This window comes from Leifsonia sp. 21MFCrub1.1, assembly GCF_900107895.1.
Taxonomy (GTDB): Bacteria; Actinomycetota; Actinomycetes; order Actinomycetales; family Microbacteriaceae; genus Leifsonia; species Leifsonia soli.
This window is the reverse complement of sequence record NZ_LT629867.1, coordinates 3,167,239-3,224,909: the sequence shown is the minus strand read 5'-3', so window position 1 is coordinate 3,224,909 and position 57,671 is coordinate 3,167,239. Positions and strand designations below refer to the sequence as shown.

Annotated in this window: 47 protein-coding genes (2 of these 47 only partly in view); 23 read left to right on the top strand and 24 right to left on the bottom strand. The window is 69.3% G+C overall.

The window, feature by feature from the left end:
• The 5 genes in view from BLW09_RS15195 to BLW09_RS15175 are tightly spaced (at most 46 nt apart) and all read left to right on the top strand, a layout consistent with a single transcriptional unit that may run on beyond the window.
• Positions 1–476, top strand: partial view of an ABC transporter ATP-binding protein gene (locus BLW09_RS15195; RefSeq protein ID WP_089914538.1) — the end only. The gene continues 661 nt to the left of window position 1, outside the view; the window shows 476 of its 1,137 coding nt (coding positions 662–1,137); its start codon lies off the left edge, out of view; it ends in the stop codon at positions 474–476.
• 32 nt (positions 477–508) lie between these two features.
• Complete coding sequence (locus BLW09_RS15190) at positions 509–1,303, top strand: carbon-nitrogen hydrolase family protein (protein WP_089914535.1); 795 nt, start codon at positions 509–511, stop codon at positions 1,301–1,303.
• Positions 1,304–1,347: 44 nt separating this feature from the next.
• Entirely contained in the window at positions 1,348–2,016 is a 669-nt protein-coding gene (locus tag BLW09_RS15185) for an RraA family protein (protein ID WP_089914531.1), read from the top strand.
• Between the two features lie 34 nt (positions 2,017–2,050).
• Entirely contained in the window at positions 2,051–2,782 is a 732-nt protein-coding gene (locus tag BLW09_RS15180; protein WP_089914528.1) for a 3-keto-5-aminohexanoate cleavage protein, read from the top strand.
• A 46-nt stretch (positions 2,783–2,828) separates the two neighbouring features.
• The gene (locus tag BLW09_RS15175) at positions 2,829–3,308 is read left to right on the top strand and encodes an Lrp/AsnC family transcriptional regulator (RefSeq protein WP_089914525.1); all 480 of its coding nucleotides are present in this window, start codon (positions 2,829–2,831) and stop codon (positions 3,306–3,308) included.
• Here the strand turns inward: BLW09_RS15175 and BLW09_RS15170 are convergent.
• The gene (locus tag BLW09_RS15170; RefSeq protein ID WP_089914522.1) at positions 3,290–3,808 is read right to left on the bottom strand and encodes an Lrp/AsnC family transcriptional regulator; all 519 of its coding nucleotides are present in this window, start codon (positions 3,806–3,808) and stop codon (positions 3,290–3,292) included. The two genes, BLW09_RS15175 and BLW09_RS15170, sit on opposite strands and share 19 nt — an antisense overlap.
• A 79-nt stretch (positions 3,809–3,887) precedes the next feature.
• Between BLW09_RS15170 and BLW09_RS15165 the strand changes: the two genes are divergently transcribed.
• The gene (locus BLW09_RS15165) at positions 3,888–4,475 is read left to right on the top strand and encodes an NAD(P)H-dependent oxidoreductase (RefSeq protein WP_089914519.1); all 588 of its coding nucleotides are present in this window, start codon (positions 3,888–3,890) and stop codon (positions 4,473–4,475) included.
• A gap of 24 nt (positions 4,476–4,499) precedes the next feature.
• On the opposite strand, the gene BLW09_RS15160 is transcribed toward BLW09_RS15165, so the two are convergent.
• Positions 4,500–5,336, bottom strand: a complete 837-nt coding sequence (locus BLW09_RS15160; RefSeq protein ID WP_089914516.1) for an SDR family oxidoreductase — start codon at positions 5,334–5,336, stop codon at positions 4,500–4,502.
• 85 nt (positions 5,337–5,421) lie between these two features.
• Here BLW09_RS15160 and BLW09_RS15155 point away from each other — a divergent pair, with 85 nt between their 5' ends.
• On the top strand, positions 5,422–6,108 hold the full coding sequence (locus BLW09_RS15155) for a TetR/AcrR family transcriptional regulator (RefSeq protein WP_089914513.1): 687 nt from the start codon (positions 5,422–5,424) through the stop codon (positions 6,106–6,108).
• 3 nt (positions 6,109–6,111) lie between these two features.
• Here the strand turns inward: BLW09_RS15155 and BLW09_RS15150 are convergent, their stop codons facing one another.
• Both BLW09_RS15150 and BLW09_RS15145 read right to left on the bottom strand, forming a co-directional pair.
• Entirely contained in the window at positions 6,112–7,023 is a 912-nt protein-coding gene (locus tag BLW09_RS15150) for an oxidoreductase (protein ID WP_089914511.1), read from the bottom strand.
• A 46-nt stretch (positions 7,024–7,069) separates the two neighbouring features.
• Positions 7,070–8,227: an epoxide hydrolase family protein gene (locus tag BLW09_RS15145; protein WP_089914509.1), complete on the bottom strand. Its 1,158-nt coding sequence runs from the start codon at positions 8,225–8,227 to the stop codon at positions 7,070–7,072.
• 127 nt (positions 8,228–8,354) lie between these two features.
• Here BLW09_RS15145 and BLW09_RS15140 point away from each other — a divergent pair, with 127 nt between their 5' ends.
• Positions 8,355–8,912, top strand: a complete 558-nt coding sequence (locus BLW09_RS15140; protein WP_172824222.1) for a TetR/AcrR family transcriptional regulator — start codon at positions 8,355–8,357, stop codon at positions 8,910–8,912.
• 58 nt (positions 8,913–8,970) lie between these two features.
• Here BLW09_RS15140 and BLW09_RS15135 read toward each other — a convergent pair whose 3' ends face one another.
• From BLW09_RS15135 to BLW09_RS15095, 9 genes are read right to left on the bottom strand one after another with little or no spacing between them, the layout of a single operon-like run.
• Positions 8,971–10,176 carry a glycine C-acetyltransferase gene (locus BLW09_RS15135; protein WP_269457898.1) on the bottom strand — a complete coding sequence of 402 codons (1,206 nt, stop codon included), beginning with the start codon at positions 10,174–10,176 and terminating at the stop codon, positions 8,971–8,973.
• Positions 10,173–11,219, bottom strand: coding sequence for an L-threonine 3-dehydrogenase (gene tdh / locus BLW09_RS15130; protein ID WP_089914505.1), 1,047 nt, complete (start codon positions 11,217–11,219; stop codon positions 10,173–10,175). Before tdh ends, BLW09_RS15135 begins: the two co-directional genes overlap by 4 nt.
• Positions 11,216–12,277: a Gfo/Idh/MocA family protein gene (locus tag BLW09_RS15125; protein WP_089914502.1), complete on the bottom strand. Its 1,062-nt coding sequence runs from the start codon at positions 12,275–12,277 to the stop codon at positions 11,216–11,218. The genes tdh and BLW09_RS15125 overlap by 4 nt, the downstream gene beginning before the upstream one ends.
• On the bottom strand, positions 12,274–13,314 hold the full coding sequence (locus BLW09_RS15120; protein ID WP_089914498.1) for a Gfo/Idh/MocA family protein: 1,041 nt from the start codon (positions 13,312–13,314) through the stop codon (positions 12,274–12,276). Before BLW09_RS15120 ends, BLW09_RS15125 begins: the two co-directional genes overlap by 4 nt.
• A gap of 23 nt (positions 13,315–13,337) precedes the next feature.
• Positions 13,338–14,231, bottom strand: coding sequence for a carbohydrate ABC transporter permease (locus tag BLW09_RS15115; protein ID WP_089914495.1), 894 nt, complete (start codon positions 14,229–14,231; stop codon positions 13,338–13,340).
• Positions 14,221–15,186, bottom strand: coding sequence for a carbohydrate ABC transporter permease (locus BLW09_RS15110; protein ID WP_089914492.1), 966 nt, complete (start codon positions 15,184–15,186; stop codon positions 14,221–14,223). The genes BLW09_RS15115 and BLW09_RS15110 overlap by 11 nt, the downstream gene beginning before the upstream one ends.
• A 13-nt stretch (positions 15,187–15,199) precedes the next feature.
• On the bottom strand, positions 15,200–16,498 hold the full coding sequence (locus BLW09_RS15105) for an ABC transporter substrate-binding protein (protein WP_089914489.1): 1,299 nt from the start codon (positions 16,496–16,498) through the stop codon (positions 15,200–15,202).
• 46 nt (positions 16,499–16,544) lie between these two features.
• The gene (locus tag BLW09_RS15100; RefSeq protein WP_089914486.1) at positions 16,545–17,720 is read right to left on the bottom strand and encodes a Gfo/Idh/MocA family protein; all 1,176 of its coding nucleotides are present in this window, start codon (positions 17,718–17,720) and stop codon (positions 16,545–16,547) included.
• Complete coding sequence (locus BLW09_RS15095) at positions 17,717–18,874, bottom strand: ROK family transcriptional regulator (protein WP_089914483.1); 1,158 nt, start codon at positions 18,872–18,874, stop codon at positions 17,717–17,719. The genes BLW09_RS15100 and BLW09_RS15095 overlap by 4 nt, the downstream gene beginning before the upstream one ends.
• A 367-nt stretch (positions 18,875–19,241) precedes the next feature.
• Here BLW09_RS15095 and BLW09_RS19145 point away from each other — a divergent pair, with 367 nt between their 5' ends.
• The 3 genes from BLW09_RS19145 (at position 19,242) to BLW09_RS15085 (ending at position 27,649) form a co-directional block, all read left to right on the top strand.
• Positions 19,242–19,532, top strand: coding sequence for a beta-galactosidase (locus BLW09_RS19145; RefSeq protein ID WP_197682060.1), 291 nt, complete (start codon positions 19,242–19,244; stop codon positions 19,530–19,532).
• A 257-nt stretch (positions 19,533–19,789) separates the two neighbouring features.
• Positions 19,790–21,439, top strand: coding sequence for a helix-turn-helix transcriptional regulator (locus BLW09_RS15090; RefSeq protein ID WP_089914480.1), 1,650 nt, complete (start codon positions 19,790–19,792; stop codon positions 21,437–21,439).
• Between the two features lie 237 nt (positions 21,440–21,676).
• Positions 21,677–27,649, top strand: a complete 5,973-nt coding sequence (locus BLW09_RS15085) for a DUF7927 domain-containing protein (RefSeq protein ID WP_089914477.1) — start codon at positions 21,677–21,679, stop codon at positions 27,647–27,649.
• 431 nt (positions 27,650–28,080) lie between these two features.
• On the opposite strand, the gene BLW09_RS15075 is transcribed toward BLW09_RS15085, so the two are convergent.
• On the bottom strand, positions 28,081–28,548 hold the full coding sequence (locus BLW09_RS15075) for an anthrone oxygenase family protein (RefSeq protein WP_089916958.1): 468 nt from the start codon (positions 28,546–28,548) through the stop codon (positions 28,081–28,083).
• Between the two features lie 50 nt (positions 28,549–28,598).
• Here BLW09_RS15075 and BLW09_RS15070 point away from each other — a divergent pair, with 50 nt between their 5' ends.
• On the top strand, positions 28,599–29,225 hold the full coding sequence (locus BLW09_RS15070; protein WP_089914474.1) for a TetR/AcrR family transcriptional regulator: 627 nt from the start codon (positions 28,599–28,601) through the stop codon (positions 29,223–29,225).
• Positions 29,226–29,280: 55 nt separating this feature from the next.
• Here the strand turns inward: BLW09_RS15070 and BLW09_RS15065 are convergent, their stop codons facing one another.
• Both BLW09_RS15065 and BLW09_RS15060 read right to left on the bottom strand, forming a co-directional pair.
• The gene (locus BLW09_RS15065; protein ID WP_231946891.1) at positions 29,281–29,550 is read right to left on the bottom strand and encodes a metal-sensitive transcriptional regulator; all 270 of its coding nucleotides are present in this window, start codon (positions 29,548–29,550) and stop codon (positions 29,281–29,283) included.
• A 71-nt stretch (positions 29,551–29,621) separates the two neighbouring features.
• Positions 29,622–29,804: a hypothetical protein gene (locus tag BLW09_RS15060; RefSeq protein ID WP_089914468.1), complete on the bottom strand. Its 183-nt coding sequence runs from the start codon at positions 29,802–29,804 to the stop codon at positions 29,622–29,624.
• Positions 29,805–29,911: 107 nt separating this feature from the next.
• Here BLW09_RS15060 and BLW09_RS15055 point away from each other — a divergent pair, with 107 nt between their 5' ends.
• Positions 29,912–31,585: an FAD-dependent oxidoreductase gene (locus BLW09_RS15055; RefSeq protein ID WP_089914465.1), complete on the top strand. Its 1,674-nt coding sequence runs from the start codon at positions 29,912–29,914 to the stop codon at positions 31,583–31,585.
• Positions 31,586–31,626: 41 nt separating this feature from the next.
• On the opposite strand, the gene BLW09_RS15050 is transcribed toward BLW09_RS15055, so the two are convergent.
• Both BLW09_RS15050 and BLW09_RS15045 read right to left on the bottom strand, forming a co-directional pair.
• A complete protein-coding gene (locus tag BLW09_RS15050) occupies positions 31,627–32,742 on the bottom strand; it encodes a sensor histidine kinase (RefSeq protein ID WP_089914462.1) in 1,116 nt (371 codons plus the stop codon).
• Positions 32,739–33,401, bottom strand: coding sequence for a response regulator (locus BLW09_RS15045; protein WP_089914459.1), 663 nt, complete (start codon positions 33,399–33,401; stop codon positions 32,739–32,741). The genes BLW09_RS15050 and BLW09_RS15045 overlap by 4 nt, the downstream gene beginning before the upstream one ends.
• 166 nt (positions 33,402–33,567) lie before the next feature.
• On the opposite strand from BLW09_RS15045, the gene BLW09_RS15040 reads away from it, so the two are divergent.
• The 3 genes from BLW09_RS15040 to BLW09_RS19090 all read left to right on the top strand — a co-directional run bounded on the left by BLW09_RS15040 (position 33,568) and on the right by BLW09_RS19090 (position 36,404).
• Complete coding sequence (locus BLW09_RS15040) at positions 33,568–35,544, top strand: bifunctional lysylphosphatidylglycerol flippase/synthetase MprF (RefSeq protein WP_231946889.1); 1,977 nt, start codon at positions 33,568–33,570, stop codon at positions 35,542–35,544.
• A gap of 269 nt (positions 35,545–35,813) precedes the next feature.
• The gene (locus tag BLW09_RS18950) at positions 35,814–36,116 is read left to right on the top strand and encodes a hypothetical protein (RefSeq protein ID WP_157696950.1); all 303 of its coding nucleotides are present in this window, start codon (positions 35,814–35,816) and stop codon (positions 36,114–36,116) included.
• Positions 36,117–36,227: 111 nt separating this feature from the next.
• Entirely contained in the window at positions 36,228–36,404 is a 177-nt protein-coding gene (locus tag BLW09_RS19090; RefSeq protein ID WP_172824220.1) for a hypothetical protein, read from the top strand.
• A gap of 136 nt (positions 36,405–36,540) precedes the next feature.
• On the opposite strand, the gene BLW09_RS15030 is transcribed toward BLW09_RS19090, so the two are convergent.
• The 6 genes from BLW09_RS15030 to BLW09_RS15005 all read right to left on the bottom strand — a co-directional run bounded on the left by BLW09_RS15030 (position 36,541) and on the right by BLW09_RS15005 (position 47,104).
• On the bottom strand, positions 36,541–39,462 hold the full coding sequence (locus BLW09_RS15030; protein WP_172824219.1) for a carbohydrate-binding protein: 2,922 nt from the start codon (positions 39,460–39,462) through the stop codon (positions 36,541–36,543).
• Positions 39,463–39,618: 156 nt separating this feature from the next.
• The gene (locus tag BLW09_RS15025) at positions 39,619–41,517 is read right to left on the bottom strand and encodes a beta-galactosidase (RefSeq protein WP_089914450.1); all 1,899 of its coding nucleotides are present in this window, start codon (positions 41,515–41,517) and stop codon (positions 39,619–39,621) included.
• Complete coding sequence (locus BLW09_RS15020; RefSeq protein ID WP_089914447.1) at positions 41,514–42,407, bottom strand: carbohydrate ABC transporter permease; 894 nt, start codon at positions 42,405–42,407, stop codon at positions 41,514–41,516. The genes BLW09_RS15025 and BLW09_RS15020 overlap by 4 nt, the downstream gene beginning before the upstream one ends.
• Positions 42,404–43,336 (bottom strand): carbohydrate ABC transporter permease, encoded by a 933-nt coding sequence (locus tag BLW09_RS15015; protein WP_157696949.1) that lies wholly within the window; start codon positions 43,334–43,336, stop codon positions 42,404–42,406. The genes BLW09_RS15020 and BLW09_RS15015 overlap by 4 nt, the downstream gene beginning before the upstream one ends.
• Entirely contained in the window at positions 43,333–44,565 is a 1,233-nt protein-coding gene (locus tag BLW09_RS15010) for an ABC transporter substrate-binding protein (RefSeq protein WP_157696948.1), read from the bottom strand. The genes BLW09_RS15015 and BLW09_RS15010 overlap by 4 nt, the downstream gene beginning before the upstream one ends.
• A gap of 46 nt (positions 44,566–44,611) precedes the next feature.
• Positions 44,612–47,104, bottom strand: coding sequence for a beta-glucosidase (locus BLW09_RS15005; RefSeq protein ID WP_231946887.1), 2,493 nt, complete (start codon positions 47,102–47,104; stop codon positions 44,612–44,614).
• A gap of 176 nt (positions 47,105–47,280) precedes the next feature.
• Here BLW09_RS15005 and BLW09_RS15000 point away from each other — a divergent pair, with 176 nt between their 5' ends.
• The 7 genes from BLW09_RS15000 to BLW09_RS14970 form a co-directional block, all read left to right on the top strand.
• Entirely contained in the window at positions 47,281–47,919 is a 639-nt protein-coding gene (locus tag BLW09_RS15000) for a TetR/AcrR family transcriptional regulator (protein ID WP_089914435.1), read from the top strand.
• 105 nt (positions 47,920–48,024) lie between these two features.
• Positions 48,025–49,050 (top strand): LacI family DNA-binding transcriptional regulator, encoded by a 1,026-nt coding sequence (locus BLW09_RS14995; protein WP_089914432.1) that lies wholly within the window; start codon positions 48,025–48,027, stop codon positions 49,048–49,050.
• 160 nt (positions 49,051–49,210) lie between these two features.
• On the top strand, positions 49,211–50,539 hold the full coding sequence (locus BLW09_RS14990; RefSeq protein WP_089914429.1) for an ABC transporter substrate-binding protein: 1,329 nt from the start codon (positions 49,211–49,213) through the stop codon (positions 50,537–50,539).
• A gap of 57 nt (positions 50,540–50,596) precedes the next feature.
• Positions 50,597–51,508, top strand: coding sequence for a carbohydrate ABC transporter permease (locus tag BLW09_RS14985; protein WP_089914426.1), 912 nt, complete (start codon positions 50,597–50,599; stop codon positions 51,506–51,508).
• Positions 51,505–52,404 (top strand): carbohydrate ABC transporter permease, encoded by a 900-nt coding sequence (locus BLW09_RS14980; RefSeq protein ID WP_089914423.1) that lies wholly within the window; start codon positions 51,505–51,507, stop codon positions 52,402–52,404. Before BLW09_RS14985 ends, BLW09_RS14980 begins: the two co-directional genes overlap by 4 nt.
• A 36-nt stretch (positions 52,405–52,440) precedes the next feature.
• Complete coding sequence (locus BLW09_RS14975) at positions 52,441–53,535, top strand: glycoside hydrolase family 130 protein (protein ID WP_089914420.1); 1,095 nt, start codon at positions 52,441–52,443, stop codon at positions 53,533–53,535.
• Positions 53,536–53,566: 31 nt separating this feature from the next.
• Positions 53,567–57,671: the 5' portion of a polysaccharide lyase family 8 super-sandwich domain-containing protein gene (locus tag BLW09_RS14970; protein WP_089914417.1), read on the top strand. It continues 482 nt past the right edge of the window; 4,105 of the gene's 4,587 nt are visible here — the first part of the coding sequence; its start codon is at positions 53,567–53,569; its stop codon lies off the right edge, out of view.

Genomic DNA, 57,671 nt, shown 5'->3' with positions numbered 1-57,671 from the left:
CGATGTCCGACCGGATCGCCGTGATGTCGGAGGGCCGGGTGCAGCAGGTGGACGGGCCGCGCGCCATCTACGATCACCCCGCCAACCGGTTCGTCGCCGGCTTCATCGGCACGTGCAACCTGTTCGACGCCGTCTATCACGGCACCCCGGCGGGGGCGACCGTCGATGTCGCGGGAGTCGGGAGGCTCGCTGCGGTCCCCGGCGCCGCCGGGCCGGGGGAGGCGGTCACGGTGGCCGTCCGTCCGGAGCGCGTGACGCTGTCCGCCGGCGACGCCGCGGACGGATTCGCCGCCACCCTCCTCGACGCCGTCTTCCTCGGCGACGAGTGGCGGTACATCGTGCGCGCCGAGCAGGGCGCCGAGCTGGTCATCACGCGGCCGAGCGGGCGTGCCGACGACGAGCTCACGCGGCTGCTGCCCGGCGACCCGGTCACCGTGTCCTGGCGTCCGGACGACGCGCACATCCTGGTCGCCTGAACCACTCATCCCGGAACATCGAGGAGAACACCATGAAGGTCGCAGCCGGTCAGCTCGCGCCCACCACCGACCTCGCCGCGAATCGGCGGACGATCGAGACCCTGGTCGAGGAGGCCGCGGCCGAGAACGTCGAGCTGCTCGTGCTCCCGGAGGAGGCGATGCTCCTCGCCGACGGCGTCGACGTGCCGCTCGGTGAGCTCGCGCGGGCCGAGTGGCCCGGCTTCGTGGAGTTCGTCTCCGGCCTCGCCAAGCGGAACGGCATGGCGATCATCGCCGCCGGCTACGAGGGGACCGATGGCGATCGGCCGTACAACACCATCGTCGCGATCGACGAGCGCGGCGTCGAGCGCGCCCGCTACCGGAAACTGCACCTGTACGACGCCTTCGCCTACCGGGAGTCGGACTACGTCACGCCGGGTGACGGGAACCCGGTCGTCGTGGAGCTGGCCGGCGCGAACGTCGGCCTGATCAACTGCTACGACCTGCGCTTCCCCGAGCTCACCCGCAACCTCATCGACCAGGGCGCCGACCTGCTCTCGGTTTCGGCCGCCTGGGTGACCGGTCCGATGAAGGAGGACCACTGGCGCACGCTGCTGCGCGCTCGCGCCATCGAGTCGACCGCGTGGCTGGTCGCCGCCGGCTCCGCGTCGCCCGACTGCATCGGGATGAGCATGGTCGTCGACCCGTTCGGCGTGGTGCGCGTCGCGCTGGGCGGCGAGACCTACGGCCTCGCGGCCGGCACCGTCTCTCAGCGCCGCACCGACGAGGTGCGCATCGTGCTCCCGGTGCTCGAGAACCGCCGGCTGAACACCTCCATCAGCCTCTGATCCCCACGCCCACCGACCGCACGATCACGAACCGAGGTACCGCCATGCCCATCCGACTCGGACCGACCCCGCCCGCCCTCGACGCCGCCCTCGTCGAGAAGCTCTCCCGCGTCTCCTTCCCGACTCTCGGCCACTACTTGGAGGAGGGGTTCGCCGACCCGGGGATCCGCCGCCTGGCGGGCACCGCCCGGGTCATCGGACCCGCCGTGACCGTTCGCACGACGGCCACCGATTCCACGATGCTGCACCACGCCGCCGGGCTGGTCGAGGCGGGCGACGTGATCGTCGTCGACACCGGAGGGGATGTGCGGCACGCGCCGCTGGGGGAGGTCGTCGCGAGCGCCCTCGCGTTCCGCGGTGCTGCCGGCGCCGTCGTGGACGGCACCGCCACCGACATCGAGGAGATCGCAGCGCTCGGCCTTCCGGTCTACGCGCGCGGTCTGAGCATGCTGACCACGAAGCTGCACGAGATCGACGCCGGCGGGCTCAACATCCCCGTCGTCTGCGGCGGCGTCGTCGTCCATCCGGGCGACATCGTGCTGGCCGACGCCAACGGCGTGCTGTTCGCGTCGCCTGCCGCGCTCGACGCCCTCATCGATGTCGCCCTGGAGGACGACGCGGAGGAGCCCGAGCTCGTGGAGGCGCTCCGCGACGGCGGCCGTCTCGGCGACCTCACGGGCGCGAGCGCGACCGTCGCCTCCTTCGTCTCCTGACCCACCTCACACCCGCTCCATCCGGAAGGACCCCATGCTCCTCAAAGCCGCCATCAACGGTGGGCGTACTCGCGACGAGTTCCCCGCAGTCCCGCTGACCGCGGATCAGATCGCCCGGGAGTCGGCCGCCGCCCTCGCGGCGGGCGCCGACGTGGTGCATGCTCACGCGCGCACCCCCGACGGCGGCCAGACCATCGACCCGGTGCACGTCGGCGCGATGGTGCGGGCGTTCCGTGCGGCAGCGCCCGGGGGTGCGATCGGCACGACCACGGGGTTGTGGACGTGCTCCGGGCACGAGGAGCGGATGCGCCTGCTCGCGGCCTGGCCGGAGGACGCCCTGCCGGACTTCGCCTCCGTCGCGTTCAGCGAAGAGGGAGCAGCGGAGGCCGCTGAGCTGGTCCTGGCCCGCGGGATGGTGCTGGAGAGCGCCGTCTGGTCGATGGCCGACGTACCCGCGCTGCTCGCCTCGCCCACGCTGCACCACAACGTGCGCATCCTCATCGAGCCGGAGGAGGAGGACGCCGTCGCGGCGGTCGCGCTCTGCCGTGCGATCGCCGCCGCTCTGCGGGACGCCGGCGTGACGGCGCCCATCCTGTACCACGGCTTCGACGGGACGGTCTGGCCGGTCATCCGGGCCGCGATCGAGGACGGCTGCGAGACGCGGGTCGGCCTCGAGGACGGCCTGACCCGCGAGGACGGTGAACGCGCCACCGGCAACGCCGAGCTGATCGCGGCGGTCCGCGCGCTGGAGCCGGTCATCGCGTGACCGTGCCCGCGGGCGTTCTCAGGATCGCGTCCTAAGGTCGGATGGGATGATCGACGACACCGACCGCAGGCTCATCGAGCTGCTCATGCGCGACGGCCGCCGTCCGTTCACGGAGCTCGCGGGCGAGCTGGAGGTGAGCGAGGCGACCGTCCGCGGCCGCGTCTCGCGGCTGCAGGAGTCCGGCATCCTGAAGATCGTCGCCCTGTGCAACCCGCTGACGCTCGGTCATCAGTCGATCCGTCTGATGATCGGTGTCCGCGACCACTCCCCGCGAGCTGTTGCGAAGAGCCTCGCCGAGATGGCGATGGTGAATCACGTGGCCCTCGCGACCGGTGCCCGTGACATCTGGGTGGAGGCGACCTGCCGCGACCTCGATCAGCTCGTGACCCTGCTGGACGACGTGCGGCGTCTTCCCGGCGTCACCGACATCGACGAGTTCGTGCTGCTGGAGTTGTACAAGGACTACTCCTGGGTGGGCCTGCGCGAGAAGTCGGGGCAGGCCGCCGGTCAGAGCTTCGGCAGCTGAGGCGGCTTGGTCCGGCGTTTGATGATCGCGTCGCCCGCCGGCACCGGGTCCTCGCGGAAGCCGGCCCACAGATAGCTGTCCTTCGTCACCTCGAGCACGGTCATCGTCTCGACGTGGTGGACCCCGTTCACGCGCCGGATGCGGTCGTTGAGCATCGCGGACAGGTGAACGACGTCGTCGCAGCGCATGTCGACGACGAGGTCGTACGCGCCGACGGAGCTCGCGATGAACTTGATCTCGGGAATCGCCGTCAGCTGCTTGGCGACCGCGGCCACCGCGACGCCGCGCACCCGGATCGCGACGTGCACCTCGATCTCGCCGAGCTTCGGGGCGTCCGACATCCCGACCACCTGGACGATGCCGGCCTTCGACAACCGCCGGTACCGGGCGCGGACGCTGGGCTCGGACAGGCCGACGTTGCGCCCGATCACCGCGAAGGAGCGGCGTCCGTCGATGCGCAGCTGATCGATGATCTTGCGGTCGATCGCGTCGATGTCCATCGGGTCTCCGTCATTCGTCGAGGCCAGCCTAGCCGCACGCGCAGGGGGCGGCCGAGTGCGGTCCGGGGGATGATGGAGTGTGAAGACTCTCGTCGTGACGGCCCACCCCGACCCTGACGCCCTGACGAGCGTCGTCGCTCACCGGCTGGCGGACGCGTTGCAGCCGTCCCCGGTGGAGGTCGTCGACCTGGCCGCCGAGGGATTCGATCCCCGCTTCACCCGCGCCGATCGCCACACGTACCTGACCGGCGTCGACTTCCCGTCCGACGTCGCCGCCGAGCACAGGCGGCTGGACGATGCGACCCACCTCGTGCTGGTGTTCCCCGTCTACTGGTGGTCCATGCCCGCTCTGCTGAAGGGCTGGATCGACCGCGTGTTCGTCAACGGATGGGCGTTCTCCATCGACCCGGAGCACGGCATCCGTCGCAACCTCGACCGGCTGACCATCCACCTGATTCCGATCGCGGGCGACGATGCCGGAGTATACGAGCGTCACGGATACGAGCAGGCGCTGCGGACGCAGATCGAGCACGGGTTCATCGACTACTGCGGCGGCCGGCGGGGGACGACCGCCTTCGTGTACGACTCCGAGCAGGACGATGCGCAGTCGCGTGAGCGGGCCGTTCGCCAGGCCGTCGGCGCCGTCCGGCAGAGCATCCGTCCGTAAGGCGCGACGCCGTCGCTCCGGACCTCAGCGGAACAGGTCGGCGTTGTCGGTGACCCAGGTGCGGAACGTGCGGGACGGTCGCCCGGTGATCCGGGTGTACTCGTCCGACACCTCCGGGGTGGTGTCGACGGCTTCCCGCCAGTCCGTGATGATCTGACCAACCCAGAGCTCCGGCACGAACTGCGACAGCATCGCGGCCGATTCCGCTTCGGTCTGTTCGATGACGGACACCGGACGACCGATCACGGAGCCGATCGTCGACACCTGCTCGCGGAGGGTGAGCCGCTCCGGGCCGGTGAGGACGGGCTTCGCGTTCAGCAGCGCGTCCCCGGTCAGCGCGACCACCGCCACGTCGGCGATGTCGGCCTCGTGGATGGGCACCTGCACGGCATCCGGATACGGCAGCGGCACGGCGCTCCGCCCCTTCACGCTCCAGCTCCAGCGGGCGGCATTGCTGGCGAAGCCGCCGGGGCGCAGGAAGGTGTGGTCGAGTCCCGACGCTTCGACGGCTCGCTCGATGCGCAGGAACCGGGATCCGTTGAAGTCCGACTCGGCGCCGGGGTACGTCACGGAGGCGGAGGAGAGCAGCACGACGTGCTTCACTCCGGAGCGGACCAGCCGGGCGATCAGCGGGTCCGGGTCGTCGAGGTCCGCGTACAGGAACACCCGGTCCACACCCTCCGCGGCGGGCGCGAAGGAGGCCGGATCGTTCAGGTCGGCGCGCAGCACGTCGACCTCGTCCGGAAGGCTGAGCTTCCGCGGGTCGCGACTCGTCGCGCGCACGCGCTCTCCGCGTTCCAGCAAGCCGGCGACGACCAGACCGCCCACGGCGCCACTGGCGCCCACCACCAACACCGACATGAGTCCTCATTCCTTCGTGACGAACACTGTTCGCGAACAATGTTCGTCAAGAACGCGGGCCGTGTCAACTCCCTATAGTGGGACCATGTCGCTGCCCGCTGAGCCCGTCTCCCGCCGGGACCGCCCCGCCAAGCCGCCGCTGTCGCGGCGTTCGATCCTCGACGCGGCGCTGGCGCTGATCCGGGAGCGCGGGGTGGATTCCGTGACGCTCCGCGATGTCGCCGCGGCGGTGAACACCGGTCCGGCCTCGCTCTACGCCTACTTCGGCGGCCGCGACCTGCTGCTGGAGCACGCGCTCGACGACGTCTACGGCACCATCGAGCTCGTCGGGTCCGTCGACGGGGACTGGCGGGCGGCCTTGGCGGCCACGATCGTGAACACGATCGACGCGCTGGAGTCCTACCCCGGGATCGGCGCCGTCGCGCTCGGCACCATCCCGACCCTCCCGGGTGCGATGCGGCTGGCCGAGCACGAGCTCGCGCTCATGAGGGCCGGCGGCATCGCCGATGCGGATGCGGCGCTCGCCGTCGACCTGATCGCCCAGTTCGCCGCGGCCACGGCCGTCGAGCGAACCGTGCGCCACCAGGGCACAGAGGGTTCGGGCGTCCGGGAGCAGGACGTCCTCTCCGCCTACGCGACCGCCGACCCCGAACGGTTCCCCACCGTCCGCCGGCTCGCCCCCGCGCTCACCGGCGCCGACGAGCGCCGCCGCCGCGACTTCGCGATCGACGTGATCCTCTCCGGCCTCAGCGCGCAGCGCCGCACTGTCTGACGGTCAGTCGGAGCCGTCGCCGGCTGCGGCGAGCAGCGGCACGATCACGTCGCTGATCGGGGTCGGAATGCCGTGACGCCGGCCGAGACGCTGCACGACCCCGTTGCGCGTGTCCCACTCCAAGGGGCGGCCGGCCTCACGGTCGGCGAGGATGGATGTCCCCATATCGACGGGGAACGCCTGCAGGCGCGTGAGGATCTCGAGCGGGACGCGGTCGTCCAGCTCCGCGCCGTCGGCCCGGGCGACCGAAAGGCACTCCCGCAGATAGCTGAGCGCGAGCGAGGCGATGTCTTCTCGCCGGTACATCCCGGCACGCCGCCCGGTCAGGACCATGAGCCCCGCGACCGCATTCTGGAGCAGCTTGCGCCACGCGACGGACGTGAAGTCACGGGAGGTCTCGACTCCGCACCATGTCTCGCGCAGGGCCTGGACGACGGTCGTCGCCGCCGGAGAGCCAGGCAGAGTGAGGCGCGCCTCGCCGCGCAGCAGCACCGTGCCGTCGGGCTGCGTCTCGGCGGGGAACCACACCACGGCGGGGACGACACGGCTCTCGTGGATGCGACCCGCGAGAGACGCCTGCTGCTCGATGCCGTTCTGCAGGACGCAGACGACCGTGCGCGGGCCGGCCACGACATCCAGCCACGACGCTGCCGCCGCGAGCTGGGTGGTCTTGGTGGCCAGGAAGACGAGGTCGGCGGGTTGTCCGACCTGCGATGCGTCGGTGATGACCGGTCCTGGCACCACGATGTCCTGACCCTCGCGGTGCAGAGTCAGCTGCTCGCGAGCGGTGCGTCCGTAGAGTCGCGGCGTCCTACCCGCCTCGTGCAGCGCCGCCGCGATCGTCGTCCCGATCGCGCCGGGGCCGATGACGGCGACCGACCCGGTGAATGACGATGGCCCGTCGACTGCCTGCATGCAGCCCACTCTACGATCCGGTCATCCGGACCGTTCCCGGCCCCGGTCAGCGGAGCCGCGCGAACGTCGCACGGATGTCGGCGACGAGGGTTCCGGGCTGCTCGAGCGCGAAGGAGTGGCCGCCGGCGGTCGGCTCGTTGAAGAAGACGATGTTCGAGTATCGGCGCTCCAGCTGGCGGAGCGACTTCCGGACCGCCTCCTTCGGGGGCATCGTGAAGCCGACGGGGATGCCGATCGGGTCGTCGATCCGGGCCGGCGACGACCAGCCCGACTGTTCCATCTCCCAGTACATCCGGGCGGCCGATGCGCCCGAGTTCGGCAGCCAGTACAGCATGATGTCGTCGAGCATCTCGTCGAGGGTGAACGAGCCTTCGGCGTCGCCGGGTGTCCCGCAGGTGTCCTGGAACATCGCGTAGATCCATGCGGCTTGCCCCACCGGCGAGTCGGCGAGCGAGTACCCGATGGTCTGAGGTCGGGTGGACTGCTCTTTGGCGTAGCCGGAGAGAGTGTCCCAGAAGTACTTCGCGTCACGCAGGGCCGCTCGTTCCTCCGGCGTCGCATCCTCGATCTCGTCCGGGGTGGGCGGGAACATCGCGAAGTTCAGGTGCGTGCCGATGAGTCCGGTCGGCTTCCGCTTTCCGATCTCGTCGCTGACCGCGCAGCCGAGGTCTCCGCCGTGCGCCCCCCAGCGTTCGTAGCCGAGCCGGTCCATCAGGGTGATCCAGGCCTTCGCGATCCGGGGCGGGGCCCAGCCGGTGCCGGCGGGCTTCTGCGAGAACCCGAACCCGGGCAGGACGGGGATCACGAGGTGGAACGCCTGTGCCGGGTCCAGCCCGTGCGCGGCCGGATCGGTGAGCGGGCCGATGACCTTCCGGAACTCGAGAACGGACCCCGGCCAGCCGTGGGTCATGATCAGCGGCGTCGCGTGCGGCTCGCTCGAGCGGATGTGGAAGAAGTCGATGTCGAGGCCGTCGATCGTGGTGCGGTGCATGCCCCAGCCGTTGAGCTCCGCCTCGACGCGTCGCCAGTCGTATCCGCCGCGCCAGTGGTCGACGAGCGCGGAGAGCTTCTCGGGCGTGGGTCCCTGTGACGTGTCGGTCACGGTGCGGCCGTCCGGCCAGCGCACCAGTGTCAACCGCGTGCGCAGGTCGTCCAGCTGCTCTTGGGGAACCGCGATCGTGATGCGCTCGATGGTCTCAGACATGGGAGGGCCTCCATTGCGTCGGTTGTGTACGATACGGTATCGTACACATATGGAGTCGATCGCCCCCGGTGAAGATGTTCGTACTGCCGAGGCGGGGGCCTCGGTGCCTCGTGGGGAAGCGCGCACGGTGGCGATCCTCGACGCCGCCCTCGAACTCGTCGGCGAGCTCGGCTACGAGCGGGTCACGATGGACGGCATCGCTGCTCGCGCACACGCATCGAAGACGACCATGTACCGGCGCTGGCCCACCAAAGCGGAACTCGTCGCCGACGCACTTCGCCGGCACGCGCAGGGCGACGCTCCGGCGGTTCCCGACAGCGGAACCCTGCGCGGGGACCTCCTGGCCACCGTCGCCGAGATCGCTGAGACGCTGACCGGTGACCGCGGACCCTCTCTGATCGGGCTGATCGAGGCCATCAGGGACGACGCGACCCTGCGCGAGCACGTCGCATCGCAGGTGCGCGAACGAAGCCATCAGGTCGGCCGAGAGATCTGCGCCCGGGCGGCGACGCGAGGCGAACCCGTTCACACGGACAGAGCGGAAGCCGTGCTCGACCTCGCTTTCGCCCGCCTCTTCACCGCGACGCTGTTCGACGGCGGGCGGCCGAGCCTCGAGGAGCAGCGCACACTCGTCGACACGATCCTTCTCCCGCTGCTCACCACGACACCGGGGCGCGCGGCCTGACGGAGAGCGGCGGGGTGGGCGCATCCCATCCGCTGCCCGACCCTGTAAGGCGGAGCGGTCAGGCCAGGTCCGCCCGGCTGGCGACGAAGGCCTCGACGCACCGGTCGATGTCCTCCTCGCTGTGTGCGGCCGACAATTGCACGCGGATCCGTGCCTGACCGAGCGGAACCACCGGATAGCTGAACGCTGTGACGTACACGCCTCGCGCGAGCATCCGGTCGGCCATCGCGACCGCGAGGTTCGCGTCGCCGAACATCACCGGCACGATCGGGTGCGCTCCGGGCAGCAGGTCGAACCCGGCCTCCGTCATCGCGGAGCGGAACCTCGCCGCGTTCTCCCGCAGCCGGTCGCGGCGGTCGCCCGCGGCGCCCGCGATGGCGAGCGCCTCGCGCGCCGCGGCCGCGACCGCCGGCGGGATCGTGTTCGAGAAGAGATACGGCCGGGCACGCTGGCGCAGCATCGCGACGATGGCCGCACGCCCGCTCACGTAGCCTCCGGAGGCGCCGCCGAGAGCCTTTCCGAAGGTGCCCGTGAAGATGTCGACGCGGTCATCCACCTCTGCCAGGGCGGGAGTGCCGCGACCGCCGGGTCCGACGGCGCCGACGGCGTGCGAGTCGTCGACCATCACGAGGGCACCGAACTCGTCGGCCAGGTCGCAGATCTCGCGCAGCGGCGCGACCGCGCCGTCCATGGAGAACACGCCGTCGGTCACGATGACCCGCCGGCGGGCCGTGCGCGTCTGCTCCAGCTGCGTCCGCAGGTCGGCCATGTCTCCGTTGCGGTACCGGAAGCGCGCCGCCTTCGACAGCCGGATTCCATCGATGATGGAGGCGTGGTTGAGCGCGTCGGAGACGATGGCGTCCTCCGGACCGAACAGCGCCTCGAAGACGCCGCCGTTCGCGTCGAAGCACGAGGAGAAGAGGATGGTGTCCTCTGTCTCGAGGAACGCCGACACCGCCCGCTCGAGATCGACGTGGAGATCCTGCGTGCCGCAGATGAACCGGACGCTGGCCAGCCCGAATCCGCGGTGCTCCATCGCCCGGGTGGCGGCGTCGATGAGACGACTGTCGTCGGCGAGACCGAGGTAGTCGTTCGAGCAGAAGTTCAGAGTCGGGACGACCGCTCCGCCGGCCGTGCCGGCGAGGATGTGCGCGGACTGCGGGGAGTGGATGACGCGCTCGCGACGGAACGTGCCCTGGGCGCGCATGGCCTCCAGCTCTGCTTCGAGTGCTTCGCGAACCGTCGCGTATGCCGCCCCGCTCACAGCGTCGTCCAGTCCAGGATGACCTTGCCGCTGCGTCCTGCCGCAGCGATGTCGAAGCCGCGTCGCCACTCCGACGCCGGCAGCTCATCGGTGATGACCCCCTCGATCGCATCGTGGAGGGTCGGGCTGGTCTGGAGCATCGCACTCATCGTGTTCCAGGTCTCGAACATCTGACGGCCGTAGATGCCGGAGATGGTCAGCATCCGCCCCACGACCGTCGCCCAGTCGACCTCGATCGGGTGGGCGGGGAGGCCGAGCATCGCGATGCTCGCCCCGTGGTTCATGTTCGCGATCATCTCCGGCAGGGCGGACGGGCTGCCGGAGATCTCCAGCCCGATGTCGAAGCCTTCGCGCATCCCCAGCTCACGCTGGATGTCCGCGATGCGCTCCGACGACACGTCGACGACGCGGTCCGCGCCCACCCGCTCGGCCATGTCGAGACGGGGACGGCTCACATCGGTGACCACGATGTGGCGCGCGCCCGCGTGCCGGGCCACAGCCGTCGCCATGATGCCGATGGGGCCGGCGCCGGTGATCAGCACGTCCTCGCCGATCACCGGGAAGCGGAGGGCCGTGTGCACGGCGTTTCCGAACGGGTCGAAGATGGCGCCGAGCGCGGGGGAGACGGGCGCGTGATGCACCCACACGTTCTCATCCGGGATCACGACGTACTCGGCGAAGGCGCCGTCCCGCTGGACGCCGACGCTCTGCGTGCGGATGCACAAGTGCCTGCGGCCGGCCCGGCAATTGCGGCAGGTGCCGCAGACGACGTGGCCTTCGGCAGACACCTGGTCGCCGACCGAGACATCGCGCACGGCGCTCCCGACCGCGACGACCACCCCCGAGAACTCGTGGCCCGGCACGAGCGGAGCTCTCACCGTGCTCTGTGCCCACGCATCCCAGCGCAGGATGTGCAGGTCGGTTCCGCAGATGCCGGTGCGCTGCACGCGGATCTTCACGTCACGGTCGCCCATCAGCTCCGGCTCGGCGTGGTCGACGAGCGCGAGCCCGCTTCCATCGCCCGTGGTCACGAGCGCCTTCATCGCGCAGCCTCGGCGACCGGTGTGACGGCGACGGGACGGCCCTCGCGCGCGGAGCGGCGGGCGGCGTCGACGATCTGAAGGGTGCGGATGCCGACGCGGCCGTCGGGCTGGGGGACTGCGGAGCCCTCGCCCCCGAGGACGTCGCGCACGGCGCCGAGGAAACGATCCAGCATGAGCGCATCTGTGTCGGTGGCGTACCCCATCCAGAGGGCGCCGTCCTGCCGGTAGCCGGCGACGCGTTCGGCGAACGGGTCGATGCGCATCGAGCCAAGCGTCCCGGAGACCTCGAGCGACACCCCGCCCCAGTTCGGGGCGCCGCTGGGCTGGCTCCACGAGCAGTCGATCGTGGCGATGAGGCCGTTCTCGTATGTGATCGTCGCGAGGCCGCCGGTCTCCGCGGCGACCCCGCGCTCGGCGTGGAGCAGACGGTTGGAGACCGCATAGACGGTCCGCGCGGGCAGCCCGTCGGTGAGGGCGTCGATCAGGTCGGCGCAGTGCACGACATGATCGACCAGCGCTCCGCCTCCTGCGAGCTCGGGGTCGGTGAACCAGGCGCGCGAGTCGGGGATCTTGCCGTTGTTGGTGCCGACGATCGCGAACGGCTCGCCGAGGACTCCGGCGTCGAGGCGAGCACGGAGCGCGTCGAACTGCGGGGCGAATCGCACGGGATACGCCACCATCAGGAGGACGCCGGCCGCCTCGCACGCGGCGACCATCGCCTCCGCGTCGTCCAGCGTGGTCGCGAGCGGCTTCTCGCACAGAACGTGCACGCCTGCCGCTGCCGCCCGCTCGACCACGGAGCGGTGTCGGGCGTTCTCGGTGGTGACGACGATCGCGTCGGGTCCCCAGGCGAAGAGTTCGTCGTAGGTGTCGACGTAGTCGACGCCCAGCCGCGCGGCCAATTCGATGCCGCGCGGCGCGTCGTCCGGCGCCGACGCGCCGTCGGGGTCGCTCGCCAGCACCTCGACGTCCGGCCGGCGCAGCAGCTCGGCCGCGTAGCCGGCGGCGTGGACATGCGCGAACGATGCGATCGCGATCTTCAGCGGTGCGGGGGTCATGCCGCGACCTCCTCGGTGTGCTCGGGGGCGAAGTCGGCCATGCGCACGACCTCGCCGGTCTCCAGTGACTGCAATGCGGCCTCGGCGAGGGAGACGGCGATGGCGCCGTCTTCGGCCGTCACTCGCGGCTCGGGGCCTCCGGCGAACGCAGCGGCGAACTCGCGGATCTCTGCGAGGTACGGGCTCTCGCGCAGGGCGACGTCCGGGATGGTGAGGCCGGTTGCCGTAGCCCCCGGGAGTTCAGCGGTCAGCCCGGTGTTCTCCAGCGAGGAGTAGGAGATGGTCCCCTCGGTCCCTGCGATCGAGAAGCCGGTCTTGAAGCGGGTCCCCACCGCCGCCCAGGTTGCGTGCAGGTGGGAGATCGCCCCACCGCTGTGGGTGAGGGTGACATGCGCCGACACGAACGACGGGATGACCCCGTCGACCGTCGGCGGGTTCTGCACGGCATAGACGGTCTCGACCTCACCGGCGTTCCAGCGCGCCTGGTCGAGGTCGTGCAGCATGAGGTCCATGATCGGGCCGCCGGAGGCCGCCTGGTCTTGGAACCACGTGCCGATCGCGGGGCTCGACGCCTCCCGGAAGTACCGGGCGACTGCCACCCGGCCGAGCGAGCCGGACTCGATCGCGCGGTGAGCGGTCTCGTAGGGCGCGGTGAAGCGCACGACATGGGCCGGGTAGATCTGCACGCCTGCGGCCCGCGCGGTCGCGGCGAGTTCGCGCGACGAAGCGGCGGTGAGCGTCAGAGGCTTCTCGCAGATGATGTCGAGACCCCTCTCGATGGCGGCGAGCGCGATCTCGGCGTGGGCGGAGGTCGGCGTCACGATGTCGACGATGCTGGCCCGCGCGAGGGCGTCCTCCAGCGACGGGGCGACCTCGAGCCCGAAGCGCTCGGCGAGCTGCTCGGCGCCGGCGTGAGCGAACACGAGGACGTGCGCCCCGAGCGCCTTCCACGCCGGTGCGTGCACCTGCGAGATGCCGCCCGCGCCGATCAGCGCCACGGTCAGGGGTGGGGTGGATACGAGATCCTGTCGGTGCATTGACGGTGCTTTCTGTGCGGGGCCTATTTGAGACCGGCGAACGCGATTCCTTCGACCACGCGGCGCTGAAGGATGATGAACGAGACGAGCACGGGGGCCATCGCGAGCAGGGCGGCGGCCATCAGCACGCCGGTGTGGATGCTCGACCGGTAGCCCTGCAGCGTGGCGAGGCCGACCGAGAGCGGCATGTTCTCCGGCGAGCTCGCGATCACGAGCGGCCACAGCAGGTCGTTCCAGCTCGACAGGATGGTGATGATCGCCAGCGAAACGATGCCGGGCTTGGCGAGCGGCAGCATCACGCGCCAGAAGATCTGCCAGCTGTTGCAGCCGTCCAGGCGGGCCGCCTGTTCGAGTTCCAGCGGCATCGACCGGAAGAACTGCATCATGAGGAACGTGCCGAAGGCGCTGAACAGGCCGGGCAGCGCGATGCCGACGATCGTGTCCAGCAGCCCGAAGCCCTGGATGATCTGGTACTGCGGGATCAGGTAGACCTGGCCCGGCACCATCAGGATCGACAGGATCAGACCGAGCAGGACTCCCTTGAGCGGAAAGCGCATCCGGGCGAAGGCGTAGCCCGCCATCGAGCAGAGGACGATCTGGGCGACTGTGCGCAGCAGGGTGACCGCGACGGACACCCAGAACTGGTTGAGCAGCGGGAGCCGCTGGAACACCTCCACGAAGTTCTGCCACTCGAAGCTGGTGGGCCAGAAGGTCGGGGGCACGGCCATGATGTCGGCCTCGCTCGAGACCGAGAGCTTGATCTGCCACAGGAACGGGAACAGCATCGCCAGGGACGCGATGATCAGGACGATGTGCGCGCCCCAGTTGCGCTCACCGGTCGAGGCGGCGCGCCCCGCGGAGCGGCGGCCGGAGCGGGGCCGGACCGAGCCGGGCGCGACGAGCGATTCAGTCGACATAGTGGACCCATCTGCGCTGGAGGCGGAACTGCAGGAACGTGCAGACCGCGATGATGACGAGGACGAACATGGCGATCGCCGAGGCATAGCCCTTGTCGTTGGTCAGGAACGCCGCGTTGTAGAACATGAACACGAGCGACTGCGTCTTCGGGATGACGGGGTTCGTCGGCCCGAGGAGGGCGTAGATCAGGTCGAACAGCTGGAATCCGCTGATCAGGGTCATCACCGAGAGGAAGAAGATCGACGGCGTCAACAGCGGGGTGGTGATCGACACGAACTGGCGCCAGCGTCCGGCGCCGTCGAGCGATGTCGCCTCGTACAGCTCCGTGGGGATGGCCTTGAGGCCCGCCGACAGGATGATCATGTTGAAGCCGATCGACATCCACAGCCCCATGATCGACACGGCGATGAGGGCGAACCATTCGGTCGAGACCCACGCGGGCCCTTCGATGCCGACCACCCGCAGGGCCGAGTTGAGGACCCCGTAGTCCTGGTTGTAGATGATGCGCCACACCATCGAGATGGCGGTCGGCATCGCGACGTAGGGCAGGAAGAAGCACGTGCGGTAGACCATCGCGAACTTCAGGCCCGGGCGGTTGAGCAGCGCGGCGAAGATCACCGCGAGCGGGATGCCGAGCAGCAGGATGGCGGTGTAGATGACGGTGTTCAGGATCGAGCGGAGCACGCCCGGGTCGCTGAACAGGCGGAAGTAGTTGTCCAGCCCGATCCAGGTGGTGCCGCCGAACGCGCCCCACTGCGTGAAGCTGTAGTAGGCGGACTGCGCCAGCGGCCACAGGTAGAACAGGGCGACGCCGGCGAACAGCGGGAGGATGAACAGGACGGGCCAGTATCCGTCCGCCGACGGGGACCGGCGCCGGGGGCGCACGGACGGCCCGGCCTGGGCGACGGGGGCGGGCGCCGTGGCGACGCCCGCCCCTTCCCTCGAGAGGGTCATGGCGATCCGGTCCTCAACCCTTGGCCAGTGCAGCGTTCATCTGCGTAGCGAGGTCGGCCGCGACATCCTTCACCGGCTTCTCGCCCGAGAAGGCCTGCGGGAGGAGGTTGGCCTCCAGCGTGTTCCAGGCACTCGTGTTCTTCGAGACCGGGTAGGCGACCGAGTACTTCGCCGCAGCATCCTCGAAGATCTGCAGGTCGTAGTCGGGGGCCGACTCGACGAAGGCCTGCTGTGTGCCGGTGTACGCCGGGTTCGCCGTGCCCATCGTGGCCTGGATCTCCGCCGCCTTCTTGCCGCCGAGGTAGGCGAAGAACGCCTGGGCCGCCGGCTTGCCGGCCGAGGTGGCCGCGAGGACGTTGCCGATGCCGTGGATGACGGTCTTGCGCTCGCCCGAGGGCGCGAGCGGCAGTTCGACGGTGCGAACGGACTTCGCGACCACCGAGCTGAGCAGGCCCGAGACCTGCCAGTTGCCGGACCAGACCATGCCGGCCTTGCCGTCGAGGAACTTCTGGAGTCCCGACGTGTCGGCGTTCTGCTCGGGGGTGAGCATCGAGCCGTCGGCGACGAGGCTGCGCCAGAACTCGAGCGCCTGCACCGTCTTGGGGTCGTCGTAGCCGCTCTTGCCGTCGGCGTCGATCACAGTCCCGCCGTTGCTGAAGATCGACGGATACACCATGGCCTGCGTGTCGTAGTTGTCGCCGGAGCCGATGATGCCCTCGGCGCCGAGCTTGTCGGTGATCTCCTTGGCGATCCGCCGGTAGTCGTCCCAGGTCCAGCTCGACGTGGGCGCTGGCACGCCGGCCTTCTCGAGGATGTCCTTGTTATAGAAGACGGCGATCGTGTCGAAGTCCTTCGGGATGCCGTACTGCTCCCCGTTGAGGGTGTAGATGTCGTTCATCGCCTTGGGGTAGTGCGAGGCATCGACCACGCCGGCCTTCTCGAACGGCGCGAGCTTCGCGAGCAGGCCGTTCGATGCGTACAGCTGGAAGTGGGGTCCGTTCATCCAGAAGACGTCCGGCAGGGTCTTGCTGGAACCCTGAGTCTGCAGCTTCGTGAAGTACTGGCCATATGCGGTGAGCTGGAGCTTGACCTTCACCTTGGGGTAGGTCTTGTTGAAGTCCTTGATGAGGGCTTCCATGGCCGGCTGCTGGTTGACATCCCAGATGGCGTAGGACACATCGCCGGTGACGTCGGCCGGCTTCGTCGAGGTGTCGATCGCATCGGATCCGCCGTTCGATCCGGCGCCCGAGCAGGCGGTGAGCAAGAGTGTGGCTGCGGCGACGATGCCGAGGCCGGCGCGGAATTTCCGCATGGGGTCTCGCTTTCTCTTCAGTGGAGCGGCTACGGACGGACGGATGTCACGACCGCTGGTGGCGCTCGAAGTACTCGAGCAGGTGGTGCGGCACGGGGGAGACGACTCGTGGCCGTGACCCGTCCCGGAGCGACTCGGCGGCGGTGATACCGGCGGCGATCGCTTGTCGTGCAGCGACCGGGGAGGTGTCGGTCGCAGATCCATGGCGGACGAACTCGAGGAATTCGTCCAGGGTGAGGGCGTCCGCGTCGCCGTGCCCGGCCTCGTCTCCGACGATCGGATACTCGATGTCGCCTCGGGCCGCATAGGCATGGCGGCGGTTCCAGACGCGCACGACGCCCCCGGCGGAGTCGCCGAAATTCTCAGCGCGGCCTTCGGTGCCGATCACCGTGTAGTTGCGCCAGTAGTCGGGCGTGAAGTGGCACTGCTGGTAGGACGCGAGGACGCCGTTGTCGAGCCGCATGTTCATCATCGAGATGTCCTCGACGTCGACGAGCGGGTTGAGGTCGGTCTGCGCGAGCGGGGGCCAGTTGTCGTAGCTGAACCAGTCACCCAGCAACCGATCGCGATTGTCACGTCGCGACTCCACCTGGCCGTAGACGGCGAGGTCGCCGATCGCGGAGACGTCGCGGGTGTACCCGCCGGCGATCCAGTGGATGACGTCGAGGTCGTGGGCGCCCTTCTGCAGCAGCAGACTGCCGACACGCGCACGCTCGGCGTGCCAGTCCTTGAAGTAGTAGTCGCCGCCGTTTCCGACGAAGTGACGGCACCAGATCGCCTTCACCTCGCCGATCTCACCTCGCCGGACGATGTCGCGCAGGGCGCGCACGACGTGCATGTGACGCATGTTGTGGCCGACGTACAGGCGGCTTCCGCTGTCGTACGCGGCCTGCAGCACGCGGTCGGCGTCGGCGATGGAGGTCGCCAGCGGCTTCTCGAGGTACACGGCGATGCCGGCAAGAAGCAAGCGCTCGGCCACATCCGCATGCGTGTCGTCCGGGGTGGTCACGATCGCGGCGTCCAGGCCCTGGGCGATGAACGCCTCGATGTTGCTCGCGAACTCGACGTGGTCGCCGAACAGGCTCCTCGCTCGCTCCGCGGCCTCGGGGCGCGGGTCGCAGGAGGCGACGAGACGGGCCGGCGTCGCCCGGTTCTCGACGTTCCGGGCGATCGCGGAGCGGGCTCCGATGCCGATGACGCCGACCCTCAGCGGGGATGTCACTGCTGGTCCTCGGGACACGTGACGGCCGGGATCGGGGCACCGGGGATGCCGAACAGGGCCTCAGAGCCCTGGACGAACGCCATGGCGAGCGCGCCGAGGACGATCCCGCGCGCGCCGAGCGGGGAGGGCGACACCGGGAAGTCCGTGGCGAGGGCGATCAGGTCGTCCAGCTCCTCCCGGAACCATTCGACGGCGACCCCGCCGCCCTCTGCGAGCAGTCCGCCGACCACGACCATGTCGGGGTCCATCGTGAGTGCGACCGTCGCGAGGGTCGGCGCGATGTCACGAACGAACGTGCGCACCTCGTCGCGCGCCGCGGCGTCGCCGGCGACGGCGGAGGCGATCCGCTCCGAACCGTCACCGGTCGACCACACCGGTGCGCTGCCTTCCGTGCGCGACGACCAGCGCATCCCGCGGCGGCTGCCGACCTCTCCCGCGCTGCGGTGCTGGCCGTGGAAGATCTCGCGATCCAGGGTGAGCGCAAGGGTCACCCAGGTGCCGACGTGCAGGAACACGATGCTCGCGGCCTCCTGGGCGGCGCCGAAGTGATGTTCGGCGTACGCGCGCAGCTTGACGTCGTTCTCGGCCGTGGTGAGGCAGCCGAAGCGCTTGGCGAGCTGGGCCGCGATGGCGCGGCCGCTCCACGAGGGCACCACCGTGCTCTGAGTGATGGTCCCGGCCTCGTCCACGATGCCCGAAGCTCCGACGCCGAGCGAGCGGAGGCGTTCGCGCGGCATGCCGGTGCTCCTCAGAGCCTCGTCGAGGAGGCTCGCGACGAGCTCGAAGCGGTCATCGCCCTCCACCGCCGAGTCGATGGCGATGGCGCGCTCCGCCACGATGCGCCCAGACAGGTCGGCCAGAACGACGCGTGCTTCGCGGGGCCCTGCGTCGAGGCCGGCGACCAGTCCGCTCTCGGCGACGAACCCGAACCGCCGCGCTGGACGGCCCCCGGCCGCGCCGACACCTTCCACGGGAGCATCGGCCACGAGCCCGCGCGCGGCGAAGTCGGCCAGAACCGCCTCGATCGTCGGGCGCGAGAGACCCGTCCGCTGCGCGATGTCCGTCACGCTCAGCGGGCGATCGGCCACGCGAAGCGATTGCAGACAGCTCAGCGCGTTCGCTTCGCGGATGTCCGACGGACCGATTGCTGCCATAGCGGGTCTCCTCCCTTGGATGGCGTAATGCTACCAGGTTACGAAACCTCCTATTACAACCGCATGAACGCGCATTTCCATCACGTAACGAACGCTGGTCCGGCTTATCTCGTGACCGGCGACGGGACGACGGACATCATGCTGACCGGGGGATGGTGCCTGGGGTCCTAGCGACCGTGAACTTCGGCTCCACCCGGCCGCCGCCTCGCGAAGCTGGCCGAGCACCGGCCGGACGACGATCCGTTCTGCATGGAGTTCTGGACCGGGTGGTCCGACCACTGGGTCGCGCCCCGTGTGACGCGCGACGTCACCTCGGCCGGAGCCGCACTGGCGGATATTCTCGGCCTCGGTGCGGGTCGGATAACCTCTGCATGGCGCACGCGGCACCAACTTCGGCACGGGTGCGGGTGCGAACCATCATCGCCTGGACGGCGTCGACGATCTCCTGCCGACCGTCACCAGCTACGACTACGACGCCCCGCTCGACAAGCGAGGGCGCCGACGGAGAAGTCGTATGCCCTCAGCGAGCTGTTTGCGTGGCGCGTCCTGGGCTCGAGCTGCAGCACCGGTCCGTCGAACGAGGCGGAAGCGGGATGCTCTCTCCGGTGGCCGCACCCGCGGAGGTGACGGTTATCGTCGAGTCGGCGACCGCCCCTGAAAGGGAGGACGAAGCGCCGCTACTACGCGAGGACGGCGGAGCTGCACGGGCAGGCCGGCGGCAGGCCATCCGCGTCGGCGCCAACGACATCGTGGTGCTTGCGCTCGGCCGTCTCGAGCGGCCGAGCGTTACCATGCACCCGATCCGGAACTGCGGGCGCCGGGGGCTGACAGACCCAAGCGCCATGCGCTCCTGTCTCGCCTCGCTTACTGATAGAACGAATAGCAGGTTTGTTCACATTCGCTTGTCAGGAACCCGTGCCGAATTCACTCGATGACCCCGCCCGCTCGTTCGACGGTGGCGCCGACCCGGAGCCGACCTCGCCGGACGATGTCCGCTTGCACATCGACGAGGAGGCTGTCGAACGCTTCGGTCACGCGATCGCTGCCGGCGAGTATGCGGCTGCTTCGGAGATCCTCCGCGATCGCTGGTTCGACCTGCTGATCAGCCGGCGCCAGGACTTCACGGCGCAACTCGAAGCGGTGCCGATGGCGTCCCTGCGAGAGTACCCCCTGCTCATGATGATGCTGGGGGTCTCCTACAATTTCATCCCGCAGCGACAGTTGAAGGGGTTGCGGTACTTCGCCCAGGCCGCTCTGGCCGCCCGGAGAGCCGACACTGCCAAGCGGACCTTGGATCCTGTCGACCGTGCGCTGATTCTGACCAGCGAGTGCGCCGCATATCGCATGATCGGTCAGCCCACCCTCGGCGTGAAACCCGCCCAGGAGGCGGTGAGAGCGTTGGACGCCCTTCCCAACGATCGCCGCAACGCGGTCCAGGGCCTCTCCCGGATCTACTCCCATGTTGGTATCACCCAGTACTACGCGGGCCGGGTGGATGACGCACTCACGACGTTCGAGAAGGGGCTGGCAGAATCGCCGACCGATCGATACTCGCTGGGGTTTGCAAACATCGCCATGGCTGCCGGGATCCATGCTTTCCGAGGGGACCTGCCTGAGGCCGCTGCGTACATCGAACTCGCGCGGGAGGGCAGGTGGACTGAGATGCAGCGGTCCTGGTACGCGGGCACCTTCTACCGGCTGGCCGAGGCGGTGGTGTCGTTGGAGTCGTTCGACACACAGACGGCGCGTCGCCACCTCGATGCCATGGTGCACGATCGTCGCACCATCGAGCACTGGTTGGCGATCGCCGAGGTGGAGGGCCTGACCGAACTGGTCGACGGGCGACCCTCAGCTGGGCTGGCCGGTGTGGACGCATTCTCTGTTCTCCGTGGCGCGGAGGGGAGGAAGCCCTATGCCCTGTCGCGGCTGGCGCCGATACGAGCTCTCCTCTACCTTGCGTCCGGCGACCCTCATGCGGGTGCAGGCATGCTCCGCCATTCGGGCGTGCCGACCGCCGAACGCCACCTCGGGCAAGCGCGCATCGAACTCGTGCTCGGCCGCCACGGGGTCGCGTTGCAGCAGTTGCATCGTGTTCCGCGCGTCCACCTGAACTCACGTCTGGCCGCGGAGTATGCTGCGCTCGAAACAGCAGCTTTGCTGCGATTCTCGAGCGGCCCCCGTCGTGGGCTAGCCGTTGCTCATCTCGGCGAACTGCTTTGGCGAACAGGTCAGCGTCTCGCCGTCGCTCTCCTCCCGCCCGAGGATGTCGAACGGGTGAGCAGCGCGCTCACCGACAGCGGGTACGCAGACCTGCTCAGGGGTCTCCCCCTGCGCCCGCTCCTGACGGACCTCTCTTCGCCCACGCGGCTCAGCGACCGGGAAGTCGCGGTTCTCCGCGCGTACCTGGACACCGAGTCCGTTCCTGAGGTCGCCCGCGAACTCGTGGTCTCGGTGAACACGGTGAAGAGCCAGTTGCGGAGCATCTACCGCAAACTCGGCGTCTCTACGCGAGACGAGGCCATCGCGATCGCGTTGGAGAGGAATCTCCTGCTACCGCCCGAGTGACGGTCGGCGCGGTTCACGAGCCGGGATCCGGACCGGGGTGAATCCCGGGGTTAATCGTCATCGCGGCACGCTTCCTCTCACCTAACGTCTGGCCTAGCGGGACCGAACTCACTCCGAGTTCTGCATCCCCGACGACGCTGGACAAAGGGGAATACCACCGTGCCTGCAGGATACCGACACGCGCGCCGCGGAGATGGACGACTGACGCTGGGGACGCCATGGCGATGGCTGGCTGCGATGGTCGCGGTCATTCTCGCGTTGGCGACGGCGGTGATCGGTGCTCCGGCGCTTGCCGCATCGGTGGCGGTCCACGAGATCACCGCGAAGTGGGCGGGCGACCCGGTGCCGACGTCGGCACCCTACGGACAGCCTGTGACAGCCGAGTGGCGCGTGAACACCAACGATGCCACTGACCCGTTCGCCAACGACCCGGTGGACAATGTTCGAGTCACTCTCGTGGCCGGCAATGGGGTGTTCACGAGCATCCCAGCCATCTGTAAGACGCGGGACGTGACCCCGGCCTCATCCATTTCGGCCGACGGATCGACGCTGGTCTGCAACCTGGGCACAGTGAAAGAAGGCACGTCTTCCGTCATCCAGGCTCCCCTCCGCGCCAACTCCACCACGGGCGGGAACCTCAGTGTCGCCGGCACTGCCACGTCGGACGCTGCGGCCAAGACGGCCGGGCCGGCCGACCCCGGGCCACTCCCGATCACGTACACCCACGGAATGGACCTGTCCCTTGCGCAGGCGCCGGGTGGCCAGCTTCAGGGAATCACGCACACGAGCCGGCTCGGCGGTAGCCGTCCGTTCATCCTCATGAACTACTCGCTGATCCTCGCGGCAGGGAGCCGACCGGGTCCCGCCACCTACTCCTTCCCTGTGAACATCAGCTCGAACGTCGCCGGATCCATGACCGGCCTCGTGGCGGAAGGATGTGTTCCCGTGGGAGGCGGTTCGGTTTCCACGGGGCAACCTTTCTCCGATCCAGCGCAGTCGAATCGGACGAACTTCCCGACCTGTAGCGTCAGCGGCGCGGGCACGAGCTACACGGTCCAGTTGTCGAACTTGGACTACACCCTCGCCCACGTTCCGACGACAGACAGTATGGGCCAGCCTCTCGCGGGCAGCGGCGTCTACATCGCCTCGGGCACGGTTCAGTTCAGCCTCCCGGCGCCGCCCGCGAGCAGCACCACCTACGCGTTCAGTGCTTCTCCCGGCCCGTTCCTGTTCCAGGACGGCGCGTCGGCCCCCGACTCCAACTCCGGGAACAACACATCAAGCGCGACCCTGACGCCATACGGTGACTTCAGTGATACCTGGTACGGCACGCCCACCGCATCGCGCTCCTTTTGGGACGCGAATCTCTGGGTCAGCCCAGGCACGAGCGCCTCCACGCCGCTGCCGGTCCCCGGCATCAACACCCAGGAAGACCTGGACGCCGCCATCGCCCAGAACCAGGCGACGGGAACGCCGAACCTCGACATGCCGCTCTACATGCAGGCGAACGACACGATGTGGGCCACTTATCAGGGTCCCGGCGGCGCACAGATGGCCGGCGTCTGCACGATGAGCCAGAATCCTGCCTTCGTCATCGACAGCTTCGAAGGCGGCGGGGCCTGGCCGGGTACCGGCGTCAAGCAGTACCAGACCGCTCGGTTCTTCTACACCACGCAGACACTCGACACGAAGACCGAGACCTGTGGCGAGAGCGCGCCGAGCAGCAAGTGGATCGAGGTCACCCCACCGAGCGGTTCTTCGCTCTCCGACCCGCGGATCGCTTCCGACATCCTCATGCACGTCCCTGGCGGAGTGACGGCGGTCAAGATGACGTGGAACCCGGCCGTGGATGTCGCCCCCAGCACATTCCTCCGGGCGTTCGGCCACATCGACCCGGCCGCGCCGACAAGCGGCGAGGGCTGGACTGTCGGCGCATTCAACTCCCCGCACGACCCGGCTACGACGTGGCCCGGGTACCCGTCCCTCAACGGGTGGGTGAACGTCAGCACCCGGACCGGTGGGACCGACATCCCTGGAAGCACCTACGGACCGAACGCGAACGGAATCCGCGACGCTTTCCGCCTCCAGGGGCCGACGGGTGTCATCGAGAAGACCGCGTCGGACACCAGTGCCCAGCCAGGCGTGCCCGTGACCTACACGTTGCGCGCCGAGGCGCAGAATGCGGTGACGAATCCACCTTCGGCCACATTCGCGGTCGTCGATACGCTTCCGGACGGAATGGTGTACGTGCCGGGCACGGCGCAGCCGGCACCGGCCAGCGTCAGCGCGGACGGGCGGACACTGACGTGGAACTTCGCCGGCGTGGCACCGAACGTCTACCAGACGATCCGCTATCAGGCGCAGCGTCCGGTCGACAGCGCCATCGCACCAGGGACGCAGCTCACGAACTGGGCGACGATCAATGTGGCCGGCGACAACCGGCCAGCGGGCACGCCGGGGCGCGTCGCCTCGGCGACCGTCACGGTGCCGAGCGCATCGGCGACCGTGTTCGGCAAGTCGGCGGAGGCGAATGTGCTGTCCTTCGCCGGTGACAGTTCGGCCTGGGCGCTCACGATCAATTCGCAGGACCCGGTGGCGAGCACGTTCACCGACACCATCGACATCCTGCCCGCGGTCGGTGACGGTCGTGGCACGGACATCGACGGCACCTACACGGTGACCGGTGTCACCGCTCCGGCCGGTTCGACGGTCTACTACTCGACCGCGCCGCTCGCATCGCTGAGCTTCGACCCGCGCGCTTCGTCGAACGGCGGCACGCCGGGCTCGGTGACAGGGAACACCGTCGGCTGGACCACGACGAAGCCGGCGAAGCCGACTGCCGTCCGGGTGATCGGCCCGTCGCTCGCACCCGGTGCGACGCAGAAGATCCGCATCGCATACACGACGCCGGCAGGTGCCGACTGCCAGTCGCCGGCCACCGGTGACAACAAGCCGGGTCAGCTGCTGGTGAACTCGGCCGGCTCGTGGGCGCAGCACACGGCGTTGCCGATGCTCTCGTCGGCGACGGCCACCATCGCGAACTGCTACGCGGTGAACCTGAAGAAGTACGTGCAGGACGCCGACGGGAACTGGCACGACGCCAACACGCCGGCCGACTACCCGGCCTTCCGTGCCGGCGACCAGGTGAAGTACCGCATCGTCGTCGAGAACATCGGGCAGGGCACCATCACCGGCCTGAAGATCACTGACGACCTGTTCCCGGAGGGATCCTTCACGGTGGATTCGCTCGCGCGCGGCCAGAAGCAGACGCACGAGTACACCGTCACCGAGAACGGCGGCGGGGCAGTGGTGAACACTGCGTGCGGCACGGCGGACAAGCCCGCGGATGCCGACGCTCCGACCATCTTCTGCGACCCGGCGGGCGTACAGGTGACGAACTACACGACAGCGAAATCGTCGAACCCGGCATCCGGCGCGACGGTCCACCCCGGTGACCGGATCACCTACACGGTGACTGTGTCCCAGAAGGGCGACTCGCCGGCGAACGCCACCTTCACCGACTCACTGGCGAAGGTTCTCGACGACGCGGTCTACCAGGGGGATGTCACCGCCTCAGTCGGCACCGCGACCGTCACCGGCGACACCCTCAGCTGGGCCGGGATCGTCCCGGTGGGGCAGACCGCCACGATCACCTACTCGGTGATCGTGAAGGACCGCGCGGCGCTGGCTGCGGGCGGCGACTACTCGATCGGCAACCAGGTCACGAGCCCCGGCTGCGTCGACGCTGCCTCCTGCGCGACCCAGCACGAGGTGTCGACGTACCGGGTGAAGAAGACCTCCGACCCGGCGAGCGGCGCGAACGTGCAGCCGGGTGACACGATCGACTACACGATCACCGTCACCCAGCAGGGCAAGGCCCCCTATCAGGGAGCCTCCATCACCGACGATCTGACCCAGCTGCTCGACGACGCGACGTGGAACGGCAACCTGAAGGCGTCCGCCGGCACCGTTGCGTACGATGCCGCTTCGAAGAGGATCAGCTGGAACGGCGACCTCGCGGTGGGCGCCACGGTGACGATCACGTACTCGGTGACCGTGACCGGGATCGGGGACACGCACCTGCTCAACGTGGTCACCAGCGACGGCTGCTACACGGCCACCGACTGCACCACCGAGCAGTGGACCGCAACCTACACGACGGTGAAGACCTCGGACCCGGCCAGCGGCGCCGACGTCCAGGTCGGCGACACCATCACGTATACGGTCACCGTGACCCAGGCGGGCCAGGGGCACGTGGTGGCGCAGTTCTTCCGCGACGACCTCGCCGCTGTGATGGACGACGCAACCTTCGACCCGGCGACGCTGACCGCCTCGGCGGGAACCGCGACCTACGACCCGACGGCCCAGCGAATCAACTGGACCGGTGACCTCGGCCCGGGCGCCGTCGCGACGGTCACGTACAAGGTGGTCGTTACGGGCAAGGGCGACACAAAGATCGGCAATCAGGTGACCAGCCCGGGTTGTTCGACCACTGCAGACTGCGCCACCGTCCACCAGACTGGCCGGTACGTCGTTGAGAAGACGGCTGATCCGGCCTCAGGCTCCAGCGTGCAGCGCGGCGACACGGTGAAGTACACGGTCACCGTGCACCAGGTGGGTCTCGGACCCGTGAACGCGGCATCGTTCCGGGATGACCTGACCGCCGTGCTCGACGACGCGACGTGGAACAACGATCTGCGCTCGACCGATGGCGGGGCGACCTATGCGGCACCGGTCGTGGATTGGGCCGGGCGTCTGGCGGTCGGCGACACGGTGACGGTGACCTACTCGGTCACGGTGACGGGCAAGGGCGACACACGCCTGACGAACGTCGTGACAAGTGCCGGATGCGCTGACGCGGCTTCCTGCACCACTGAGCACCTGACTGGCGACTACGCGGTGTCCAAGACCTCGGCGCCTGGTTCGGGGGCGGATGTGAAGATCGGCGACACCATCGTCTACACCGTCACCGTCACCCAGAGGGGTCTCGGTGCCATCACGGGCGCGTCGGCGAAGGACGATCTGTCCGCGGTGCTGGATGATGCAACCTGGAACAACGATGCGACCGCGAGCAGCGGTATCGTCTCCCGCTCCGGGAACACGCTCACCTGGGCGGGCGACCTCGCGGTCGGCCAGGTCGTGACGATCACCTACTCGGTGACTGTGACGGGTGCCGGCGACATGACGCTCACCAATAAGGTCGTCCCGGGTGACGAGCGTGGCGAGTGCGTGCCGGCTCCGGATCAGAATCCCGACTGCGCCACCACGCACAAGACCGGCAACTTCACCTACTCGAAGATGTCCGACCCGAAGTCGCCGGCCACGGTCGCGGTCGGCGACACCATCACCTACACAGTGACCGTGATCCAGAAGGGGCCGGCCGCCGTGCCGGGTGCGACGCTCGTGGACAATCTGGCAGGAGTCCTCGACGACGCGACGTTCGTCGACGGCAGCGAGACCGCGACCGCCGGAACGGTGACCCGCGCCGGCGACACGGTGAACTGGGTAGGTGACCTCGCGATCGGCCAGGTCGTCACGATCACCTACAGGGTGACGGTGAAGGGGGGCGGCGACACCACGCTGCGGAACACAGTCGCGCCGCCGCAGGGCTCGCACCTGGGGGAGTGCGTGGCAGCGCCGGACGGGACGCCGGCCTGTGAGACGACGCAGAAGTACGGCGGGTATGTCTACTCCAAGACCGCGGAGGCCAAGCCGGGCTCGACGGTCAAGGTCGGCGACACTATCCGGTACACCCTCACCGTCACGCAGACCGGCACCGCCCCTGTCACCGGACACCTGAACGACGACCTCTCCAAGGTGCTGGACGACGCATCCTGGAATGACGACGCGAAGGCGACCGCCGGAACCGTGACCCGCACCGGGGACAGGCTTACCTGGGAAGGCCGGCTTGCGGTCGGGCAGACGGTGACGATCGGCTACTCGGTGACGGTCGTCGGCGGAGGCGACAGGAAGATCGCCAACGTGGTGACCAGTCCTGACACGACGGCCTCGTGCGTGCCCGCGGCCGACGACAACATCGACTGCGCAACCGCGCACACCCTGACCGACCCGCCTGCACAGATCACCCCGGGAGGCCTCGCCTTCACCGGATCCACCATCGGCTGGGGACTCGTCGGCACGGCTCTTGCCCTCGTGGTCGTCGGGGGGGCCCTGACGCTCGTGCGACGACGTCGGCACACGGAGGAGTGAGAAAGCCTGAGGCGGCCGGGGTTTCCCGGCCGCCTCAGGCTGCGACCCGCCCTATCCCACGGTCTCTGGGAACCGCTCGCGGGCAGTGGCGGAGGCGGTGAGCTTCGGGTGCAGCATCCTGCGGTCGCCCGCGAATGCGCAGCAGCCCCACTCGTCAGGGACGACCACCACGTCCGCCGCCCCGTCGCCAGCTGTCGCCGCAAGTCTGGGCCGCGCGCTCCAGCTCGACGAGCATGCGCTCGGCCACCTCTACCTGCTGGCGGGGCTCACGCCGCCGCGCGGGAGCAGCGCCGAGCGGGGGAGTTCGAGCTCAGCGTCCACTCGTTCATGTGCGTGCCGCGCCCGGCCAGGAACTGGTCGTCTATCGAGCGGCCCCGGGAACGGCGGCGATGAAGGCGCTGGAGGTCTTGCGCGGATCGCTCCGCTGACGTTCAGACGAGTGCGGCGACCACAAAGAGGGCGAACGACACGGCTGCCGCCCCGGAGCGGACGGTGTCGATCGACTCCCAGCGGTGGACGGTGCGGCGCCAGTCGGCGGGCGGGGCGGAAGCATCCCAACGGTCGACGGCCATGTTGATCGGCACGGTGCCGAGGAACGAGGCGAGGAGGAAGGCGACAAGCGCGGCGAGGCCGGCGATGCTCCACCCGAAGGAGGCGGTGGATGCGCCGGCGGGCGGTGCAGCGACGACGACGGCCGCCGACGCGAGCACTGTCGGGAGCATCAGGATCGGGACGACCACTTTCAGCCTCTTCACCAAGGCGATGCGGGTGGAGACGTGCGCGCCGTCCGGCAGTGAGCGCAGCGCCGGCTGCACTCCGTACCTCACCAGCAGCTCCTCGCCCGCGAGCACGCCGATGAGGAGGAGCTGAACCGCGTGGAGGATCGCGAAGAGTGGCATGGTCATAGCCTACCTACCGGTAGGTAGATCCGTCCAACTATGCTGGTGGCATGCCCCGCCGACCGAACCCGACACCCTCCCCGTCCTCCGCGCGGACGGGGGCGGAGACACGCGCGGAGGCGCAACGCGTCGCGCTGGCGCTCTTCAGCGAGCAGGGATACGAGGCGACGAGCATGCAGCAGATCGCGGATGCGCTGGGGATCCGGAAGGCGTCGCTCTACTACCACTTCGCCGGCAAAGAGGAGATCGTGCGCAGCCTCCTCGCGGACCGCGGCGACGAGGCGGGTGAGCTGGCGGCGTGGGTCGAGGAGCAGAAGCCGTCCGCGGGCTTGGCGCGGGAGACCGTGCTGCGATGGATCGACGCGCAGCCTGCCGACAAACTCCGCGGGCTCCGCCTGCTCGCCGCCAACCCTCTGCTGGTCCGGGCCGTCTCCGCACGCTCGGGGGTCGACGTGGGCGCGAGTCTCGAGCGGGTGCTCGACGCTCTGATTGCGCGGATGCCCCCGGTCGGAGTCGCCGCGACGGCGCGGCGCCGGATCCTGCTGCGAATGGCCTTCGGCAGCCTCCCGGCGGCACTCGCCTCGGCGGCCGACGTTCCGGGCGCGACGGAAGCCGACGCGATCGCGGCGGCACGATCTGCTGCGCTCGCCCTGGCCGAAGCGGCCGATTCGGCCTGATTCGCGGTGACCGGCTCCTGCTGCCCGACCGGATCGTCTGCGCGGGCCGGCGCCGTCACGCGAGCGTCATGAAGAGCTTCTGGAGCTCCTCCATGGTCATCGGATCGGAGGTGTCGTCCGGGTCGGTGATGCACTTCTGCATGGCGGTGGAGATGATCTGGAAGCCCGCTTTGTCGAGGGCGCTCGAGACGGCGGCGAGCTGGATGACGACGTCACGGCACGAGCCGCCGCTCTCGACGGCGGCGATGACGGCTCCCAGCTGGCCCTGCGCGCGGCGGAGGCGATTGAGCACGGGTTTGATGTCGGCGGTGGTGGTGGTTGCCACGGTGGTCTTCTCTCTCGGTGATGCGGGGTCGGACGGACGCGTCTCGGTACCCGCCAGGGTATCCATTCCGTTCATCCGCGGCCGAAGAACCTGCTGAAGAATCCGCCGTTCCGGGCGGCGGCCTTCTCGGCCTCGGTGTGGGTGCCGTCGCACCACTGGTTCGCGGGCACACGGCGGCGCACGTCGGCGACATGCTGGCCGCAGCCGCTCCAGGTCGTGTTGCCGCAGACCGTGCAGGTGGCGGGATAGCACATGGGTGGGAACTCGCTTTCGGGTCAGTAGGAGGTGGCGAAATATACCCCCGCCCGTATAGTACGATACGGGGGAGGGTATACCAAACCACCCTCGGGAGGCACACAGCATGAAGACCGTGATCGTCGGCGGAGTCGCCGGAGGGATGTCGGCCGCGACCCGGCTGCGCCGGCTCGATGAGACGGCGGAGATCGTCGTATTCGAGCGCGGCCCGTACGTCTCGTACGCGAACTGCGGCCTGCCGTACTACGTCGGGGGCGTGATCTCCGATCGCTCGTCTCTGCTGCTCCAGACACCGCAGTCTCTCGCCGCGCGTTTCCGGCTGGATGTGCGTACCGGCCACGAGGTGATCAGCGTCGACCCCGTCGCCCGCACCGTGTCGGTCATCGATGTGGCCGCGGGCGAGACCTTCGTCGAGGGCTATGACGAGCTGATCCTCGCCGTCGGGGCGTCCGCACGGGAGGCCGCCGGGCATCCCGGCATCCCCACCCACACCCTCCGCACCGTGGAGGACGTGGATGCCATCGGCGTGCTCGTGGAGGCCGCAGCGGACCATCCGTCTGCACTCGTCGTCGGGGGCGGGTTCATCGGCCTCGAAGCCGTCGAGAATCTGGTGCGCCGCGGCATCCACGTGACCCTCATCCAGCGGTCGCCGCAGATCCTCACTCCACTGGATGCGGAGATGGTCGCGCCGCTGGAGGCGCAGCTCCGCAGCCGCGGCGTCGACGTGCGCACGTCGGTCACCATCGACGCGGTCGAGACGGGGGAGGTCCTGCTCAGCGACGGCGCGAGGGTCCGGCCGGACTTCATCATCGACGCCTCGGGCGTCGTGCCGAGCGTGGACCTGGCCCGGTCGGCCGGGCTCCGCGTCGGGCCGACCGGCGGGATCGCCGTCGACTCCCGCAACCGCACCAGCGACCCGCACATCTACGCGGTCGGCGACGGCGTCGAGAAGGTCGACGCCCTCTCCGGCCAGGAGGCGCTCGTCACGATGGCGGGGCTCGCCAACCGTCACGGCCGCTCGGTCGCCGACGTGATCGCCGGCCACGACGAGCGGAACGCCCCGGCCCTCGGCACCGCGATCGTCACGGTCTTCGACACGGTCGCGGCGAAGGTCGGGTGGAGTGAGCGGCAGCTGACCGCTGCGGGCCGCGCGCACCGTGCCATCCACACCCACCCCTCCTCGCACGCGACCTATTACCCCGGCGCCCAGCCGATGTCGATGAAGCTGCTGGTGGACCCGGAGACGGACGCGATCCTCGGCGCGCAGATCGTCGGCGGCGAGGGAGTGGACAAGCGCATCGACGTGATCGCCGTTGCGATGGCGGGCGGGATCACGGCCTCCGGCCTGGCGCGGCTCGAACTGGCCTACGCGCCGCAGTTCGGCTCGGCCAAGGACCCGGTCAACCAGCTCGGCTACGTGGCGGACAACCTCCGCAGCGGCACGACCCGGACCATCCAGTGGCACGAGCTCGACGCCGCCCTCGATGCCGGCGCGACCCTCGTCGACGTGCGCACCACCCGCGAGCACGCCGCCGGTGCCATCCCGGGCGCGCTGAACATCCCGGTCGACGAACTGCGCGAGCGTCTCGACGAGCTGCCGGCCGGTCCGCTCGTGGTGCACTGCCAGGTGGGCCAGCGCGGTCACACGGCTGCGCGCATCCTCTCGCAGAACGGCCGTGACGTCGTCAACCTCGACGGCGGCTACCGCACCTGGGTCGCCGGTCGTCGGATGTCGTCCCCGTCTCCGTCCGCACTCCACTCCGCCGCGGGGTCCGAGTAGTCGCGACCGATGCCGCCCGCAGTGCCTTCGGCAGCGGCGGGTCAGGCCGGGGTGCGAGGAAGCACGAGGTGGATGTGGAAGCCGCCCTCGGTGGCGCCGGAGGAGAGCGATCCGCCGAGCAGCTCCGCTCGCTCGCGCAGCCCGATCAGCCCCAGCCGGGAACTCGGGAGCAGGATGGGCGATTCCGTGGCTCTGCCGTTGAGGACCGTCACTCCGTAGGAGGTCTGGTTGCTCCAGAGGTGTACGGAGACGGAGGCGCCGGGCGCATGCTTGCGGGCGTTCGTGAGCGCTTCCTGCACGGTCCGGTAGATCGCCCGCTGACTGGATGTCCCCAGGTCGTCCGGGAGCTCCCCGCTGAAGGTGACGGGCAGGCCGCTCGCAGCGATCAGGCCGGGCACGTCCGCCACGGTCGGTTGCGGCGCGAGGCCGGGGCTCTCCGTTCCGGCGGCGCGCAGCAGGGTGACCATCGACCGCAGCTCGTCGAGAGTGGTCGAGCTCAGGGCGCGGATCGACGCGGCCGCGCCCCGGGTCTCCTCATCGGGGGCCGTGACCTGGAGGGCGCCGGCCTGCACGGCGATCAAGCTCACCTGGTGCGAGACGACGTCGTGCATCTCGCGGGCCAGCTGGTTCCGCTCACGGGCGAGCAGGCTCTGGGCGTACAGCTCGCGCTCGTGACGTTTGGTCGCCTCGATCTCGTCGATCCGGGCACGGAGGTCGGCGGCGATCTGCACGAGCTGCCCCAGCAGGATCGGCGCTGCCGCCGTCGCCAGCTGGTAGACGAAGGTGACGAACGTCCAGTTCTGATTCGCGACGAGCTGGTCCGTGATGGGCCAGCCGATCGCCTCGGCGGCGGCGAAGAGCCCGCCGCAGACGACGAGGAGCCAGCGGTTCCGGGTGCGGGCCGAGAGCGCGAACAGCGCGATCACCGGGGCGGCGAGGATGTTCGCGACGAGTGCAGCGGGGAGGGTCAGGAGGAAGGCGACGAGCGGCAAGCGCCGCCGGATCAGCATCGCGGCGGAGGCGACGACGCAGGTGACGACGGTGGCCGTATCCGGCTCGCCGTTGTAGAGGAACGCGTCGATCGCCGCGACCGCGACGGCGAGCAGGTCCGTCAGCCAGGCCGGGATGCGTCTCCAGGCCGCGGCGACCCGGTTCACGATCCCGCCGGCCGCTCTGTCAGCAGCCCGGCGCGCTGTGCAGCCAGGGCGGCCTGCACCCGGCTGCCCACCCCGAGCTTGCCCAGGATGGCGCTGACGTGGTCTTTGACGGTGCCGGCGCCCAGGTACAGGCGGGAACCGATCTCCGCGTTGGAGAGGCCCTCCGCGACGAGGATGAGCACCTGACGCTCGCGTTCGGTCAGGGAGGGGATCCGGTCGGCGGCGGCGTCCGACGTCTGACCGGATCCCGGGTTCGCGGTCAGGAGCGTGAGCGAGGCACGAGGCGAGAGCACGACGGCTCCGGCGGCCAGCGCGCGAACGTACTGGGTGAGTTGCTCGGGCTCGGTGTCTTTGAGGAGGAAGCCGGACGCGCCGGCGCTGAGCGCCGACATGATGTACTCGTCCGCGTCGAACGTGGTCAGCATCGCGATCGCCGGGCGCTCCGCCAGCGTGACGACGACGTTGAGGAGTGTGAGGCCGTCCACCTGCGGCATGCGGATGTCGAGGAGCAGCACGTCGGGCTTCGTGTCCTTGATGACATCGAGTGCCTCGATCCCGGAGGCCGTCCCCACGACCTCGATGTCGGCGGCGGCGTTCAGGATCATCGAGAAGCCGCTGCGCACCAGGGCCTCGTCGTCCACGACCACGACACGGATCATCTCTGCCCTCCTCACCCTCATGACGACCGTAGGGCAGAAGACACGACGGAGGGGGCAGGTGCGGGGGATCGCCGCCGAACGAGGGGGGACATACCCGCCGGTCGGCGGATGCGATGGGTCCGATCGGCTGACGCGCCGGCGGTCCTCGGTGCGATGGGATGAGCCCATGCGCCACATACTCGTCCGAATCCTGCGTGCTGCCGCCCGGCACCCGTTGGCCCTGATCGTCGCCGGGGGAGCAGCGGGAGCGGGGCTCGCCCACCTCGCCTGGGCAGGCGAAGTCGAGTTCGACGGCGCCGTGTTCAGCATCCTCTCGTGGCTGCTCCTCATCGCTGCCATCGCCGTCGCGGAACGGACGTTCGGGTCCTGGCGGACGGCCATGATCGGATCTCTGGCCACCGTCGTCGGAGTCGTCGTCGCCTGGGCTCTGCTGTCGGCGGGCGCGGCACTGGGCGAGCCGCTCTCCCAAGAGGCGCTGCGCTACCAGGGATGGACGCCGTCGGTCACCAGCGCGGCCCTCCTCGTGGCGGTGACGGGCAGGTTGCGACCGGCGAGCCGGCGCAGCGTGCGGTGGGCCGTCGGCACCGCCGTCGTCGCGATCCTCCTGATCTCGGGTCACGCGTCCGATGTGGCCCGCGGGATCGCGGCGCTCGCCGGCATGGCCGCGGGGGCGGTCGGCCGTGGCGCCCTGCCCGGCGGATCGTGGCGCCCGAGCGGCCGGACCCAGTGGCGGAACGTCCTCGCATCGACGCTCGCCGTCGTCGCGTGCGCCGTCGCGACGGCCTCGGTCACGCCGAACGCGACCGGCGTCCTGGCCTGGGCGGGGGCGGCCATCGATCCCGGACTCGCACCCGCGACCGCCCTCCTTCTCGTGATCGGAGCGGCACTCATCGTCTCCGGCCGATCGATCGGACTGCTGATCGGAGGGGGGACGCTCATCGCCGTCGCCGCCGTGGTGGCCACCGATCTCGTGATCGTCCCGATGATCTCCGGCGAGCTGGTCTGGACGGGTTCTGCCGGAGCGGATATCGAGTGGCAGCTTCTCGCGATCGTCTCCGGAGCCGCTCCGGCGCTCGCCGCCGTCGTGCTGATCATCGGCGCACGAGCGGTGCTGAGGCGTCCTGCTGCCGAACCGTCGGGGCTCGACCGGGAGCACCTCGTCCACGTGCTCGGGGAGCACGGAGACGGTGCCTTCGCGCACATGGCCACCTGGCAGGGCAACTCGCTGTGGTTCGGGCCGGACGGGTCGGCCGTCGCCTACCGGGTGCGCGACGGCGTGGCCTTCACCGTCGGCGACCCCATCGCGGAACGGCCCGCGGAGATCGTGCATGCGTTCGCCGGATTCTGCGACGAGCGCGGCTGGACCGCAGCGTTCTACAGCGTCCACGATGAGACCGCGACCGCCCTCGACCGGGCCGGATGGGTCCGGACGCCGGTCGGGACCGAGGCGGTCGTCTCCACTGCGGATTTCTCCCTCTCCGGAAAGCGACGGCAAGACCTGCGGACGGCCGTCAATCGCGCAGGCCGTGAGGGCCTCACGGCGGTGTGGACGACCTACGAAGACCTGACCAGGGAGACGCGGGCGCAGGTCGACGCGTTGTGCGCCGCGTGGGCGTCGGAGAAGCGCCTGCCGGAGATGGGCTTCACGCTGGGGGGACTCCCCGAGATGGCCGACCCCGCTGTGCGGCTGATGCTCGCAGTCGCACCCGACGGGCACGTGCACGCGGTCACGAGCTGGCTCCCTCGGCGCCGTGGCGGACGGGTGGTGGGCTGGACCCTCGACGTGATGCGACGCTCGCACGCGGCGATGCCGGGAGCGATCGAGTTCGCGATCGTCTGCGTCATCCGGCGCATGGCCGAGGAGGGGATCGCAACGGTCAGCCTCTCGGGCACTCCGCTGGCCGCCCACGGCGGGACGACGCCGGGAGCGCTGTCCCGGCGGCTGATGCGCTGGGTCGAGCCGGCATACGGCTTCGCCTCCCTCGAACGGTTCAAGGCGAAGTTCGGCGGCAGTCCCGAACCGCTCTGGATGTGCTACCCGCAGCCGATCCAGGCCGGGCGGATCGCGCGCGCCCTGGTGCGCGTCTACGTTCCCGATCTCCGGATGCGTGCTGTCGTCGGCGCGCTCCGCGGATCGTCATGAGACGGGGCGGAGGACGCATCCGGTCATGCCGACCACACCACCGACGTGCACGTCGGCTGCGTGCGGCGACAGCGGGCATCGGGCTGCTCGCTGTGCTGAGCGGTTGCTCCTTCGCCCCTTCGCCGGCGGATGAGCAGTCGGCGCGCCCCCTCGCTCTCCCGGTTCTCACCGTCGAGCATCAGCGCATCCAGCCGGCCGAGATGATCTATCGCTCGGGCACCACCACTCGACGGCACTCCTCTGCCCGTACCGCGCCCGCGGCGGTCCCGGTGACCCCGCGACGGGACCTGCGCATCCGACTGGTCGGCCGCTATCCGGTTCGCGTCCTCCGGGTGGGGGCGTTCGCGCGTGTCGATGCGCACGACGCTCCGGTCGACGGCGGCGACCAGTACGACTGCCTGGCCGACTCGCCCTGCCGCGCCCATGTCCGTGCGGGGAGCCTCGTGCTCCGGATGCCGCTGCTCTCGCCCGTGCGTCTGGTGATCGTGCGGGAGGTGTGCGATCTCGAGGGCGGAGGAACCCTCGAGGTGGTGTGGCGGTTCCTCCGCGGCGAGGCGACGGCCGGCTCCTGACGCTCAGCGCGCGAAGCGGGGCGTGTGTGGGCGGCTGCCGGGCTTCCCGCGCAATACGGCCAGCACGACCAGCGCAGTCCCGGCCTGGCGCCCGCCTGATACGTTCCGCTCATGGACGAGCCGGAACTGCTGCTGCCCGAGAAGGCGGCGGCGTACCTGGGCATCCCCGAGCTGACCCTGCATCAGCTGATCGCCGCCGGGACGATCCGGACGGTCTTCTACCGGGGCGTCGCCCGCGTGGCGGTGTACGAGCTGAATCGCTATCTCGCGCACCAGCCCGCGAGCTGACCGCCGACGGAAGTCGGCGACCCCATTCCCTCCCGGCCCCATTCCCTCCCCTCTGAGAGCGCGTACCGTCGCTCGGGCTGACCGCAGCACTGCACTCAGTGGGGGGCCGGTGCGAGGCCGGCCCCCCAGGAGGTGGTCAGCTCAACGTGAACGAGTCCATGTTGAAGCCTCCGTTCACCACGTACACGTAGAGGGCGTGGTATCCGGCGGGGATCGTCACGGACGTCGGGACGTTCGTGAAGATCTGCCACCCCGCGGTGGTTCCGACGGAGGTGTTGGGTATGGACGCGGTGCCGAGGGTAATGCCGATGGTATCCAGGTCGTACCGCACCTGTCCCGTCGAGAACCCGGACGCCGCCTTGAGGGAGAGCGTGTAGGTCTTCGCCGTCGGGTTGAACACCACGTATTTCAGCCATTCGCCGTTCTCGGTGTTGCCGACGTCGAACGTCCCGGTGCTCGAGATCTCGAGGTCCGTATCACCGCCGCGGAGGTAGCCGCGGTAGGGCGCGGTGAACGAGTTCCCTGCGGTGGCGTCGTGACTCCCGAAGCCCTCGCCGCCGGTCCCATACCACTCCGATTCGATCGCGGTGCTTCCGCTGGTGTTCAGCTGGAAGATCTTCGAGAACTCGATCGAGTGCACGTTGAACCCTCCGGTTCCGACGCGGAACGTGAAGGTATGGGTGCCGAGCGGGATGCTCACCCCGTTGATGTTGACCGACTGCCACGTCTGGTAGCCGCCGGTGTTCGGCACCGATTGCGTGCCGATCCACGGGCGGCCGTCGAGGTCGATGCTGAACGAGCCGCCTGCGGCGGTGTTCGCGACCATGACGTGGAGGTCGTACGTCCCGCTGACGTTGACGGTGCTGGTGTAGTTCAGCCAATCGCCGTCGGCCAGCCAGCCGATGTTGTCACCGCAGTACGTGTCGCCGGTGCAGGCCTGCAGGTGGGTCGCGTCGGACCGGTACGCCGCGTCCGTGCCGCCGGCGCCGGAGAAGTGGTATCCGACCCCCTCGCCGCCGGTGTTGTAATCCTGCGCGAACACGTAGCCGGGGATGGTGCCCGTTCCCGTGCTGTAACCGGCCGGGACGCTCGCGCTCACCGTCGAGGTGAACTGCGAACCCGTCGACGGGATCGGCGTGATGGAGATCGCGTCGACCTTGGCGAGGTTCACACTCGACGCGAAGCCGAGGTTGAGGGTGCCGTCCGTCACCGTCACATCGAAGCTCCGGTCGAGCGCCTTGTAGCGCGCACCGGCCGCCGCGAAGATGTCCAGGTTGCTCAGCTGCGGCGCTCCTTCGGCTGAGACGGTGAATACGCGCTGACCGGCGGAGGTGAAGAAGTTCTCCGACAGCTTGAGACCGACGCGGTAGCGTCCGGTGGGCACGGGGAACGCGTAGCTGAAGCTCGCGCCGTTGCGCTCCGACTGGTACAGCGGGTCGTCCGCCGAACCATCGATCGCGTTGGCGTTCACCGCCGTGCCGCCCCCGGTGAAGCCGGAGTCCGCCGTGTAGTGGTCCCCGTTGACGGCGCCCCAGGTCCCGGTGCTTCCGGCGATCACATGGTACGTGTTGACCGGCGCCGTCCAGGTGAACGTGTTCGTGGAGTGCGCGGCCACCGATCGGCTGAAGGTGCTGCCGGCCTCGCCGACCTTGACGGTCTTGGCGGAGCCCGTCGTGTTGACCACCACGAGGGCTTCGCTCCCGTCAGGGTTCTTGAATGCGACGGACTTGATCCCGTCGCCGTTCGCCCCGCCGCTCGCGCCGATCCGGTAGGCCCCCGGGCGCACGAACTTGGAGAACTGCGCGAGCTCGTAGAACTTGGGCATGTAGCTCACCGTCGCCGTCGAACCGCTGGTGTCCACGATCACCAGAGGCTCCTGCGCGTCGCTCAGGCTGGAGAACGGGCCTCCGGTCTGGTCGAGGACCATGTTCCAGTAGATGTATCCGCCCTCGCCCGCGAGTATCTCGTCGACGATCTCCCCTCCCCAGCGCTCATCTCCGGGGTAGTCGGAGGCGTTCGGGATGCCCAGGTCGGTGTGCTCCGACATCCAGGTCGAGTAGCCGGGCTTGGCCTGGTTGAACAACCCGAGGTTGGCCGTGTCGCAGTACGTCTGGCCGAAGTCGCACTCGTACGGGTGGAAGTCGATGCCGGAGACATAGGGGAGGGTTCCAGCGTTGTTGAGCATGTCGACCGGGAACGTCCACGTGTCCCGGTTGTGCTCGTACCCGCGGATGCGCGCGCCGATGTTGCTGCTGGCGAACGTCGGGCCGAGGTAGTTGGCGATGAAGTCGGCCATCTGCGCGGAGGTGTACACCGTCGACTCGAACTTCGCCGGGTTGAGCGGCTCGTTCTGGATGCTGACGTCGTTGATGGTGATGCCGTGTGCCGCGTACGCCTGGACGTACTTGGCGAAGTAGGTCGCGTACGCCTGGTAGTAGCGCGGGTCGACGCTGGGGGTGATGAGGCTGCCGCCGCCGATGAGCGAGTTGTTGTCCTTCATCCATCCGGGTGCCGTCCATGGCGAGGCCATGATCCGGAAGGCACCGTGCGATTGTGCGGCCTGGATGTACGGGATCAGGGTGCTCTCGTCGTGGGCCACCGAGAAGTTCGCCTGGGTGAAGTCCGTACCGCCGGCGAGGTCATCGTAGCTGTAGTGGGTGGGCGAGAAGTCGTTCGATCCCATGGCGGTGCGGGTGAGGCTGAATCCGGCGCCCGCGCTGGGGTTGAACAGCTGGTCGAGGACGGCGTTGCGCTGGGCCGCCGTCACATTGCTCCGGTTCAGCACTGTCCAGCCCGACTCGTTGAAGGCGCCGCCGAAGCCGTCGATCGCCTGGTACTGGCGTGTCGGGTCGACGAGGATGTCGGGCGCGCTGCTGTCGGCGGCGAACGTCAGGTCCGATTTGGCCGTCAGGCGGTCGCCTCCTTGTGACGTCTGCCAGTTGTGAACGGTCGTGACGGCCGCCGCCGGTTGGGTGGTGAGCGTGATGCTCGCCGCCACGAGCACGGCGGCGCCGATGGCGCCGAGCGTGCGGGTGGCATGTGATCGTGATGTGTTCACCGCTACTCCTTCGTGGTGCATGAGATGCAGCCGGCGCACGGTCGTGCGCGGCCGGTGATGCGACCGGAAGCGTGGGTAAGCGACGGCCTGGTCGACGGCCCGTCACGCGGTGGTGCGGCAGTGCTCCTCTCGGTCGGTCGGGTTGGGTGTCCCGGCTCAGGGGCGGACCGGGTGATCCCTTCGGATCAGGAAGACGTGGTGGCCGGGCGGGAGGTCGAGGGTCGCCGATCCGTCCGCGATGGCCACCTCGGGTGCGCGGCGCGCGGTGCCGTGCCGGGGGATGAGCGCCCCGCCGGCCACCCCGTCGAGCCGGATGCGCACCGTCGTGGAGCCGGGGCCCCAGCGCACGATGTGGAGGATGTCGCCTGCGCCGCCGTGCCGTATGGTCGCGAGCGTCTCCCGTGCAGGCGACCCGTCCGGGCGGGCGGCCAAGAGACGGACGGAAGCCAGTGCGTCCCACCCGGAACGGGGGCCGACGCGGAGCACTGGACGGCCGGCGGCTTCGAGCCCGGCGATGACTGACGCGTCGACACCGCAGAGGTCGGGCACGATCAGTGGACGAGCGCTGCTCGCGTCCGCTTCGGATGTGGTGTCCCAGAGGTCGTAGGCGATCCCGCGGGCGGTGAGTTCGGAGAGCGTGGCGTCCCATGCGGTGTAGGGCGCCGCGCGTTCGACATCGGACCACGGGACGTCAGGTATGCGGGCTGTTCCGGTCACGGTGTACGCATCGAAGGCGTCCGGACGGTGCCAGACGACCTCCACCCCGGGTTCGACGGGTCGTCCGACGCCGCCGGCCTCGTGCGACAGGAGGAGGTCGTCGACGGGTGCGAAGAAGGCGCTCCGCTCGCCGTCAGCGCTCAGCGGCGAGAACTCCCAGTTCTCGCGGTCGGCGAGCATGTACAGGTTGGCGCCGGCGAATCCGAGGGTGACGGCAGCCCCCGACCAGATCTGCTGCTCGAGCGGCGTCGGATCAGGGTAGGCCACCTCCTCGCCGGGGGACCGCCAGATTCCCGCCTGCAGCTCCGGCACCCACGGGACGGGTTCGCCTGCGGCTCGGGCTGTCGCGGCTGATCGCGCCAGCCGGTGGATGTCGGCGGTGTCGAGAGGCGGGATGTAGTAATGGTCCTCCCCGGTGATCGCGTCGGCGATCGCGCGGATGTCGCGATGGGCGACGGGAACATCGTGGACCGGGTGTGTCACGAGGTTGACGGTGTACAGCAGCGAGTCGCCGCCGAGGGCGGTGTGCATGTCGCGCAGGGCACGGAGGTAGCCGCCGGTCGCGTCGGTCTTGTACCGGATCCAGTCGTGGAGGCGTCGCCGATGCGCGGCTCCCACCGCTCCGGCAGGTCTGCGCGGCGGGGAGGCGGCGCGCAGTGCGACGCCGGCATCGCCCCAGGCGGCCTGGAGCTCGGCGTCGTCCGCGTACCGCCCGACCAGCCATGCGCGGAAGGCGTCGACGGAACTGTCGCTGTAGTCGGCGGCGTACATCGCGTCCTGGAAGCAGCTGCTCGGCTCGTTGTCCAGCTGCATCGCGACCACGGGGCCCCGCGGGTGCGCGAAATCGCCGACCGCGTCCCACACCGCACGGAACCAGCCGCGGACGGCATCGAGGTAGCGCTCGTCGGTGTAGCTGGGCACGGGGTGGAGGAACGGAGGGTTGTATCCGATCACCACCTCACCCGAGTCGTCGCGGGCGAGGAGCTCCTGCCGGGCGAGGAGCCAGTCGGGGTATCCGCCTCCCGGCTCCTCCGCGCAGATCCAGGGCCCGGGTTTGAGCTGGACGAGCACACCGAGTTCGGAGCACAGGCTCAGGAACCGGCGCACGTCGAGCCGCGGGTCGCGGCGACCGTCGAAGTCGAGCTCGCCCGGCCGGGGCTCGTGGCGGCGCCAGGACAGGTAGGTGCTCACGACCCGGACGCCGGCGTCGCGTGCGGCGCGGAGGGCGGGCTCCCACTCTTCTGGACGCATCCGCCAGAACTGGATCTCCCCGGCGAGGAACGGGATCGCCTCACCGTCAACGATGATCGCCCCGTCGCGGGCGACGACCCTGCTCATCCCTTGACCCCTCCCGCTGCATTGCCCGCCACCAGCCAACGCTGGATGACGCTGAACAGGATGATGCTGGGGATGGCCACGAGGATGGACATGGCGGCGAGCTGGTTCCACGACACCTCGTAGGCGCTGGAGAGCTGGGAGAGGCCCACCGGCAGCGTGCGGTTCTCGTCGCTGTTGGTGAAGGTCAGAGCGAAGGTGAACTCCTCCCACGCGCCGATGAAGATGAAGATCCCGGCTGCCACGACTCCCGGGCGGGCCGCGGGAAGGGCGGCGTACCACATCGCCCCGAACCAGCCGCAGCCATCGATCCTCGCGGCCTCGTCGATGTCTTTGGGGATCTGGTCGAACGCCGTCTTCATGAGCCACGCCCCGAGGGGAGCCGACGAGCTCACCTGCGCGAGCACGAGCGCCCAGGGGGTGTCGATGAGGTTGAGACCGGACACGATGTTGAACAGCGGGATGATCAACAGCACGGACGGGAACATCTGCGTCGCGAGAAGACCGATGACGATCGCGATCTTGCCGCGGAACTGGAAACGCGACAACGCGTATCCGGCCATCACCCCGATGAGGAGACCGATGGCGACCGTGCAGACGCTGACCAGCACCGAGTTGCCGAGCCAGGAGAGGAAGTTGCCGCGGCCGATGACGTAGACGAAGTTGTCGAAAGTGGGATGCGCCGGGATGAGCGCAGGCGGCGACTGGTAGAGCTCGGCCCGTGTCTTGAACGCGTCGGAGACGATCCCGAGCATCGGGAGGAGCGCGAACGCGGCAAGCACCAGAGCGCCGATCCACAGCAGGACGCGCGAGGGCCGGGCGCGACGCCGGCGTCGTCGCTGAGTGGGCGCCGCTGCCCGGCGCGTGGGGAGTCGTTCGGCTGTCGCGGTCATGCGAGAGCGTCCTTTCCGAAGGCCCGGATGTACAGGGCGGACCCGAGCGCGACGATCGCGAAGAGAATCATCGACAACGCCGAGGCGTAGCCGAAGTCGAAGCTGCTGAAGGCGTTCTTGTACACGAACGTCGTGAGGATGTCGGTGGCGCCCGCCGGGCCGCCGCCCGTCATCACGTAGATCAGGCTGAAGTTGTTGAACGTCCAGATGAGGGCCATCAGGGTGCTCGTCAGCAGCATCGGCTTCAGCAGGGGAAGGGTCAGGCTCCAGAAGGACCGTGCCCAGCTCGCGCCGTCGACTCCCGCCGCCTCGTAGATCTCCGCGGGGATGGACGCCATGCCCGCGATGAGGAGCACCATGATGAAGGGGAAGCCCCGCCAGACGTTGGCTGCGACGACGGCGCCCAGCGCGGTGCCCGGGTCCGCCAGCCACGCGTGCTCCAGGCCTCGGAGGCCGAGGACGCCGAGGATCTGGTTGATCATGCCGTAGTCCGGTTGGTAGAGCAGTTTCCAGGCGAGTGCACCGACGACCACCGGAGTCGCCCAGGGGAGCACGAAGACCGCGCGGAGCACCCGGGCGCCGGCCAGCTGCTGCAGCAGGAGGGCGCCGGCCATGGCCACGACGAGCTGGAGGGCGACCGAGCCGACGGTCCAGGCGATGCTGTTGGCGAACACGCCCCAGACGGCGGAGTCGGTGAACGCCTGCACGTAGTTCTCGAAGCCGATGAACTCCCACCCCTCGTGCTTGGTGGGGTTGACGTCGAAGAAGCTCTGGATGGCGACGTTGACGATCGGGTAGACCACGAAGACGCCGACCGCGAGCAGTGCGGGTGCCAGGAACAGGTACGGCGTCAGCCGTGACCGCCAGTGCAGGCCTCGTGGGCCGGACCGGGTGGTCCGGCCCACGAGGGCGGGTGCTGCTTGGGTCACTTCAGCGCCTTGTCCGAGGCGGCCGCCGCCTCGTCGAGGGCATCCTTCGCGGACTTCGTGCCGGAGAGCGCAGCCTGGACGGCGTTGCCGAGTGCCGTGTCGACGTCGCCGGCCTGGGCCACGGTCGGCCGCGAGCGCGCCTCCTCGAGCACCTTGGCGAAGGCGCTGATCGAGGGGTCGTCCTTGAATGCGGGGTCATCGTAGAGCGAGGTCTTCACCGGCAGGTAGCCGAGAGCGCTCGCCCACTTCTTCTGCACCGAGTCCTGCATCAGCCAGCTGACGAACGTCTTGGCCGCGTCGGCGTGCTTGGTGTTCTTGAGAACGAGCAGATCCAGGCCGCCGAGGACGGTGGCCGCCTCCTTGTCCTTCGGCAGCGGCGCGACGGCCCACTTGCCGTCGATGCCTGCGCTCTTGAGCGAGGGGATCATCCACGGCCCGGACGTCATCATGGCGAGCTTGCCCGAGACGAAAGGTCCCTTCAGGTCGTCCTCCGTCGCGGTCGCCATGCCCGCAGGCATCGCGCTCTTCTGCAGGTCGACCCAGAGCTGGAGGGCGCGGACACCGTCGGCGGAGTTGAACTCGGCCTTGGTCTGGGCCTTGTTGAGGACGTCGGCGCCCGACTGCCACAGCCACGGGTAGAACTCGAATCCGCCCCAGCCGCCGAACAGCCCGACACCGTGCACATCGCCCGTCGTGAGCTTCTGCGCCGCACTGGTGAACTCGTCCCACGTGGCCGGGGGCTGCGAGATCCCGGCCGCGCTGAGCAGGTCGGTGCGGTAGAACAGAGCCAGCGCCGAGACGTCGATCGGGACCCCGTAGAGCTTGCCGTCCTTGGTCACAGCATCGAGGCTCGCGGGGAAGTAGTCACTCTTCGTGCCGGCCGCGTCGGCGAGGGGGAGCGCCCAGCCGGACGCGATGAACTGCGAGGCCCGCGGCGGCTCGACCCGCGCGATGTCGGGTCCCTTGCCTCCGGCGATCTGGGTGGTCAGCTTGTCGTAGTAGCTCGAATCGTTGTCACGGATGAGCTTGACGGTGATGTTCGGGTGCGCCTTCTCGAAGTCCGCGAGCTGGGCTGTGAACTGAGCCGACTCGGCGTCGCTGAACTGCTCCTGGAAGGTGATGGTGACCTTCTCGTCGCCGCTGCCGCCGGATGACGCGCAGCCGGCGAAGGCGGCGATCACCAGGGGTGCGGCAGCGAGCGCTGCCAGCCGTCGGGTGGTGGTTCTCATGAGCGGAATGCCTCCTTGCATTGGTGGGGGTACGGGGTGGTGCGGGTCAGTCGGTCGTCAGCTCCTCGCTGCGGACCGTGGCCGTGACGCTCAGCCGGAGGTCGCGACTGGAGCGGGCGGCGTGGAACACGTAGAAGCCGTCGGGGATCTCCCAATCGTGGCGTTCCGTGTTCCAGATCTCGAGGGCGCGGCGGTCGATCGCGACGGTTGCCGTCGCCGTCTCACCGGCGCGCACATCCACGTTCGCGAAGCCCGCCAGCCAGCGGACGGGGCGCTCGACCGGCGAGTGCGGGCTCTCCAGATAGATCTGGACGATCTCGCGGCTGTCGCGTGCCCCGACATTGGTGACGGTGACGGACGCGGTCAGTTCGTCGACGGGGCCCTCGACGGTCAGGGCCTCATAGAGCCAGGTGCCGTAGCCCAGACCGTATCCGAACTCGCGGGCGGGAGTTCGCGACGTCCTGTCCCACTCCCGGTAGCCGACGTGGATGCCCTCGGAGTAGTCGATGACCCCGTTCTTCGGGAGGGTCGAGCGGACGGGCACGTCGTCCTCCGCCGCCGGAAGCGTCCAGGGCAGCCGCCCGGACGGCTCGATCCGGCCGGTGAGCGCATCCGCGAGCCCGCCGCCCGCCTCCTGTCCTGGCAGCCACCACCACAGGGTGGCCGCGGTCCGGTCGAGCCAGGGGAGGATCACCGGGGCGCCGGCGTTGACCACGACGACGGTGCGGGGATTGGCTTCCAGGATGCGCTCCACCAGCTCGTCCTGGCGGCCCGGCAGGCGCAGGTTCTGACGGTCCCAGCCCTCCGACTCCGTCTCCTCGTTGGTGCCGACGACGACGATAGCGACGTCCGCCGAGCGGGCGGCCTCGACGGCCGCCTCGAGCTCCTGTGCCGCGGTCTGCTGCTGAACCTCGTGGCGGAGGACGAAGCGCACGAACCGGCCGTACGCGCCGGCGTCGACGACCTGCTGCTCGGACTCGATGAGCAGGTCGACCGGCCGGTCCCCGACGAGGATGTCGAGCGCGGGCCCGCCAGGGAGATTGGCGGAGGAGTCGAGGATCACGTCGTGATCGGCGCGACGGTCGGAGGCGGAGACGACGTCGCCGTCGAAACGGATGCGGTGCCAGCCGGACACGCCGACATCCACCCGGTGCACGCCCGGTCCGGTGAGGCGCACGATCGCCTGGATGCGAGCGCTCACGGCGTCCGCGGGGGCTCCGCGGTTCCAGCCCTCATCAGCCGTAACGGCGACCGGGTCGCCGACGACATCCCCCTCCCGATCGAGGAATGTGAGGAGGTAGCCGGGGCGCCCATCGGGCGTCGTCACGAGTGCTGGGTCGATCGGACGGGGGTGGGCTCGTCCGGCGGCACCGCGGTACAGGCCGATGGTGGCCTCGGGGAGGGCTTCGGTCAGTGCCGCCAGCGGCTCGGAGAGCCCAGGGGCGGTCACGAATGCGCTCCCACCGCCCTGGACGAACGGTTCGACCGCGTTGGGGCCGATCAGGGCGACCGAGCGCACGGCGGTCTGCGCCACGGGGAGGGCCCCGTCGTTCCGCAGCACGACGATCGACCGGGCGACGGCCTCCCGCAGCAGCGCGCGCGTCGCGGGGAGGGTCGGCAGGTCGAGCGGAGCCTGCTGGCGCCGGGCGTCCCCGACCGCTCCGACCCGCTCGCCGAGCCGGACGATCCGGTCCACCTTGTCGTCGATGGCCTGTGCGGGTACCAGCCCGGCCTTCACGGCGTCGACGAGCGCGGCCCCCCAGGGGCCGTCCGGTCCCGGCATGACGAGGTCGAGACCGCCGAGCGCCGACGCGACCGTCGAGCCGGTGGCGAGCCAGTCGCTGACGACGACACCGTCGAATCCCCATTCGCCCTTGAGGATGCCGTTGATGAGGGGGCCGTGCTCGGTCGCCGGAGCGCTGAGCTCTCCGTCGTCGACCCCGTTGTACGCGGCCATCACCGACCAGACGCCTGCGTGCACCACCGCGCGTTCGAACGGTGCGAGGTACACCTCCCGCAGGGCACGCTCGCCGAGGCGCGACCGGTATGTGGTCCGCTCGGTCTCGGACTCGTTGCCGAGGTAGTGCTTCACGCACATCGCGACGCCGGTCGACTGGGTCGCCTCGATGAGGGCCGAGGCCAGGATGCCGGTGAGCAGCGGATCCTCTGAGAAGGCTTCGAAGTGCCGCCCGCCGTACGGCGTCCGCTGGAGGTTAACGACCGGTGCCAGCAGCACATCGACCCCCTTGCGGTGCGCCTCCATGCCGAGCAGGTGACCGAGCCGGGAGAGCAGCCGAGTGTCGAAAGTCGCAGCGAGCGCGGACGGCGAGGGCAGCTGCGCCGACGGCCGCACGTCGTCATCGACCCCCCGCACGCCGATCGGTCCGTCCGAGAGCACGATCGGGCGGAGGCCGCTCGAGGGGAGCGCACGAAGTGTCCAGGAGGTGGCACCGGTGAGGAGGCGCACCGCCTCGTCCAGGTCCGCGACGTGAGTGCGGGGACGCACGTCCGCGTGCGGAACGGTCATCGGTGTGGGCATCTTCGCTCCTCTGGGCGGTTCTGTCGGCCGTTCTGGTCCGGCCGAAGCGACCGTGGGAGCGAGACTAGCAATACTTACTGACCTGTACGCAAGTAGAACGGGCAACATTTTTGAAAAAACTTACTGACTGGTCATAAAGTTGAGGGACGAGAACGCTCGAGGACGAGGAGCACCCCATGACGCGAGGGCGAGCAGCCCATGCCGTGCCGGCAGGAGCGCGGGTCGCGAACCCCCGGCCGGAGACGGCCGAGAAGCGGCAGCGCATCCTGGAGGCGGCGATGTCCATCTTCGCGACGCGCGGCTACAACAACGGCTCTCTCATCGAGATCGGTGAGGAGGCGGGGGTCAGCCATGCGGGCGTCATCCACCACTTCGGCTCGAAGGACCAGCTCCTGATCGCCATGCTGGAGTACCGCGACGACTCCGATGTCGCGGAGCTCGAGGGCAAGCACATTCCGGACGGCGCCGCCCTGTTCGACCACCTGGTGCGAACGGTGGAGCTCAACATCGAGCGGCCGGGGGTCGTCCAGCTGTACGCCGTGCTGTGCGCTGACTCGGTGACAGAGGGCCACCCCGCGCAGGACTACTTCCGTGCACGCTTCGTCGGTCTCCGCGAGATGGTGCGGGGAGCCCTCGCTGACGTGGTGCCGGAGGCCTCCGACGCCCGAGTCGACCTCGCGGCCTCCACCATCATCGCCACGATGGACGGCCTTCAGGTGCAATGGCTCCTCGACCGGTCCGCCGTCGACATGCCCGAGGCGGTCCGTCTCGTGATCGCCTCCGTGATCGATCGGCTGCGTTCCGAGGCGCGCTGAGCCGATTACCCCGTCATCCTTCCAGGCGCCGGCGGGAAGCGCCCGCCCGCCTCTTCGGCATAGGATGTCCGTCGCTCGATGCAGGGCGGAAGGCGAGGCGGATCGGTGGGCGATGAGCGGGTCACGATCGTCGACGTCGCGAACAAGGCCGGCGTCGCGATCAGCTCCGTCTCGAGTGCGCTGAACGGCCGGCCGGGAGTCTCGGACGTCACCCGCGAGCGCATCATCCGGATCGCCGCCGAGCTCGGGTTCGTACCGTCGCTCCGCGGCAAGAGCCTGTCCGGGCGTCGCGCGTTCACGGTCGGTCTCGTCCTGCACCGCGACCCGGACGTGCTCGAGCTCGACCCGTTCTTCGGCGGCTTCATCGGCGGCATCGAGGATGCGATCGATCCCCGCGGGTACGCTCTCGTCCTCCAGATCAGCGCCGAGTCGGACAAGGTGCTCCAGCGCTACGAGAAGCTGGCGGCCGACCGTCGCGTCGACGGCGTCTTCATCAACGACCTGGAAGTCGACGACCCGCGCATCGCGCTGGTGCAGAGGCTCGGCCTGCCCGCGGTCGCCATCAACCCGGGGGCCGGCTTCCCGATCCCCGCGGTGCGCGAGGACCCCGACGCGGGCATCCGGGCGACCCTCCGGCACCTCGTGGACCTGGGTCACCGCCGGATCGCGTACGTCAGCGGCCGCACGAACATGACGCACTCGGTGGAGCGCGAGAACTCCTGGCGTGCCGGTCTGCAGGAACTCGGGCTCGCACCTGGTCCGGTGGTCCCCGGCGAGTTCACGTACCTGGGCGGGGCGTCCGCCGCATCCGTCCTGCTCGAGTCCGCCGACCCGCCGACCGCCGTGATGTGCGCGAACGACCTGTCCGCGATCGGCCTGATCGCGCAGGCCCAGCACCTCGGCGTCGATGTGCCGGGGCAGCTCTCGGTCGCCGGGTTCGACGACATCCGGCTCGGCACCTATGTGCGGCCGTCGCTGACGACGGTGCACACGTCGCCCCGGGAACTGGGGCGGCAGTCGGGGAGGATGCTGGTCGACCTGATCGAGGAGGGGGCGGTCGACGACGTCAGGATCCCCGATGCCGAGATGATCGTCCGGGATTCCACTGGCCCGGCACGCGACCGGCGCTGACCTCGCCGGCGCGTTCTTCGGACCGAGGGTTGCATTCACCCGCCTGAGCGTGCAACCATGTCGTTACCGAAACGTTTCGGTAGATCGCGGCATGAGATCCGAAACGTTTCGGTAGAGACACCTGCTCATCACATTCCCGAACTCGACGAGGAGACAACACATGGCAACGAAGAGGTTGCGCGGCGCGACCCTGGGCCGGCGGCTGATCGCCGGCGCGGTCGCCGCAGCCACGATCGGCGCGCTCGCCGCCTGCTCCAGCGGCGGCGGATCGACCGACGGAGAGCCGAGCGGGAAGCTGCAGCTTCTCGTCTCGAGCAGCGACGCGACGGACGCCGGCTTCCGGGCGATCAACGAGGCGTTCGAGAAGCAGTACCCGAAGGTGGACGTCGTGTTCTCCACCGTCTCGAACGACAACTACCCGGCGACCAAGTCCTCGCGCCTCACGGCCGGCAACCTCGACCTGTTCGTGGTCAAGGGCCTGATGGAGACGCCGTCGTACGCGAAGGATGCCGCCACCGACGACGCGCGTCTCGCGAAGGCGGGCGGACTGGTCGACCTCACGGGCGAGTCCTTCCTCAAGCAGTACACGCCGACTCTGCTCGACGCGCAGGCGATCGGCGGAAAGCAGTACGCGGTGCCGACCGGCGTCAGTTACTACACCGGTGTCTTCTACAACAAGAAGATCTTCGCCGACAACGGCCTCGACATCCCCACCACCTGGAGCCAGTTCACCGCGGTCGTCGACGCGCTCAAGGCCAAGGGCGTCACGCCGTTCGGTCTGGGCGGCAAGGACAGCTGGCCCGCCGGTCTCCCGATGCTCGCCTCCGTCGCGTCCAACTATCCGACCGTCGCCGACAAGCAGCAGCTGGCGAAGGACCTGTGGACGAACAAGGCGAAGCTCACCGACCCGACCGAGGTGAAGGTGCTGCAGCAGACGGAGTACGTCCTGCAGAACGCCCAGGAGGGTGCGGCGGGCGCCGACTACACCTCGATCCCGTCCGGGTTCGCGGCGGGCGACTTCGCCATGACCGTCGACGGCACCTGGGACCAGCCGACGATCGACGCGGCCGTCGCGAAGAAGTTCGACTACGGGTACTTCCCGTTCCCCGGCTCCGACAAGGCGGCCGACAACGCGCTCCTCAACGGCAAGACGGAGCTCCAGCTGGCCGTTCCCACCTCCGCGAAGAACAAGACGGCGGCGCTCGCGTGGCTGAAGTTCTTCTCCGAGAAGAAGAACTACGAGCTGTTCCTGCAGAAGTCGGGCTTCTCGTCGGCGCAGCCCGGCATCTCGACCAGCGCGTTCCTCCAGTCGATCGGGGGCTACACGAAGTCGTACGAGCCCGCATGGGACCAGGTCTGGTTCGCCAACAACAAGGCCGGTCAGGATGCGGTCTTCCCGTTCAACTATCCCGCGCTGAGCCCGCTCGGCTCCGCCACCCCGGAGGAGGCCGCCCAGGCCGCCCAGAAGGCGTGGTCGGCGGCCGGCTGACCTGTCGGGCAGGGTGGCCCGCCGCCGCGGGCCACCCTGCCGAAAGCAGAGAAACACATGACTGAATCGTTCCCCTTCCCCCGCCGCACACCGGTCCGGATCACCTTCGGGCTCGGGATGCTCCTGCTGGGCATCTTCGGCTTCGTCCCTGCGATCGGTGTGCTGATCGCCTCGCTCACCGACCTGCGCGGGTTGCCCGGCCTCCCGATCAACTTCGTCGGCCTGCAGAACTACGTCGACTTCTTCTCGCCCGCCAAGTGGGCGGACAGCGCGAACGCTCTGCGCAACACGATCATCTTCGCCGTCGTGAGCACGGTGCTGCAGATCGTTGTCGCCCTGGCCGTCGCGGTGCTCCTCAACCGCCGTCTCCGCGGTCGCGACTTCTACCGGGCCGTCGTGTTCATGCCGACGATCCTGGGCGTGACCGTCACGGGCCTGGTGTGGTCGCTGATCTTCAACGTGAGCGGCGGTCCTGCCGCCTCTCTTCTCGGGCTGTTCGGCGGGCATTCGGCCTTCTTCGGCGACCCGAAGCTCGCGCTGGCCCTCGTGATCCTGGTGCAGGTGTGGATGGTGCTCGGCGTCTCGGTCATCATCTTCCTGTCCGGCCTCCAGGCGGTCCCGGAGGAGCTCAACGAGGCGGCGGAGATCGACGGAGCGAGCGGCTGGCAGCGGTTCCGCAGCGTCACCGTCCCACTGCTGGCGCCGTCGATCACCGCGAACGTGCTGCTGGGCATCGTCAACGCGCTGCAGAGCTACCAGCTCATCTACGTGCTGAGCGGCCCGAACAACCGCTCGACGCAGGTGCTCTCGCTGCTCGTATATGTGCAGGGCTTCGGGGGAGCCTCGGGCACGACGCTGTCGCAGTCGCAGGGCTATGCCGCCGCGGTGTCGATGGTGCAGTTCTTCCTGGTGGCCATCGTCTCGATCATCGCTCTGGCCATCCTCCGCCGACGGGAGGCGAAACTGTGACGACCACAACCGAGGCCGCGACCCCCGCGACAGCGGACACGCTGCCGGAGAAGGCGGGCGGCCGTCGCGAGACGATCACCCGGCGCCGCCGCCGGCGGATTCCGGTCGGGGCCTACGTCTGCGCGCTCATCCTGATGATCGTGTTCCTGTTCCCGCTGCTCTACCTGTTGAACACGGCCCTGAAGTCGCAGGCGGAGTTCGTCGCCAACCCGGTCGGGCTGGTCTCGGACCCGCAGTGGGGCAACTTCGCGACCGCGTGGGAGAAGGGCGACTTCGGCGCGTACATCCTGAACAGCGTCCTGTACACGGCGGCCGGATCGGCGATCGGGACCCTGCTCACGCTGGTGCTCGCGTTCCCCGTCGCCCGCGGCTACGTCCGCGGTGCCAAATACTGGTCCGTCGTGTTCGTGCTCGTGCTGTTCCTGCCGAACGCCCTGATCACCCAGTTCCAGCTGCTGCTGCGCCTCGGCCTCTACGACACGCAGCTCGGCTACATCCTGCTGGTCGGTGTCGGCGTCGGCGTCGGACCTCTGCTGCTGAGCGGGTTCGTGAAGTCGATCCCGAAGGAGCTGGACGAAGCGGCCGCGATGGACGGGGTGGGCTACTGGCGCTACCTCTTCACGTTCATCCTGCCGCTCGCCCGCCCGGCGCTGGTGACGGTGTTCATCCTGCAGGCCGTGTGGATCTGGAACGAGATCATCCTGGCGACGGTCCTGCTCGCCGACCCCACCCGCTTCCCCGTGACGGTCGGGCTCTACGCCTTCAAGGGGACGTACGGAAACCAGTGGCCGCTGCTCGCGGCCGCGACGTTCATCGTCGCCGCTCCGCTGATCGTCGGATACATCTTCATCCAGCGCTACCTGGTCAACGGTGTCGTCGGAGCCGTCAAGGGCTGACGCCGTCAACCCCATCCACCCCCGAGAGAGGTCCTGTTGTCCACCACCATCCCCGCCAGCACCATCGCCACGGACGTCCCCTACGCCCTGGAGCGCATCGGCATCGTCATGGAGCCCGATGCGGCCGACCCGCGCCAGGTCGAGGGTGTGCTCAACCCCGCGACCGTGCAGGACCCGGACGGCACCGTCCACCTCTTCCCGCGGCTGGTGGCCGAGCACAACGTCTCCCGGATCGGCCGGGCCCGCGTCGTGGTGACCGACGGTGTCCCCACGGGCGTCGCCGAGCTGGAGATCGCCCTCCAGGCGGAGCGCGGCTGGGAGCACGGCACGGCGCACGGCGGCGTGGAGGACCCGCGCATCACCCCCCTGAACGACCTCGGCATCCACGTGATGAGCTACGTCGCGTTCGGCCCGCTCGGCCCGAAGCCCGCGCTCGCGGTGTCGACGGACGGCCGCGAGTGGACGCGGCTCGGCCCCATCCAGTTCGCCTACGACGACGCCCTCGACACCGACCTCAATCTGTTCCCGAACAAGGACGTCGTCTTCTTCCCGGAGGTCGTCCCGGACCCGGAGGGGCGCCCGAGCTTCGCCATGCTGCACCGGCCGATGTGGGACTTCGGCTTCGTGCGTCCGAACGAGCAGCCGCCTCTTCCCGCGGGCGTGACGGACCCGCGGGCGAGCATCTGGATCTCCTATGTGCCCGTGGACGACGCCGTGCAGGACCTCACGGCGCTCACCCGCCCCGGCGGCCACCGCTTCGTCGCCGGTCCCGAGTACGAGTGGGAGGCCCTCAAGATCGGAGCCGGCCCGGCGCCGCTCCGGGTTCCGGAGGGCTGGCTCGTGCTGCACCACGGCGTCACCGGAACGCTGCCCGGCGGTTCGTTCGTGCCCCAGGCGTTCACCGTCCGCTACGTCGTCGGGGCGATGCTGCTCGATCCCGACGACCCCTCGCGCGTGATCGCCCGCACGAGCGAGCCCCTGATGACTCCCGAGACCGCGGACGAGACCGCGGGAACGGTGGAGAACGTGCTCTTCCCCACGGCGATCGAGAAGATCGGCGGAGAGCATGTCGTCTTCTACGGCGCGGCCGACACCCGGATCTCGGCCGCCCGCCTGGTCCGCACCCCCTGACCCCCCGATAGCGAACAAGGAGTCCAACGCAATGACGCGTCATCCCGAAGACCCGCACGCTCCACATCCCTCGCTCCTCCGCCGCTCGCGCTCGTCCGCGCTCGTGGCGTTCCTCGTCGCCGCGCTCCTGAGCGTGGTCGGTCTGGCCGCCCCCGCGAAGGCGGCGGACCTGCAGACCGACGTCGCGACGATCGTCACGCGCCTGCAGGACTACTACCTGAGCCAGGGCGACGAGGTGCAGATCGCCAACGGCATCTACCTGGCGCAGACCTCGAATGCGCTCGACTACGTCGCGTCGCAGAACGCTGACGGCTCGTGGTCCGATGTGAACTACCAGGACACGACGAGCTCGGCGAACGGGAAGACCTGGGACGCCTACAAGGCGCTCTACCGGATGGTCGCCATAGCCCAGGCGTACCGCGAACCCACCGCGAAGGGCTACCACGACGCGACGCTCATCGCCGCGGAGGAACGCGCGCTGACGTACTGGGACAGGGTGAACCCGGGGAACACCAACTGGTGGGAGACGGAGATCGGCGAGTCGATCGCGATGGGGCGGATCTCGATCTTCGTGGGGGATGTGCTGAGCAGCGACGCCGCGGCGCTCGCGATCAAGCACAACCAGGGCAAGCTCGACCCCGCCGGAGCGAACGGCGCGTGGCGCACCTCCGACTACCTGTACAAGGCGCTCGCCACCCGTGACGCCGCCGCCATCACGGCGGGCTTCGCCACGATGGTCCAGACGGTCGCCGTCGACGACTCCGGCACCGTCCAGGAGGCCGTGCAGCCGGACTCGACGTTCTGGGCGCACGGCGCCCAGCTCTACAGCGAGGGCTACGGAATGGCCCTGTTCACCATGGTCGCGATGTGGGCGGACTCCGCTCGCGGCACCAGCCTGGCGTTCACACGCGACCAGCTGGACACGATCGCCTTCTACATCGTCGACGGCACCCGCTGGCTGATCCGCGGCGAGATCGAGATGCTGTACCTCCTCTACCGGCCGGCGACGACCGTCGACGGCGTCACGAGCTACGCCGCCGTCTTCCTCGATCCGCTTGACCGGATGGCGCGCACCGACCCGCTCTACGCGACCGCGTACCGGCAGATGGCCGACAACATCCGCGGGAAGACGTCCGGCAACGGTGCGATCGGCGACAAGTACTTCTGGCGTTCCGAGTTCTCCTCGCACCAGCGCGCCGACTACGGCATCGTGACCGGTCTGAACTCGAGCCGGACCGTCGGCAGCGAGTACCGCTCCACCCTCCGCAAGGACGTCGGGAACGAGATCGTCTGGAACCGCACCGGCACGACGGCGATCCAGGTCACGAACAAGGAGTACACCGACCTCGGCCCGGCGTTCGACTGGTTCCACTACCCGGGCACCACCGTGCCCTATGTGAAGGAGACCACGCTCGGAAAGGACGGCCGGTCGGGCAACGGCGGCGCGTTCACCGGCGGCGTCTCGGATGGCACCTACGGTGCGAGCGTGGAGAGCCTGGACCGCGTCGGCACGCAGGCGCAGAAGAGCTACTACTACTTCGACGATGAGATGGTGGCGCTCGGCGCCGGCATCCAGTCGTCCTCCAGCGCGCCCATCCACACCACGGTCAACCAGGTCGCGGCGAAGGGCAATGCCTCGGTCGACGGCCAGAAGGTCGCGCCGGGCACCGACGGCCAGGTCGTCGCCGATCCGTCGTGGGCCTACAACGACAAGGTCGGGTACGTGTTCCCGTCCGATCAGTCCGTGACGGTGTCCGACAAGACGCAGACCGGCAGCTACTACGGCGACCAGCCGGAGAGCCACGACGCGTTCACCCTGTACTTCGACCACGGCACGAAGCCGACCAACGCCACGTACCAGTACATCGTGCTCCCGGCGAAGTCGGCTGCGCAGACCGAGGCCTACGCGGCCAAGCCGGCGGTGAAGGTCCTCCGCAACGACAGCGCGGTTCAGGCCGTGCAGCACGCAGGGCTGAAGCGGACGATGGCCACCTTCTACCGGGCCGGATCGCTCGACCTCGGCGACGGCCGCACCCTGTCGGTGAGCCAGCCCAGCATCGTGATGCTGGACGAGTCGTCCGGCACCCCGGTGGTGAGCCTCTCCAACCCGAGCCAGCCGGGCATCCTCGTCGATGTCGAGCTGAGCGGCGGGGCGTCCGCGTCGCGGGGCACGTTCGTGCTCGGCACGGGGGCGAACCTCGGGAAGACCGTCACGGAACCGCTGGTGGCCGACGACTCCGACGGCTCGCCCTACACGGCGAGCGGTTCGGTCGCCGGCCACGGTCCGTCGCGCGCAGGCGACGCGGATCCGGCAACCACGTGGCAGTCCTCCGGAGCGGCCCCTTGGCTGAGCCAGCGTCTCGCGGCGGGCTCCTACGCGATGGGCGCCGACGTCGACTGGGGCGCCGACTACGCCACGCGCTTCCTCGTCCAGACGTCCCTGGACGGGGTGACCTGGACCGACCAGGCCCTGGTCCAGCGCGGCACGGGCGGACTTCAGCACGTCGACTTCCCGGCGACCGCGGCCAACTTCGTCCGCATCCTCCCGTTGGACGGGCCCGGCGGAGGATCGTACGCGGTGGCCGAGTTCGCGGCCGTCGCCCGGGCGAATCTCGCCCTGGGCGCTCCGACCACGGCATCGGACGGGACGAGCCCGGCGAGCGCGACCGACGGGAACACCACCACCCGGTGGATCGCCGACCGGACCGGGTCTCCAGACACCTCCTGGCTGCAGGTCGATCTCGGGAAAGTGCAGAAGATCGGGGCCGCGCGGCTGTTCTGGGAGGCGTCCTACGCCAGCCAGTACAAGATCCAGGTCTCGGACGACGGCAGCACGTGGCGCGACGCCTACGTCACGCCGGCTGCCGGGAGTGACGGAGGCACCGACCTCGTCGCTCTGAATGCATCCGGGCGGTACGTCCGGATGCAGACGGTCAAGCGAGCGCTCACCACCTACGGCGTCTCGGTGTGGGAGTTCGAGGTGTTCGGCGACAGCGCCATCACCGCAGCGCCAGCAGCGACAGGACGGGTGAACCTCGCGCAGGGGAAGCCGACGACCGCCGACAGCGTCTACAACAACCTCGCGAATGTGCAGGCTCCGGCGGCGACGGACGGCTCGAAGACCACCAAGTGGTCCTCCGCCCGCCCCTCCGGCACCGCGCCGTACACCAACCGCAATTGGCTGCAGGTCGACCTCGGCACGGTCCGTCCTGTGTCGCAGGCGGTCGTCGAGTGGGAGAGCGGCAACTCCACCGACTACCAGCTCGAGGGGTCGGTGAACGGAAGCGACTGGACGCCGCTCGCGCACGTGCAGAACACCGGCACCGCCGACCACCGCCGCGACACGACCGACTTCCCGACCGCCGAAGTGCGCTACGTCCGGGTCATCGGGTCGCCTGCGACCAAGTATGGGCTCAACATCTGGGAGTTCGAGGTCTACGGCGGTTACAGCCTGGCGTGCACGGCGCCGGTGAACGCCGAGCGCGGCGGTACGGCCACGCTTGCCGCGACGATCACCCCGCTCGTCCCCGGCGACTCGTTCACCGCGTACTCGCTCGACCCGGCCGTCGCGGCGGTGGCTTCCGCGCCCCAGGCCGCCGCCGATGGAACGGTCTCGGTCGGCCTGAAGACCGGGGTGCCCGGCAGCACCTCCGTCGTGCTCGTGCACGGTGCCGGGGACGAATTCGTTCGCTGCCCGGTCACTGTGGGGGTCGACAAGAGCGCTCTGCAGGTACAGGTGGACCGGGCGAACGGTCTCGACAGCACCTGGTACACGCCTGCCACCTGGTCGCCCCTGCTGCCTGCCCTGGAGGCTGCGAAGGCGACGCTCACGGCGGCAGACGCCAGCCAGCCCGCGATCGACGCCGCCGCTGCGACGCTGAAAGCCGCCATCGACGGCCTGCGCGCCACCGCCGTCGTCAGCGCACCCGCTGTCAGCACGAAGTGGGCGACGGCGGCGACGGTCACCGTCACGGTCACCTCACCGCTCCCGGTCACCGGGAAGGTCGCTCTCACCGAGGGGGACAAGGACCGCGGGGTCGCATCCCTGAACGGCGGCGTCGCCACGTTCACCCTCCCTCCGGGCCTCGCAGCGGGCGACCACGTGCTGACGGCGACGTACTCCGGCAGCGACACCG

What these genes read in the sequence shown, in the direction of transcription:
- BLW09_RS15160 (WP_089914516.1), bottom strand. Translation starts at nt 5,336, where the DNA reads ATGTCGGTGTTGGTGGTGGGCGCCAGTGGCGCCGTGGGCGGTCTGGTC.
- BLW09_RS15085 (WP_089914477.1), top strand. Translation starts at nt 21,677, where the DNA reads ATGGTCGCGGTCATTCTCGCGTTGGCGACGGCGGTGATCGGTGCTCCG.
- BLW09_RS15025 (WP_089914450.1), bottom strand. Translation starts at nt 41,517, where the DNA reads ATGAGCAGGGTCGTCGCCCGCGACGGGGCGATCATCGTTGACGGTGAG.
- BLW09_RS15185 (WP_089914531.1), top strand. Translation starts at nt 1,348, where the DNA reads ATGCCCATCCGACTCGGACCGACCCCGCCCGCCCTCGACGCCGCCCTC.
- BLW09_RS15095 (WP_089914483.1), bottom strand. Translation starts at nt 18,874, where the DNA reads ATGGCAGCAATCGGTCCGTCGGACATCCGCGAAGCGAACGCGCTGAGC.
- BLW09_RS15045 (WP_089914459.1), bottom strand. Translation starts at nt 33,401, where the DNA reads ATGATCCGTGTCGTGGTCGTGGACGACGAGGCCCTGGTGCGCAGCGGC.
- BLW09_RS15070 (WP_089914474.1), top strand. Translation starts at nt 28,599, where the DNA reads ATGCCCCGCCGACCGAACCCGACACCCTCCCCGTCCTCCGCGCGGACG.
- BLW09_RS15000 (WP_089914435.1), top strand. Translation starts at nt 47,281, where the DNA reads ATGACGCGAGGGCGAGCAGCCCATGCCGTGCCGGCAGGAGCGCGGGTC.
- BLW09_RS15060 (WP_089914468.1), bottom strand. Translation starts at nt 29,804, where the DNA reads ATGTGCTATCCCGCCACCTGCACGGTCTGCGGCAACACGACCTGGAGC.
- BLW09_RS19090 (WP_172824220.1), top strand. Translation starts at nt 36,228, where the DNA reads ATGGACGAGCCGGAACTGCTGCTGCCCGAGAAGGCGGCGGCGTACCTG.
- BLW09_RS15040 (WP_231946889.1), top strand. Translation starts at nt 33,568, where the DNA reads ATGCGCCACATACTCGTCCGAATCCTGCGTGCTGCCGCCCGGCACCCG.
- tdh (WP_089914505.1), bottom strand. Translation starts at nt 11,219, where the DNA reads ATGAAGGCGCTCGTGACCACGGGCGATGGAAGCGGGCTCGCGCTCGTC.
- BLW09_RS15010 (WP_157696948.1), bottom strand. Translation starts at nt 44,565, where the DNA reads ATGAGAACCACCACCCGACGGCTGGCAGCGCTCGCTGCCGCACCCCTG.
- BLW09_RS15170 (WP_089914522.1), bottom strand. Translation starts at nt 3,808, where the DNA reads ATGGACATCGACGCGATCGACCGCAAGATCATCGATCAGCTGCGCATC.
- BLW09_RS15055 (WP_089914465.1), top strand. Translation starts at nt 29,912, where the DNA reads ATGAAGACCGTGATCGTCGGCGGAGTCGCCGGAGGGATGTCGGCCGCG.
- BLW09_RS14990 (WP_089914429.1), top strand. Translation starts at nt 49,211, where the DNA reads ATGGCAACGAAGAGGTTGCGCGGCGCGACCCTGGGCCGGCGGCTGATC.
- BLW09_RS15115 (WP_089914495.1), bottom strand. Translation starts at nt 14,231, where the DNA reads ATGTCGACTGAATCGCTCGTCGCGCCCGGCTCGGTCCGGCCCCGCTCC.
- BLW09_RS15075 (WP_089916958.1), bottom strand. Translation starts at nt 28,548, where the DNA reads ATGCCACTCTTCGCGATCCTCCACGCGGTTCAGCTCCTCCTCATCGGC.
- BLW09_RS15020 (WP_089914447.1), bottom strand. Translation starts at nt 42,407, where the DNA reads ATGACCGCGACAGCCGAACGACTCCCCACGCGCCGGGCAGCGGCGCCC.
- BLW09_RS15120 (WP_089914498.1), bottom strand. Translation starts at nt 13,314, where the DNA reads ATGCACCGACAGGATCTCGTATCCACCCCACCCCTGACCGTGGCGCTG.
- BLW09_RS15155 (WP_089914513.1), top strand. Translation starts at nt 5,422, where the DNA reads ATGTCGCTGCCCGCTGAGCCCGTCTCCCGCCGGGACCGCCCCGCCAAG.
- BLW09_RS14985 (WP_089914426.1), top strand. Translation starts at nt 50,597, where the DNA reads ATGACTGAATCGTTCCCCTTCCCCCGCCGCACACCGGTCCGGATCACC.
- BLW09_RS15110 (WP_089914492.1), bottom strand. Translation starts at nt 15,186, where the DNA reads ATGACCCTCTCGAGGGAAGGGGCGGGCGTCGCCACGGCGCCCGCCCCC.
- BLW09_RS15150 (WP_089914511.1), bottom strand. Translation starts at nt 7,023, where the DNA reads ATGCAGGCAGTCGACGGGCCATCGTCATTCACCGGGTCGGTCGCCGTC.
- BLW09_RS15175 (WP_089914525.1), top strand. Translation starts at nt 2,829, where the DNA reads ATGATCGACGACACCGACCGCAGGCTCATCGAGCTGCTCATGCGCGAC.
- BLW09_RS15190 (WP_089914535.1), top strand. Translation starts at nt 509, where the DNA reads ATGAAGGTCGCAGCCGGTCAGCTCGCGCCCACCACCGACCTCGCCGCG.
- BLW09_RS15125 (WP_089914502.1), bottom strand. Translation starts at nt 12,277, where the DNA reads ATGACCCCCGCACCGCTGAAGATCGCGATCGCATCGTTCGCGCATGTC.
- BLW09_RS15005 (WP_231946887.1), bottom strand. Translation starts at nt 47,104, where the DNA reads ATGCCCACACCGATGACCGTTCCGCACGCGGACGTGCGTCCCCGCACT.
- BLW09_RS15145 (WP_089914509.1), bottom strand. Translation starts at nt 8,227, where the DNA reads ATGTCTGAGACCATCGAGCGCATCACGATCGCGGTTCCCCAAGAGCAG.
- BLW09_RS15180 (WP_089914528.1), top strand. Translation starts at nt 2,051, where the DNA reads ATGCTCCTCAAAGCCGCCATCAACGGTGGGCGTACTCGCGACGAGTTC.
- BLW09_RS15105 (WP_089914489.1), bottom strand. Translation starts at nt 16,498, where the DNA reads ATGCGGAAATTCCGCGCCGGCCTCGGCATCGTCGCCGCAGCCACACTC.